Genomic DNA, 57,671 nt, shown 5'->3' with positions numbered 1-57,671 from the left:
GAATGCTTTTCCGTTGGTCGCCGTCGCCTTTTCCGACGAGGGCGAGGCGGACCTGCAGGAGCGTCTGGCGCTGCTTGGGCCCCTAGGGACGGTTCCCAGTGTTCCCCTGCAACGGCTTGATCCCGCCAATACGTCTGACAGTTTCCCGCTGTTGCGGGCTCTGACCGAGGGTGGCGTTGGCCGGCTTGCCCGTTACAGCGCTTCGATCACTTCGGAGCTCGCGATCCTGCGCCGGGAGCGGGAAACCCTGTTGGAAAACTACCGGGCGCTCGAGGATGCGTTCCAGGCCCGAAATTGGGAGCCGGTTTCGGAAATCTTCTCTCACGATCCCTACGCCGATCCGAAGGACGAAGGCATCGGACAGCTGCTGACCGCCGCCTTTGTCGAACAGCTGCTGCCGGTATCCAGCCTCGGAGTGGCGGGTTTCGCTCTTCATCTGCACGCGGTGCCCCGGGCGAGCGGAGAGCTTGTCGTGGCATTGAGCTATCTCGAGAGCGGCGAAGGCGTCGCCGAGTGGACCGTGCCCTATGCGCAGCTCGTAGCGGGCTGGAATTTCTTCTCGTTGCCCCGAGCCTGCGGAGGGGCCGCGCGGACGCTTCGCCTGAGGATTTCCGCGACCGGACCGGAAACCGTCGGTCTCTCGCTCGGATATCCGATTGCGGGCGAACGCTATTCGGCACGCTCGGAACTTCAGCATCCCGATCTCGACCTGCGTCCGCTGGCGTTCAAGGTGTTTACCGGACTGCCCGGGGTCAAGCCCAGCAGAACGCCCAACATGATTGCGCCGAGCAACCTGCTCGAAGGCCAGTACACCATCGACTACCGCCTGGCGGTCAGCACGTTGAGCCAGATCGCCGACGTTTCGGTCACGCCCATCGTTCCGGAATTCCAGACGGTGCGCTTCCTGGAGCATGAGCACGCCGTTGTCTGCCATCCGTTGCCGAGTGGCATCTCGGCGGGCGCGGTCAGCCGCGCCGTCGAACCCGGGACGATTTCCTTTTCCGCGAGTGCTTTCATCGATCATCCGCAAGGCCAGCCCGCAGCGGTCAGCTTCCTGCTCGCCCCGGCGAACTCGAATGCGCGCTCCGAGGTGGCCGAGGTTGCCCGGAAAGGGGCGGCCAGACCGTCTGCATTCTTCAGCGGATGGCGCGAAGTCAGTTCCAGCGAGGTCGTCAACATCAACATCCAGCTGGACGAGCCGGTACGCGGGCCGATGGATCTGATGATCCTCAGCCGCGCGGTCACGGATTCTGTCGATTTCTCCTGGCTCAAGGTGTCGGGCTTCCGGATGGTCAAGCAGTTCACGGAGGCTGGCGATGTCCGGTAATCGGGAACCGACGGATTTGATTGCCGTGGCCATGCCCCTCTACGGACATGCGGCCCTGGCTCTCGAGGCGATCGAGTCGGTCCTTGCCTCGAATCTCGGCAACTGCCGGACCGTCATCGTCGTTTCGGTCGATGGCGATCCGCGGCACGAGACGTTCGATCAGCTGTTGCTCTACGCCGCGGTTCATCCATCCGTCCATATCGTGTTCGGCAAGAACGCCGGTCCCGGCGGCGCGCGCAATCGCGCCATCGATTTCGTCCTCGAGCACTTCCCCGAAACGAAGGCCGTCTATTTCCTCGATGCCGACAATCGCGTGCTTCCCGGCACCATCGAGACGCTTTACCGGCAACTCCTCGCCAGTGGCTGCGGATGGGTCTACACGAATATCGACACATTCTCGGTCAGCTGGCGCGCTCACTACGGCAACCGCTATTCGCGGTTGGTCCACTGCATCACCGACAACATCTGCGACACGGGATCGATGATCTCGATCGATGTTTTTCGGGAAGGCGTCCGCTTCAACGACGACAGGCAGAACGGCTTCGAGGACTGGGAATTCTGGCTCTCCTGCATCGAGCATGGTTTCGTGGGCAAGCCCTGCCATGACACCGTCTTCGAATACCGGCTCCGGGCGGAAAGCCGCTTCAAGGAGGCCAACCGGGACCGCGCCACCGCGGTGAGCTTCCTGCGCAAGCGCCACATGCCGTTGTTCCAGCGCCCGATGCTGGTGGATTTCGAGCACGAGGACTGCCCGCGTTATCTGTTCGCGCGGACGGAAGATACCGCGATCTCCTTCTTCACCGATCCCACAAAGCCGCCGACCATGCTTCGCCTCGACGACATAGTCCCGGCGTTCTGGGGCAATATCGGCGAGCCGGACAACGAACATTTTCCGCCTTTCATGGTCGCCGGAAGCGGCGCGGCGCTCGACCTTCTGCGGCGCTCCCGCATGCTGCCGAACGTGCTTGCCCATCTTGAACGGCTGAGCGAGACCAGCAATGTGGTCTTCGTTCAACTCGCCAATGACGCCGCCCAGCGCAAGATCGAGCCGGTGGTTCATGGGCCGGGCGCACAGAAAATCGGCCCCGCCGATCTCGTTTTCCTTTCCACAAGGCTCGTCCAGGACGTCGTCCAGAACAATGCCGTCGAATGGTTCTCATCGATCGCAAGCCAGCAGGTTTGGCCGACATCGGCCGTTCTGAAGGTGCGCTTCCCTTTCCCGAGAAGCCTTCCGCGCCGCTCCCTCATCACGCCTCAGCAAGTCATGATCAATTGCATCAATGCAATTGCGTCGAGTTCGCTGCGCGAGACGGCGGGCAGGCGGTGGACCTGGCGTCCGGCGCGGCTCGTTCCCTATACCGATCTCCACAAGGCGTTGCGCAAGCAAGTCGGAGGATCGCCGGTCCTGCCGCTCGGGCATAACGAGGGCAAGCGCACCGTGGCGCTGCTCGTGCCGAACGCATCGTTCGGCGGGGCAGAAAAGGTCGTTTATGCGGCGGCCCGGGAATTGAAGGCGGTGGGTTACGAAACGCATCTTTTCGTGCTCGGCACATCGCGGATGGATGTGATCGACGAATTCGATTCCAGCTTCGACTACATCCACTTCTGGGATGCGGGAATCCCGGCCTGGGGAGGGTCGGGTTCCTTCCTCGGACAGGACTTTATCGCCGAGGAACATTCGGTCGACTGGGAGGCACTGAAGGGGCAGCTTTCCGGTTTCGACCTCGTCATCAACAACCACGTGATGGCGGTCCATCCTCTCATCGCGCGATTGCGCTCCGAAGGCACGCGCACCGCCTGCTACCTGCACGTCGTGGACAATACGACCTTCAAGAGGCCTGCGGGACAGCCTTTCGCGGCGATTGCCCACGAACATTGCTACGATGCCTTCCTGACCTGTTCCGAACAGCTCAAGATCTATCTGCACAGCTACGGCGTTCCGCACGAGAAAATCTTCGCCGTTGCGAACGGCGCAAGCTTCTCGGTGCCGCCCAAGGCTCTGGCGGAGGTTTTGACCGTGAGGCGGATCGAGCGGAGGGACGACCGTTTGCGGCTTCTTTATATGGGCCGGTTCGATCAGCAGAAGGGTATCGACCGGCTGGCTGCGGTGCTCGCGGAATTGCGGGCTTCCAACGTCCCATTCGAGGCACGGGCCATCGGAGGGGAAATCCTCGCGGATTCCAGGGTCTCGTGGAGCGATCGGCTGAAGGACCTCGGCGTCGACGTGCGGCCGCCGGTCTTTGCGAGCAAGGATCTTATCAAGGCGCTGGGCTGGGCCGATGTCCTTCTCATGCCGTCGCGGTGGGAGGGTGCCCCCCTGATGATCGCCGAGGCGCAGCAGCTCGGCTGCGTGCCCATCGCGACTGCGGTTGGCGCGGTGGACGAACTGATTTGCGACGGCGAGGACGGCATCCTCATCAACGCAGCCTCCGATCCTCAGATGGTGAAGGAGATGGCACGGATCATTGAAGAGGTTTCGCGCAATCGCGAGAGGCTCGCGCCGCTCATGGAGGGCTGCATCAGGACCGCCGCACACCGGTCATGGACTTCCTCGTTCTCGGATTTCATCTCGTGGAGCGATCGGTCCGTGAAAAATTCGTCATTGTCCCGCGCCGCGGTCTTTCGCGAGCAGGCGGCGACAAATCCCGTGGTCGCGGCAGCTGGCTGATTGCCGGGCCGCTTCTCTGAAACAGAAAGGTCTATTCGAATGCGTCCGCGAATTCTCGTGACGGGTATTCCTGGTCACTACACGCGCCTTGCGAACGGAGCCAACGGCCTGTCCGTCTCCTATGCGGAACGGCAGAAGCAGCCGGAAACGAAAGAGGAGTTCCTGCAGGAGCTGAGAAACATCAGCAATACCGGGAACTACCTGATCGGCGAGGGGGCCCTGCGGGCGCTCGCGCCGCATGCCAAGCAGGTGCCGTTCTGGCATCTCTACAATCTGAGCAAGAACGGCAGCGGGTTCGACGAATTCAACGCCAATTTCGACATCTGCGTGTTCACCTGTGCGAACCTTCTGCGCAAGGGGCTTTCCGCGGACGCCGAGGCGGATGTGCTGAGCCGGCTCAACATGCCGATCGTCATGCTGGGCATAGGCCTGCAGAACCGCAAGGACCTCGAGAACAATCTTCCCGAGGGAACCAAGCGGCTTCTGGCCGTGCTGAAGGAGCGAGAGCACTATTTCCTGACGCGCGGCTACGAGTCCGCCGGCTTCCTGAAGGATCAGGGCTTCTCCTTTGTGCGTCCGACCGGTTGCCCTTCCGTCTATTTCATGCCGGACAACATGCGCCGCTCGATGAGGAAGTTGTCGAGCGTCAAGGTCGGCAAGGCGAAGACGATCTTTTCGGGCTATCTCGGCGGCAATCAGGATGCGATCCTCGATGCGAATTCGCTCGCCCCGCCGGACACGGTGCCGCAATACGTGGTGCAGGACGAGTTCCTCCACTTCGATATGAAGGTGGAGCCCAACGACGAGGGACGCGTCTACGATTCCGCTTCGGGTCTGATGATCGGCGAGCTCGCCTATCCAGGTACGGAGCGGGAGAAACAGCGGTTCGAAGTCCGCACCTTCTTCGACAACAACCAGTGGCGGGGCTGGGCCTCGTCCATGGACTTCAATTTCGGCCGCCGTTTCCACGGCTCGATCATCGCCATGCAGGCGGCGGTGCCGAGCCTGATGGTCGCCGTGGACGACCGCATGCGCGAGATGCTGGGTTTTACCGGCCTGCCGGCCGTCGACACCACGGAGGTCGAAAAGGCGGAGAACCGCGCCGAGTTCGTGGCCGACCATCTGGCACAGCTCAACACGAGTGAACTTGTCGATCGGTATTCCGATCGCGAGCGCGCCTTCCGCACCACGCTTCGCGAAATCGGCATCGGCCTATAGGGCTTAAGGCCATCACTTTTCGGTTCAGGGGACAGTTATGCGTATCTTGCTCACGGGCATTCCATCCTATCTGCAGCGGACGATTGCGGACGTCTCGGGCACGAGCGTCGTCCATCGGCCTTATTTCGACCAGACCAGGACGAAGAAGGCCATGATCTCGCAGGTCAAGAAGATCGCCAACACCGGCAACTATCTGATCGGCGAAGGGGCGGCCGAGAGCCTGCGCGGTCACGACGTCACCTATCTGCCGTTCTGGCATTTCGCCAATAATCGCGACTCGAACGAGCTTTACGAGCAGGTGAACAGCGAGTTCGACCTGTGCGTCTTCGCCTCCGCCAACCTGCTGCGCCCCGGCTATTCCGCGGATCTCGAAGCGGAAGTCTTCGCGAAACTGAAGATGCCGGTTGTGGTGATGGGCATCGGCATCCAGCGCAAGGAAGGCCTTAAGGATCAGCTGCCGGCCGGCACGCTCAAGTTCCTGGAGGTGTTGAGGAACAAGGAAAGTTACTTCCTCACGCGCGGCTATTTCACCGCCGAGTTCCTCAGGGAGCAGGGAATGAAGTTCGTCAAGCCGACGGGCTGCCCCTCGCTCTATTTCTCGCCGAACGACATGAAACGTTCGCTTTCGGCGCTTGCCAATCCGGGCCTGGCGGAAGCCCAGAAGATCGCCTTCGGCGGCTATCTCGGCAGCGTTGCGGATACGATCGTCGATGTCCATGCGCTGCTCAAGCCCGACAGCGTGGCAAGCTACGTCATTCAGGACGAAGTGGTCGCCTACAGCCTCTCCCTGACCGGCGACGATAACGACATCGTCTATGACCCGGCGAGCGGACGCATCACCGGAGGCACGGAGTATAAACATTCGGAGAAATGGCAGCGGAAGCACGAACTGCTGGTCTATTTCGATACGAACCAGTGGCGCGGGGCGATGTCGGCGCGCGATCTCTGCTTCGGCCGCCGCTTCCATGGCTGCATCATCGGCATGCAGGCCGGCACGCCCGCGCTGATGATCGCGGTCGACGACCGCATGCGGGAGATGCTGGAATTCATCGGCTTCCCCTATATCGAGGCAGCCACCTGGAACAGGGAAGCGGACAAGCGCGGCTACCTTGCCAACTTCCTCGGCAAGATAGACACCCAGGCGGTGATCGACCGTTATTCCGCTTGCGAGGCGAATTTCCGCAATGCGCTGGGGCAGATCGGACTTTGAGCGGATGAAGGCCGTGGCGCGAGCGCGCGTGACCCTTGCCTGCGTGCTGGCGGTGTTCTGGGCTTTTGCCCACGCGCTGCCGGCAGCGGCCGATGCGCTTGCCGATCGCATCGGCATCAACCGCGTGAACCTCGCCTGGCTTTCCCGTTCCGATCAGGAGCGGGTGCTGAATGAAATCGCGGCAAGCGGCATCACCCATGTCCGGCTTTCGTTGTCGAGGCCCGTGGACAAAAGTATCGAAGCTCTTGAGATGGCGGACCGGCTCGGGCTGAAGATCCTTCTCGAGATCCAGCTCGGCAATCCGGACTACTACTCCTCGGCGACGCGCCCTCGCACCGGTTTCGGCCGCATCTGGGATGTTCAGCGGCTTTCGGATCTGGACCTCGATCTCTATCGCGGGCAGTTGCGCTCGGCGCTTCGCCGCATTGACGGAATGGGCATCCGCATCGATGCCGTCGAGCCGGGAAACGAAATCAATTACAGCGCTTACAACGGCGACTTGATGGTCTATGAGAAGCCCGGCCGGCGGACGCCGCGCCAGGTTTCGCAGGTCGCCAACCTCCCTGCCTTCGAGCGCGGCGTCGATACCTATGTCGGCGCCCTCCGGGTCACCCGGGAGGAACTGCGTGCGACGGTGCACAGCCGCGATGCGCTTGTGATTTCAGCCGGACTTTCCGATGTCGGCACCGGCGAGGCCGACCGCCGCGGTATGGAACGGCTCGAACCCCGGGAGTTCATTTCGCTCCTGCGGGAGCGGGGTGTCGATACGCTGGTCGACGGTTACGGCATCCATGTCTATCCGGGGCGCAAGGGTGACGCGGCGCTTGCACGTTATGTAACGACGCTTCTCGACTTTTGCGGTTCCGAAGGGGAAGGCAAGCCGTGCTGGGTGACCGAATGGGGCATTGCCAACCCGTCGCCTTCCTGCCCGGTCGACGATCGCGAGCGCGAGGTGGCTGTCCGTGCCGTGCGGCGCAGCTTCGACGCGCTAATGAAGGAGGGAAGGTTGAAAGCCGCTTTCTACTACGACTGGGATACCCAACCGGTCTACAGTGTCTGGCGTTGTGGCTCCTTAAGTCCGGCCGGCATCGCGGCCACAAAAGCGGAAGACGGCAGGCCCTGAAGCCTTCCGTTCACGAGAACCGCTCGCGGAACAGGGGTGAGCCGGCTTCCTCCTCAGCGGCGGCGGCGAGGCTGGCGGCCTCGCGGAGCGCCTGAAAGTCAGGTTCGTCCCCGACCCTGGTGCCGCCAAGCTGCACCGTGACCAAGATCTGACGCTCCGGACCGGCCGTGAACGTGGCCTCCCTTACCCGCGTAAGGATACGCTCGCAGACGTTGCTGGCATCTTCCGCTGTCGTGCTGGGCAGAAATATGCCGAGTTCGTCGGAAGCAAGGCGTGCGACTAGATCGCCGTAGCGCACCGAGGAGTACACGATCCGAACAATGGATTGAAGCAGGGTGTCGGCCCATTGCAGACCGTAGCGGCGGCGGATCTCGTCGAAATTGCCGACCTTGAGGATGAGCATGACGCCATCCGAGATTTCCGTGCTGCTCATGCGCCTGCGGTCAATCGCATGCTCGATCGAGTCCGCGAATTCTTTGGCGCGCATCGTACCCATGACGGAATCGTGACGGAGCGCCTGCTGAAGGTCTTTCTGGGTCTCACGAAGCACGTCATCGCGTGCATAAAGCGCCAGTTGAAGTCGAAATATGACAGCCGCCGCTATCAACACCACCGCGGACACATCTAACCAGAACGGACGTTCGGGAAGAAGGAGCGCCAATATCCCAACGACCACAATTGCCGCGGCCGCAAAGGCAAGGGCGCGGAGCAGTGCTGTCTTGATATGCGGTACGACTACCGTTGGGCGAAAACGAAACTGCGGGTTCATCGGTTGACGACGCTTTTGTTGTGAGTTTTATCCTAACAGATTCGGCGAAATAGCCAGTGAATAAATATTACAGTATTTTAGCGATGGGTGGCAAGAATCTGATTACCAGTCAGCCTTGGCATTGTCATCGGCCAACGTAGCCGGCAAGCTCTTCCGGCGTTCCAAGAGGGAAGGCTTGCTTGAGATAATCGAGGAATGCCGACACACGGGCGCTCAGCAGCCGACGGGAGGGGTAAAGCGCCCATAACGCGATCTCGGGTGCGTCAAACTCCCCCCACAGGACGAGTGAGCCGTCGGCCAAGTCGTGGCTGACCAGCGAGATCGGAAGACAACCTACGCCTGCGCCGGCGCGCACCGCATCACGCACCGCAAACAGCGAAGACAATGCGAGCACCGGCTCTGCCTTCATGGTCACGATGCCATCGGGCGTCTTCACATTCCACAGCGACTGATCGGCCCTGCCGCGCACAACGGCACGAGTAGCGATGTCCGGGCGCGGACGAAAAACGTCGGGGCGAGCGACAACGACAAGCCGGTCGCGGAGGAACGCCCGCCCGACCAGATTTTCGTCCGGGTCCGGATTGACCCGGATGACCAGATCGTAACCTTCCTCGATCATGTCGACGGCCCGATCCTCCGTCGTGATCTCCAGCCTCACATCCGGATAGGTGAGTGCAAAGCCGGCGGCGATCTTCCCCATCGCCGTCTGGGAAAAGAGCAAGGGCGCGCTGATCCGCAATCGTCCCCTGGGTCGGTGGCCGCCCGAGGCAATCGCAACGGCTGTCTCATCCAGTTCGGCAAGCAGAACCGCTGTCCGTTCGAACAAGGCACGTCCTTCCTCCGTGAGCTTCACGTTCCGGGCGCCCCGTTCGAAGAGGCGCAATTCCAGACTGCGTTCCAGCTCCGCGACCCGCCGCGAAAGGGTTGCCTTGGGCCTTCCGGTCGCTCGCGCAGCTTTACCGAAGCCACCATGACGCGCAACCAGGGTAAAATCGGCAAGTGCAAGAAGGTCCACGAGTGTTTCACCTATGGGACGGTGTGTCTAAATTCAGCGTCTATCGGATCATTATTGGTCCATCCATATTCGGGGTGTCAAGCAAATCCAACTCGGAGACAATATCATGACTATCCTCGTTACTGGCGCTACCGGCCGTGTCGGCAGCCATGTCGTCAACCAGCTCGTCCGGCGCGGCGCGAAGGTGCGCGTGCTCACTCGCGATCCTGCGAAAGCTCAATTTCCGGCCGGCGTTGAAGTCGCGCAGGGCGAACTGCTCGACATCGACGCGCTGCGCAAGGCGTTCGACGGCGTCAGCACCCTGTTCCTGCTCAACGCCGTCACCGGCGACGAATTCTCCCAGGCGATCATCACCTTGAATGTTGCCCGCGAAGCAGGCGTCGAGCGGGTGGTCTATCTCTCGGTTATCCACGCCGATCGCTTCGTCAACGTGCCGCATTTCGCGGTGAAGTCGGGTGCAGAGCGAATGCTCGAGCAGATGGGCTTCAGCGCCACGATCCTGCGACCGACCTATTTCATCGACAATGAGGTGATGATCAAGGACGTCATACTCAACCATGGCGTCTATCCGATGCCGATCGGCGGCAAGGGGATTGCGATGGTCGACGCGCGCGATATCGCCGAGGTTGCGGCAATCGAGCTGATCCGTCGCGAACAGGCTCCGGGCAAGCTGCCGATCGAAATCATCAACCTGGTCGGCCCGGACACGTTGACCGGTTCCGATGTCGCGGCAATCTGGTCCGAGGTTCTTGGGCGTCCGGTGGTTTATGGCGGTGATGATCCGACCGGCTTCGAACAGAACATGGCGACCTTCATGCCGAAGTGGATGGCCTACGAGATGCGCCTGATGGCGGAGCGTTATGTCAGCGACGGCATGATCCCGGAAGCCGGCGACGCCGAGCGTCTCTCCGCGCTGCTGGGCCGTCCGCTGCACTCCTACCGCGACTTCGCATCCAAGATCGCCGCCTCCGCCTGATGGCAGGGGCCTCATCGAAACCGACGTGGTCAGGAACCAGACGAGCAGCCGCTGAAACATCTCAGCGGCTGCTCGTGTTCGGAACGCCGACCGCTCTCGGGCGGCACGATCAGGCGGGAAGGTTTGGCCGGTCCAGCCCGAGATGATCGCGCAGCGTCGAGCCCCGATACTCCGTGCGATAGAGGCCGCGCTCCTGGAGGATCGGGACGACCAGTTCCGTGAAATCCTTGAGGCCTTCCGGGAAGAAGGGCGGCATGATGTTGAAGCCGTCGGCGGCGTAGCCTTCGAACCATTGCTGCATGCGATCGGCGATTTCGGCCGGTGTGCCAAGCACGATGTGGTGGCCGCGGCCGGCGGCGACGCGGAGCGCAAGCTGGCGGATCGTGAGGTTTTCCCGCCGTGCGAGCGCGGTCAGGAGTTCGGCGCGGCTGCGCAGCTGGTCGGAAATCGGCATGTCAGGAAGCGGGCCGTCGGGGTCGAACTCGGCGAGACTGTGCCCGATACGCTCCTCGAGCAGCGGCATCGCGCTCTTCAGGTCCGTCCACTGGTCTAGTTCGGCGAGCTTTTCTGCTGCCTCTGCGGAGGTTCGGCCGACCACAGGCAGGAAGCCCGGCATCACGGCGACGTGGTGCGCCTGACGCCCGGCCCGCACCACGCGCTCCTTCAGGCTTTTGTAGAAGGCCTGTGCCTCCTCGATGCTCTGCTGCGCGGTGAAGACGACGTCGGCCGTGCGGGCCGCCAGGTCCTGGCCCGGGCCGGACGAGCCGGCCTGAATGAGGATCGGGTGCCCCTGCGGCGCGCGGGGAATGTTGAGGGGCCCCTTCACCGAGAAATATTTGCCCTTGTGATCGAGGATATGGAGCCCGGCCGGATCGGCATAGACCCCGCTCTCCTTGTTCTTGATGAAGGCATCGTCGTCCCAGCTGTCCCAGAGCCCGCGAACGACATCGACAAATTCTTCCGCCACCGCATAGCGCTCGTCATGCGACGGGTGCGACGTCGTGAAATTGCTGGCGGTGCGCGCATAGGATGTCGTGACGATGTTCCAGGCGGCGCGACCGTGGCTGAGGTGGTCGATCGAGGAGAAGGCGCGGGCGGTGTGATAGGGTTCGCCGTAGGTCGTGGAGGATGTGGCGGCAAGGCCGATCTTCTCGGTGACGAGCGCCAGGGCGGCGAGCAGCGTCAGCGGCTCGAAGCGGGCGATTGTGGAGGGGTGGGCATCCGCGCTGCTGGTCAGCCCGTCGGCGAGGAACACCATGTCGAACTTGGCAGCTTCGGCCATCTGCGACACGCGCCGCAGCAGGTCGAAGTTCTCGCTGCCGGCTTCTGCTCGCGGGTGCCGCCAGCCGGACACGTGGTGGCCGGCGCCCTGGAGGAACAGGCCGAGATGGATCTCTCTCTTGATGGTCATGGCATGTCTTTCGTAGATGGAGAGGTCAGGCCGTCCTGGTTGAGCATGGCGAGCAGCTGGCGGAGGTCGGCGCTGCTGGTCATGCTCCGGACGAGCGAAGGAATTTCTGCGAAGGCCGGCTGGCCGGCGGTCGCATCGCGGAACTTGTCCTCGGGGTCGGTCACGCCTGGAAGACCCTGGAAGCGGCGGCGGATCGTGCCGCCCTCCTTCAGATCCACATCGAGGATGACGAACCGCGTGGCCGGGTCGCTCGACATGCGCGGTGCCGTCTCGTCGTGCCGGCGGAAGGCGCGCGTTGCGAGCGTCATCAGGTCAGGCCGAACAGGCCGGTCGTCAAAGTGATCGAGCCGCAGCGCGCCATCGATCAGGGCCGCCGCAAAGACATATTCCGGGCTGAACCGCGCCTCGATGCCGTTGGTGGGCTTGCTGACCACGAGCGCCGCATCGGCGCCGGGCGGATAGGTGAAGGTGATCCGCGCGATCGCATCGGCGGCAAGGCCTTCGCGATTGAGTTCGATGCCGAGCGAAGCGACCGGGTGGCTCGCTGTGCAGCAGGGATAGGCTTTCAGCGTCAGACCCGGCGCCACGATCTGCCAGGACGCACCCCAGGCGTCGGAAAGGGCCGCCAGATTTCCCGAGCCGAAGGCATAGGCTGTGTGGAAACCGACGGGATTGTCGAGGAAGTCCGGCGCACCACCGAAACCCGCGGCTGCGAGCCGGGCTGCCAGCAAGCCGGATCGGGCGGCCATGCCCGCATGGTATGGCTTGGCATCGTGGCCGAACTGCAGGCGAAGGCCGGATGCTTGCGTCGCTGCGAGCCCGAGCGCGACCGCCGTCCTGTCGGCCGGCATCTTGGTCAGATGGGCAATCGCGGATGCGACGCCAACCGGACCGAGCGTCGCCGTCGCATGAAAGCCGTTCTCGTAATGGCTGGCGCCGATCGAGATGCCGAGCCGGGCCATGGCCTCCAGTCCGACAATATAGGAGGCGATCAGCTCCTCGGCCGAGAACTGCCGTTCGGCGGCCAGCGCAAGGAGCGCGGGGATGATCACCGTCGTCGGATGGCCGCGAACGCTTGCATGCACGTCATCGTAGTCGAGCACATGGCCCACATAACCGTTGACGATCGCGGCGGCGAGCGGATCGGTCCGGCGTGCTGTTCCGATCAAGATCGCTTCGCCCGGCTGGTCCGCACCGACGGCCTGCGCGAGCATTTTCGTCGTCGCATCGCCGGCGCCTGCAATCGCGCAGGCGAGAAAATCGACAATCGCCGTCCGTGCAGCCGTCATCGCGGGGCCATTCGTCGTCGGGTCCGATGCCACGATCGCCTCGGCGAAGGCTTGGGTTCGCGGAAAGGTTTGGCTCGCTGAAAAGTCAGCTGTCGTCATGGCATGGGATCCGGTAAGGCGTCGCCGTTGCGTTCAGCACTTCGCCCGCCTGACAGGCCGCCGACGAACTGACGGATTCGCGAATTGTCCGAGCCGCGGAAGATCTGCTCCGGCGTTCCCGATGCGACCACCCGTCCGTTCTCGGTGAAGACCACCGTGTCGCTGATCTCCTCCGCAAAGCGCATTTCATGGGTGACCAGAATGCTGGTCATCCCCTCGCGGATCAGATCGCGGATGACCCACAGGACCTCGCCGACCGTTTCCGGATCGAGCGCGGAGGTGACTTCGTCGAACAGCACGAGTTCGGGTTTCATCGCGAGTGCACGGGCGATCGCTACGCGCTGCTGCTGACCGCCCGAAAGTTCGCCGGGATAGGCCTTCGCCTTGTCCGACAGCCGCACCTTTTCGAGAAGCTCCCGGGCAAATATCTCGGTCGCCCGCCGTTCCACCCCCAGAATGCGCGTCGGAGCCAGCACGATATTGTCGAGCACGGTCAGGTGCGGAAAGAGGTTATATTGCTGGAAGACGATGCCGACACGCTTCCGCAGCGCGATCCGCTCGGTCTCGCGCGTCAGCTGGTCAACCCGTGTACCACCGACCGTGATCTGGCCGCTTTGCGGCTGGACGAGTGCATTGATGCAGCGCAGGATGGTCGACTTCCCGGAGCCGGATGGCCCGATGATCGATACCGCGTCGCCCCTGTTCACCGTGAGGTCGATGCCCTTCAGCACCTGAGTCTGCCCGAAGGACAGATGGACATCCTCCAGCCGGACGAGCGCGGTTTCTGTCGGTTTTGACATCGGTGACGTCCTCTCGCTGCTCTCAAGCTGCATGGAAGCGCCCCTCCATCCGGCGCGTGAGGCGGGAAATCGGGTAGCAAAGGGTGAAAAACGCGGCCATCACGACGAGATAGGCGATGATGGTGAAATCGAGGCGACGCACGGCCGTGCTTGCATCGGTCGCGGCGTGGAGAAGTTCGTGGACGCCCACCAGCGAGGCCAGCGCCGTGCCCATGGTGATCGAAGCGAGCACGTTCATCCAGGGCGGCAGGGAGCGGCGAAGGCATTGCGGCAGGATGATCCAGCGCAGCGCCTGCCCGTGCGAGAATCCGAGCCCCTTGGCCGCTTCCCATTGCGTCGTCGGAATGGAAAGGATTGCGCCGCGGGTGATTTCGGCAATATAGGCGCTGGCGGGAATGGCAAGGCCGATCACCGCCTTCACCCAATCGGGAAATGGCAGATACGTTCCGTAGATCACGATTTCAAAGGGAAAGATGTAGGTCGTGGCGAAAATGAGCACCAGATGCGGCGCGTTGCGGAACAGCTGCACGTAGGCGGCGACCGGATAACGCACCAGCCGGAACGGTGCCAGCGACAGCATGCCGAAAAGCGCACCGACCACCGTCCCGAGCGTCATGGCGGACAGCGCGATGACGACGTTCATCATGAAGCCGGAGGCAAGGTAGGGCACCCACTGCAGAAGCTCGCTGCCGAGCGTGGGGTCGGCGACCGCCGACAGGAGGACGACCAGCGGCAGGGCGACGAAGGCGCCATTGCGCAGGATGCGGCTGGCGGTGCGGGGCTGTTGGATTTGTGCGCGCATCAGAGACCGTATCCAGGTACCGCGAGCCTCCGCTCGACCCAGAGCCCGAGGCGGGCGACAACGAAGTTGATCAGGCTGAAGAAGAGCAGGATGACGATCATCAGCGACACGACATTATCGCGCTGCGTCCACACCATGATGGAGGCGTAGGTGATCTCGCTGACGGCGATCGCGTTGCCGACGGTCGTCAGCTTCACGAGATTGATTAGGTTGTTGACGATGGCCGGCAGCGAAGCGCGAAATGCCAGGGGAACCTCGACATAACGCAGGATCTGCAGCGGGCTGAAGCCGATACCGCGGGCCGCCTCCACGGTGGAGGCCGGCACTGCCTCGATGCCGGCGCGGATCGCCTCGGCATGGAGTGCCGCGATGTGCAGTCCGACGACCGCCACCACCCAGAAGAAAGGTGAAAGCGGGTTGTTCTGAACGCCGCCCACGAGGCTGGACACGAACGTGTTGAGCACGAGGAAGCTGAACATCAACTGCACCAGCGTCGGCGTGTTGCGCGTCACTTCCACGAACGCGCGCACCGGCACCGACAGCCACAGGCGGCCCGAAGTGAGGCAGGCGGCGAAGACGAGGCCGAAGACGAGGCTGACGGGTATCAACAGCACGATGAGAAAGAGCGTGGTGGCAAAGCCATCACGCCAGATCTGGGCTTCGTAGCCGGTCGAGAGAAACTCGTAATTCAGGCCGATCCTGCTCGTCAGGCTGACGAACAGGTCGGTGACATTGAAATCGGGCATGGCGCTCTATCGGTGCATTCGCTTCACTGAGCTGCGGAAAGCGCCTTCTGTTGCTGTTGCAGGTATTCGGTGCTCAGCAAACGGTTGGCTTTCGCGAATTCCAGAATCTTGCCGGAAGCGTGCAGCTTCTTGACGCTGGCGTCCAGTGCCGCCGTGGTATCGGCCTCGCCCTTTCGCAGCCAGATCACCGAGTCCGACGGAATGAGCTCGGTCGGAAAGAGGATGGCGTAGTCCTTCCACTCTTCGGGCCGGTCCTGCAGCAGGAGGCCGAGGGTGGCGCCGACATGGACGGCGACGTCGCAATTGCCGCCCTGCAGGGCAAGGAGCGATTCCGGCTGGCTCGGCAGCGCCTTCACCTGCGCACCATACTCCTCGATCAGCGGCTGCGTGTAGTTGGAGCCCTGGGAGACGCAGGCCGTTTTGCCCTTGAGGCCGGACCAGTCCTTCAGGCCGCTGTCCTTGCGGCCGATCGCTGCTCCGCCGGCACGGTCATAGGCCGTCGGCACGTAGCCGAGCACTTTGGCGCGCTCCTCGGTGTATTGCATGTTGGCGATCAGGATATCGACCTTGCCCTGCTGCAGGAACTGGACGCGGTTGGGCGGCGTCACCGTCACGGTCTCCAGCTTCACCCCGAGATCGTCGGCAAGGCCCCTGGCGATGTCGAGATTGAAACCCTTCTGCTCCTGCGTCTTCGGATCGATGAAGCCGAACGGGGCGCCCGACAGGATGACGCCGACGGTCAACGTGCCGCGCGCCTTGATCCGGTCGAGTGTCGCATCGGCCGATGCCGTCGTCGCACTCAAGGCGCAGATGGACATGGCAAGCGCGAAAAGGGATTTGATCGGGGTCTTGGATGGCATGCGGAAGGCTCCTGTTTTTTGCCGGAGACTACGCGAAGGCTTCCTGGCCCGCGAGGAACAACGTTCTAGACGGCTGGAGGTAGCGGACAGATGTTTCCGGAAAGGCGGCGAGAGGCAGAACGGGTATTTTGCCTTGAGGATCGCAATGCCTGCCAGCTTGGATTGAGCGGCGCCCTGTCCTTCAAATGAGAAAGAATGAGCGCGCCATGCCTACTGCGATGCCGAGGACTCGGGAGCAGACGGCATAGGATGAGAGCGCCGCAACCATTTAGCGTCCAACAGGATTACCGCCTTTCAGAATGAGTATCTGCGATCAGCTTCCAGAATGCTGTGTCTTCGGACAGATCCTCGAAATCCGCCAGGTCTCGAAGACGGAGATAAAGGGATCCGGAACTGTTCCGATTTCCCCAGCTCAGGCAATCCGCAAACTTGGCTTTTCGCTCGCAATCGCTCAATGGCGCTTCCAGCGAGCCTTTCGCGTGCAAGCGCGATTTGCTGTAGATACGGCCCTCGCGTGTCGTGACGGTGACGATGTGCGGAAGGCGCTCCACGCCTTTTTCCTCGTCGGCCGAATAGGGCAGCATTTCGATGCGCGGCATGAATTGCCGGGTTTCCGGTCGCCCGATCTCCTGCCGTGTAAAGTCGGAAAGGCTGAGGGAGCCTTTGAGGAAGGCGGTCGCCAGGCAATATTGCATCGAGAAGCGCGCCTGCATCTCGTCGGCGGGGTCGGGATAAGCGAGGTTGCGGGCAGCGGATATGCCGACTTTTGTTTCGATCCTGCCAATGTCGCCTGCCAAAAGCCCATGCTCCTGTTTCAGATCCAGAAGCGCGTCGATCGCGCGATGGGTCGAGGCGCAGCACGGATGGCGCTTTGTCACCACGCCCCGGCTTTCGATGACATGCTCCTCGCCGAATGTCAGGTTTTCCCAACCCTTGGCATCAGCCCCTCCGAAAAGATCGAGGAAGCCTTGCGGCCGCTCGAGGATATCGGACCGCCCGCTCATGCCCGCGAGCGCCATGCGCGCCGCATCCACGGCATTGCGCGCTGCAATGCCGGCGTGAAGCGGCTTGGCGGTCGTGCCGAATTGGCCTTTCGGGCCGCACGCAAAGCTTGTTGCGAGGCTCATCGCCATGGCCAGGCTCTCTTCGTCGGCGCCGAGAAGCCGCGCCACGCCAGCCGCTGCCCCAATGCTGCCGACCGTCGCCGTCGCATGCCAGCCGATGTTGTAGTGAGAAGGATTGACGCCGAAGCCGACTGCCGCTTGCGCCTCCAGCCCGATCAGGTAACCCTCAAGGAACCGCTTGCCGCTCATGGCCTTGCCGCTCGCAACGACCGCCAGCAGCGCCGGTACCAGCACCGCGGAAGCGTGGGCCCTCGCGGGATGAAAATTGTCATCGAAATCCAGTGCATGCGCTGCGGTTGCGTTGATGAGCGCGGCAAGCGAAGGCGAGGCGGAGCCGCCGGTGACGAGCCGCGCTTTGCCGCCTGCGGCGATTTCTCCGTCGAAGGCGCGGGTAAGCGCGGCTACGCTTTCATCGCCCCTGCCTGCGATCATGCAGCCGATGGTGTCCACCACGGCATCCCCTGCGCGGCCCATGGCGAGTTCCGAGAACGCCGTTCGCGACATGACCTGTTGCGCAATCCTGCCGAGAATGGTGGCCATTGACGAAAGTCTTTCCTTGAGTTTGGTTCTCAGCGGAAAATGTTCAACTTCCCCCAGGTCCGCAATCTTATGCGGTTTGCGGGTAGGGCTATCGATATTGGAGATGGAATGGCGCGGGACACGAGTGCGGCGATCAGCCTGAAGCATATCGAGGCCTATGACGCCATTGCCGCGACGGGCTCGACGATCGCCGCTTCCGCCGAGCTTGGGATTTCGCAATCCAATGCCAGCCGCCTCTTGCAGCAACTGGAAGACTATCTCGGCGTCCGGCTTTTCGAGCGGGAAAAGAACCGGCTTCAACCGACCCGCGAGGGGCTGCAACTCGGTCCGGAAATCCGTGCCATTTCCGACCGGCTGCGCGCCTTGAAAACGGCGGCGATGGAGCTCGAGAGCGGGCGGTCGCGCGAAATCATGCTGCGGCTCGCCTTTCCCTCCAGCCTTTCCTTCACGCGCATTCCGAAGCTGGTGAAGAGTTTTCTCGCAGCGAATGGGCCGATGCGCGTCGAGGTCGCATCCGGCAGCTACCTCGCGATCGAACGGATGGTGGCCGATGGCGAGGCTGATCTGGGCTTCACGCGTCTGCCGCTGATGAGCCCGGGATTGAAACAGGAGAAGATCCTGTCGTCGCGGGTCATCTGCGCCCTGCATAACGATCATCCCAAGGCCGGCAGCGAGCTGTTATCGGTCGGCGATCTGAAGGGGCAGGATCTGATCATGCTGAACAGGGAGCGCCCCGTTCGCCATGAGCTGGAGGCGTTGTTCTACAAGGCCGGCATTCGCAAGCGCCCTCTCCTCGAAGCGCATTCGGTGGCGAGCGCTTGCGCGCTGGCCGCCCAGGGGCTGGGCATCGCGTTGGTCGGTGAGATCATCGCCCGCGAATATGCGACGCTGCCGCTGCAGTTCATTCCGCTCGAACCGGAGCTGCCAATTGCTTACGCGCTGGTCAGCGGAGAAAAATTTCCGATCCCGAGGGTCGCCAGCCTTTTCCTTGAGAGCATCTCGGACTGGGCGTGATGACCGCCAGCGGGCGAGCCGCAAGGCACCGGGCCAGAAGCTATCGAACGAGTTTCATGCGCCGATGCTCCAGGAAGGCGATCATCTTCCTTCCGTCGTCACAGCGCAGATATTTAAGAAAAGCTAAAGCATCTCTCGTTCATTCCCCACTCGAGGACGCTGTCTTGTGACTGATCGCCATTCGCGGTCCGACGAGGCGGCGGGATTTCAGCGGTCCCCGATCATAAGCCGGCAGGCGGGCATCGTTGCAAGCAACGGTGGGTGAGCACGCAGCCGATCATGCTCCCAGGCCGTAGCGGGCATGCGTCAGAGTTCGCTCGATGCCACGAAGCTCCGCCAGTCCCTTCAGCCGGCCGATGGCGGGATAGCCCGGTTGCGCACCGCGGGTCAGGTCGTCGAGGATTTCCTGCCCGTGATCCGGCCGCATGGGGATGCGATGATCCTCTCGGCCTTCCCCGCGCCGACGCGCCTCTTCCGAAAGCAGCGCGGCGATCACGGCAACCATGTCCGTCGTGCCTTCCAGGTGCTCGTCCTCGAAGAAAGAGCAGGGGACCGTGTCGGTGTCCCGCGTCACATTCCGCAGATGCACGAAATGGATACGGTCGGCAAAGCGCGAGGCGATGAAGGGCAGATCGTTATCGGCCCTTGCGCCGAGCGAGCCGGTGCAGAGCGTCACGCCGTTGGCGCGCGCGCCGACCTGATCCAGCATGTGTGCGTAATCGGCTTCGGTCGACAGGATGCGCGGAAGGCCGAGCAACGGCCAGGGCGGATCATCGCCATGAGCGCAGATGTTGATGCCGACCTCCTCCGCCACAGGCGTGACTTCGGTCAGGAAGTCGATGAGATTCTGCTGCAGTCGTGCCCGGTCGATACCCTGGTAGGAGCGAAGCTTCTCCAGCAGCTGGTCGAGCGAATAACCGTCCGCCGAGCCCGGCAACCCGGCCCCGATGTTCTTGCCCAAGGCCGCGATCTTCGCATCGGCCATCCCGGAAAACCGCTCCGCCGCCTGCTCCTGAAGCCATGCAGGGTAATCGCCGGCAGCCTCGGGACGTTTGAGGATATGGATATCGAAGGCGGCAAAATCGCTCAGGTCGAACCGCATGGCCTTGGCGCCATGGCGTGCCTCCCAGCGCAGGTCTGTACGTGTCCAGTCGAGGACCGGCATGAAATTGTAGCAGACCGTGCGGATGCCGGAGGCCGAAAGACGCCGCAGCGTTTCCTGCCAATTCCCGATATGGCGTTTCCAGTCGCCGGTCTGCGTCTTGATGTCTTCGGAAACCGGAACACTCTCCACGACATCCCACACCAGGCCGCCGGCCTTGATCTCCTCGTGTCGCCTGGCGATCTCGTCGACCGGCCAGACTTCGCCCGTCGCAATATGGTGGAGCGCCGAGACGATGCCTTCCGCGCCGGCCTGCGCCGCATCTCTTACGCTCACCTTGTCGATCGGGCCGAACCAGCGCCACGTATGTCTCATGTCTTGTCCTTCAGGCTTTGTCAGTGTGTTCGAATGTGATCTGCACCTTGCAGGCCCGGGAACGATCTCCGGCCTGCTCGAAAGCGGCAGTCGCCGCGTCAAGCGGGAAACTGTGCGAAATGATCGGCCGCACATCAATGCGCCGCGTTGCGATCAATCCGACCGCCTCGGCGAATTCCGCATGGAAGCGTTGTGAACCGCGCCAGACGATCTCCTTGCCGACCAGCGCGTTGACCGGGATCGTCATGTCGCCGGTCACGCCCACCTGGACCAGGGTTCCGCGCGGTTTGATCGTAGCAAAGGCCGAGCGCAGGGCCGGCGCTGCCGCCGAGCATTCGAACACCACGTCGAAACTGCCCTTGTTGTCCTGAAAGGGAAGAAGCCCGTCCGGATTTGAAGCGACGTTGATCGTCTCGGTCGCCCCCATGGCTGGCGCGCGAGCTAGGGCCGCGTCGGCGAGATCCGTCACCACGATCCTGGCGGCACCCGCCTGCCGGGCCGCGGCAACCGTTAGAAGCCCGATGGGGCCAGCTCCCGTGACCAGCACATTGCGGCCGGACAGGTCTCCGGCCTGGGCGATCGCATGCAGGCACACGGCCAGCGGCTCCGCGCAGGCGGCCTCTCCCGGGGACACATCATCTCCCACCGGGTGGCACTGGATGGCGGGGACGACCAGCCGCTCGCGGAACATGCCGTTTTCGTGCGGCAGGCGCATGGCCGAGCCCATGAAGCGCATGTCGAGGCAGTGGATCGGCTGGTCGGCCCGGCAGTATTGGCAATGGCCGCAGGGTTGCGACGGGTTGACCGCCACCACCGCCCCAAGATCTATTCCGGAAACCCCTGCACCCAGGGCTTCGACGAAGCCGGAGGCCTCGTGGCCGGCGACAATCGGCTCGCGAACGCGAACTGGGCCGAAGCCGCCATCCTGGTAATAATGCAGGTCCGAGCCGCAGATGCCGCCCGCCGCCATGGCCAGCAGCACCTCGCCCGGGCCGGGCGCGCGGTAATCAAGATATTCGATCCTGATGTCACGGATACCGTGGAGACGAGCGACGCGCGTCTTCATGCCTGGATGCCTTTCCTATCGAAGAGATCGTGTCCCGTACGCTTCAGAAAGCCGTACGGGACAGGGGTTCAGCGGATCAGTCCCATTTCCGTCGGCAGCCAGAGGGTGATGGTCGGGATGAACGTGATCAGCAGCAACGCGATGATGAGGGGCACCAGCCAGGGAATGATCGCCATCGTCGTGCGCTCGACGGACAGTCGCGCGACACGCGACAGAACGAAGAGCACCATGCCGAGCGGCGGATGCAGGAGGCCGATCATCAGGTTCAGCGTCATTATCAACCCGAAATGCACCGGATCGATACCGAACTGCTTGACTAGCGGCAGCAGGATCGGGACGAGGATGGTGATTGCCGCAATCGTATCGAGGAAGCAGCCTACGAACAGCATCAGCAGGTTCACCAGGATGAGGAAGAGCCATTTGTTGCTGGTGATGGAGAGGATCGCATCCGACAGAAGCTGCGCCGTCTGGCTGACCGTCAAAAGCCAGGCAAACACGGAGGCTGCGGCCACAATGAACAGGACGGATGCCGTCGTTTCAATCGTGTCGAAGGTCGCCTTTGCGATGGTTCTGAATGTCATGGTCCGGTAGCGCACCATGCCGAGAAACAGCGACCAGAGAACGGCCGCGACGGCTGCTTCCGTCGGCGTAAACCAGCCCATGGTCATGCCGCCGATCAGGATGACCGGGGTCATTAGCGCCATCACCGCGGAAAAGTTGAAATACCAGTCGCATATCAGCAGCACGGCCAGTGCAATGAAAATGGCAAAGTTGAGCGATAGGCCGAGCGTCAGCAGAACCCAGATGGTGGCCGGGACCATCATGACGACGAGGATCTCCGATGACGCGCCCATCAGGCCCCTGAAGCTGAATGGGGCATCCGAACCCCAGCGTTTGACATAGGCAAAGACCGCGACGGTGACCATCATCAGCACAGTCATGACGACGCCTGGCACGATGCCGGCCATGAACAGGGCGCCGATCGAGACATTCGCCATCATGCCGTAGATGACGAACGGCAGCGATGGCGGAAAGATCGGCCCGAGCGTAGCAGAAGCCGCGGTAACGCCGACGGCCGCTTCCACCGGATAGCCGTGATCGCGCATGGCCTTGATCTCGATGGTGCCGATGCCCGCTGCATCTGCCAGTGCCGTGCCCGACATGCCGGAAAATACCACCGAACCGATGATGTTGACCTGCGCGAGGCCACCCTTCATCCAGCCGACAAGGGCCACGGCGAAGCCGTAGATGCGGCCGGTGACGCCGGCGATATTCATCAGGTTGCCGGCGAGGATGAAGAACGGAACCGCCAGCAGCGGAAAGCTTTCGACGCCGGCAATCAGCCGCTGCGCGGCAATGATATCGGGCGCGACGTCATAGATGACAATGTACAGGACCGATGACACGGCCATGGAGACGGCGACCGGAAGTCCGATCAGCATCAGGACAAGAAACGAGCCTATGAGCAGCAGCATGGCGTCAATCCTCCACGCTCTGGAACGCTTCCGGTCGTTCCAGAACGGAATAACCCCGGCGCATGTTGGCGATGAAGACCTGGATCGAGCGCAGCAGCATCAGCACGAAGGCGGCAAGCACGGAATAAAAGACGATGTTGCGCGGCAGTTGCACCGTCACCATCTCCTCGTCCGCCACGATCTCCATGTAACGCCACATAAGCCATGATCCGTAGAGAAAGAAGCCGATGCGGATGAGATCCACTGCCGTCGCCATCACGCGGGTCACGCGGGCGGGCAGATAATGATAGAGGACATCCACCTGGATATGGCGTGATGTGCGCACGCACATCACTGCACCCAGAAACACCACGCCGATCAGGCAGTTGACGGCGATTTCCTCTGTCCACGCATAGCTGTTGTTGAGGACATAGCGCGTGAAGAACTGTAGGAAGACGCAACCCGTCATCAGCCAGAAAAGGGCCAGGGTGAGCCAGTCCTCGAACGCATAGGTGCTGAGATTGGCCTCGGCTGGCGCCTCGTCAAATGTATGGGCAAGTTCTTCAGGCGTAACCTGGGTATGAATTTCCTGCGACGCTGACATCGATAGCATCCTGTCCGGATATGAACCTCACTGCGCCGGGAAAACGTTCGCCGGCCGGGCGAACCGCCGCAGCCTTCGGAAAGGTGCGGCGGGCCCGGCTGGTGACCCGCCAATACGGCAGGTCCCATGCGCAATGGAAGGAATTGTCGAACAGGCGCGGTCCCGCAGACCGCGCCATGGGCTTACTTGATTGCGCGGATTGCTTCCCAGTCGGCCTTTTCATAGCCGAACTCTTCGAGCTTGACCTTCTCGACGACGTTCTTCAGGAAGTCTGCCTTGTCGACTTCCGTCACGGTCAAGCCCTTCTTCTTGAACTCGTCGACCAGTTCCTTTTCCCGGGCGTCGATCGCTTTCGACGAACGCACGCTGGCTTCCTGCGCGACGTCGGAGAAGATCTTCTTGTCCTCGTCCGACAGACTGTTCCACAGTTTCTTTGAAAACAGCGTGTTGAGGTGGTCGACGATATGGCCGGTCAGGACGATATTCTTCTGCACCTCATAAAACTTCTTCGCCTCGATCGTGGTCAGCGGATTTTCCTGTGCGTCGACCGTGCCATTCTGCAGGGCGAGGTAAACTTCGGCAAAGGCGATCGGCGTTGTATTGGCGCCGCAGGCCCGCGGCATGGCGAGGTAGGCTGGAACATCCGGCACGCGCATCTTCACGCCCTGAAGGTCGGCGCACTTGGAAATCGGCTTGTTGGATGTGGTGTGGCGCGTTCCGTAATAGGTTACGGCGGCGATATGGTTCCCGGTCTTGTCTTCATAGCCCTTGGCAAGACGCTTGAAGATGTCGCTCTTGGTATAGGCGATCAGGTGGCTCGCATCGCGGAAGATGTAGGGATAGTAGGTGACGCCGATCGGCTTGTAATCGCGCGCCGCGAAGCTGGACCCGGAGATGATGATATCCACGGTGCCGAGCTTGAGGCCCTGGTTGATGTCGGCTTCCTTTCCGAGCTGCGAAGCCGGATAGACTTCGATCTTGTAGCGTCCATTGGTCCGCTTGGCGATCTCGCCGGCGGCCCAGACGGAGTCCGTGTGGAACGGCTCGGATGTCTCGTAGACATGAGCCCATTTCAGCACGGTTTCGGCATGCGCCGAAAGCGTCGAGGCAATGATGACGGCGGCGGCACCAAGCAATGTCTTCAGTCGATGTCTCATTCTTTCCTCCCAGTGAAACGGAACTGTATGGTCCGGCCCCCCGCAATCCATGGCGGAGGGTCAGTCTTCTCTTGTCGGCTCCTCCCCGAAGCTTTCAGAGAATCTCTTCTGCGCCAGCGTCAGGTGACGACGCATGGCCTCGCGGGCCGCGGCAGGGTCTCCCGCGGCAATGGCGTCACGAATGACGCGGTGCTCCTCAAGCGCCAGCTTCCATGTGTGCGGACCTTCGAAGTAGCTGGCGAGTTTCGTGAAGTATGGCGACATCCGCGTATCGTAGATCAGGCCGGTGAAGTGCTTCAGCGCGGAATTGCCGATAATGTCGGCGATCGTGGTATGAAAATCGCGGTCGCAGGCGAGCGCCGCAGAGGCGTCGTCCAGCGACCGCTCCATGCGCTCCAGCAGCAGATCGATCCGGGCAATGCTCTCGGGTGTCACGAGACGAGCAGCCTCTTCCGCGATGCCGCTTTCGATCAGGCATCGCGCCTGAAGGATCTCGAGGGGACCGCCCCTGTCGTCGTTCGCCAGGACGCTGCCGGGCTGGCGCGGGCCGCTGCTGATGTAGACGCCGGATCCCATCCGGATCTGGATCCGGCCTTCGACCTCGAGCACGATCAGAGCCTCGCGGACTGTTGGCCGCGATACGGAAAATCGCTCGGCCAACTCCCGTTCAGGCGGAAGCCTCGATCCCGGCTTCAGCTCCCCCGTATCGATCAGCGCACGAATCTGCTCCGCGACCTGGCGATAAAGCCGGCGCGGCTCCAAAGCCACGAACATCGAACTCCTCCGAGCAGATCTCTCCCTGATCCGCAAGCGGTCAGATTGTCTGACCAATTTCTACTATGGGTTAATCGAAAAATCTGTCAAGCGCCGTGGCGGCAGGAAAAACGCGCCGTTCAGCATTTTCTTGGAGAGCCGGCATCGATCAATATGTGCGTCCTATCTTGGGGGAGGAAACATTCGCAGACATTCCAGCCAAGGCTCCGGATTGAAAAATCGACAAAATAATTTGATAATTTTACTCATCTTTTTCAGTGCGGCGGCACAATCTAGCGTATAGGACCTATCGGCATGATAGGGACTGGTGGTCGGATATGGATGTTGAGGGCGATAACAGGGATGGCTTGTATTCCAAATACCGCGCCACCCTGGTTTCCTACGCAGTTCCATTTGTCGGGTCTCGGGAAGAAGCCGAAGAGATCGTGCAGGAAGCATTTGCCAAGCTCCTGCCTGACAGCCTGAAGGGCGTAAAATCGCCGATCGCCTATCTCCACACGATGGTTCGCAACCTTGCGATCAATCGGCGAAGACGGCAGCGATATGAAATCGAACAGGCAACCGTTCATGCGCCGGAATGGATCCAGCCGCTGAAGATGCCGTCTCCAGAACAACAGGCCGTCATCAACGATCAGGTCAGGCTGCTTGCCGCTGCGTTGGAAAGTTACCCGGACCAGACCCGTGTCATTATCGAAATGCACCGGTTCGACGGATATACTTTGCAGGAAATCGCCACCCGTCTCGACATGTCCGTGACGAGCGTGCATCGCATTCTGTCCTCCGCTATCGCCGACCTGGCCAAAAGACTGAGTGGAGACCGGAAATGATACGGAAAAAATTTCCGCTCCGTTTGTCTAGCTATTTGTATCGGCGAATACCCATCACGTTTAGGGCAGAAGGCGCATGACACAATCCAATTCTTCGGGCGACATGCCTGACGCTATACGAGAAGAAGCGACCGCCTGGCTCTTGCGTGACGAGATACCTCACTGTCGTAGCGACTCGTTTGAAAGCTGGCTGGCGCAATCGGCTCAGCATCGGCAGGCATGGGACGAAGTCCAATCGCTGTGGCAGATGCTCCCGGCTACTCTTCCACACTACGACCGCCTGACATCTCCTCGCGAACCTTCGGCCCCGGCGAAGGCGCCGGCAAGAGCCGTCCGACGCCGCCTGAGCTGGGCGGGATCAGGCGCAAGAATTGCGGCAGGCGGTGGTTTGCTCGCCATGCTCAGTCTCGCCGCATGGATTGTCATGCCCGGCCTTATCGTTCAGTGGCAGGCAGACTACCGGACATCCGTCGCTGAAACCCGCGCTGTGGTGCTGGAGGATGGAAGCGTTGTGCAGCTCGGTGCAAAAAGCGCCATCAAGACACATTTCACCCAAGGCCGGCGCGAGATAACGCTGCTGGTTGGAGAAGCCTTTTTCAATGTCGTCCACGATGTCGCCCGTCCGTTCGTCGTTGATGCGCAGAACGTAAAGGTCGAAGTCGTCGGAACAGAGTTCGATGTCGGATTGGGCAAGGACACAACCGAGGTCGTTCTTGCGCGCGGGCTCGTTCGTGTCTCCCTGCCCCAGAACGGCGGGGTGAAAGGTGAAGTGCTGTCGCCGGGAGACCGGCTGACCGTTGATCGGCGATCCGGAGAAACAAGCCTTGAAAAGGTAGCGCCGGAAGATATCGGCGCTTGGCGAAATGGTCGGCTGTTCGTCGTCAATTCCAGCATCGGCGCGGTAATTGATGAAATACAGCGTTACCATTCCGCCTGGATAACGATACCCGATCGCTTGCTGTCTGATACGCGCGTGACCGGCATTTATGATCTGTCCGATCCGGACAAGGCGCTGGCGGCTCTGGTCAGCCCTTTTGGGGGAAATGTCTACAGCCTTGCTGATGTCGGACGCGTCGTGACCCGATACTGAAGATCGGGTCGCCAACAAACTTTTCATTTTCGCACAAAATTCCGGAAAAAATCTTGAGTCTGTTTGTCTAGATTTTAGGCCCCCAATGAGCGGCCTGAAGTGAGGGATACAGGGGCAGGATGACTCGGTATGTGTTGAGTTCGATGCGTCGGCGGCGCATCGTCAGAGGATTGTGGGCGACGACGGCTCTCGTCATCGCCCACGTTGCCGGCATCGGCGGCGTTTACGGCCAGGACGGCCAGGTTTTGCAAGGCGCTGGGCCTGCGCGCGAAGTGAGGACTTTCGATATCCCGGCGCTTCGCGTGTTGAGCGCGATCGGCGCGTTCAACCGGCAATCGGGCCTTCAGGTAAGTCTCCCTGCCGGCGTGGGATCGGATACCATGACCAATGCCGTCCGTGGCAGCTATCCGGCTGAGGAGGCGCTGCGGATCATGCTGAAGGGGACGGGCGTCACCTATCGTTTTGGCCAGGCAGGTGAAGCCATCCTCGGTTCAAGTGGCGACCAGGATGCCGCCGATGAGACGACGCTACGGCCGATCATCCTCAAAACGGGTCGCAACGCCAATACGGGACCGGGTTATCAAGGCACGCCCGACTGGGTCTATGAAGAGCCGGCAAGCGTCAGCGTCGTGTCGCGGGAGGCAATCGAGAGCAATCCCGCGGCACGCAGCGCCGCCGATACGCTGGATTCCGTCCCGGGCCTCATCACCAATCGCGCGGAAGGCCAGAAACCCGGCATCTCGGTCAATGTCCGCGGCCTGCAAGACATGGGCCGCGTGACGACGAGCATCGATGGCGCGCGGCAGAATTTCCAGCGGTCGGGTCACGGCGGTTATCAGCAGACTTTCGTCGATACGGCCTTCATCCGCGCGATCGAGGTGGAGAAGGGAGCGGTGAGGGGCGTCGGCGGCGCCGGATCGCTTGGCGGCCTCGTGGACTTCCGGTCCGTCAGCGTGGACGACATCCTCGAGACGGGCAAGGACATGGGCGGTGAGATCGAAGGGGGTACGGGAACGAATGCCTACAATTTTGTCGGCTCCGCAATCGGCGCCATTCGCTTGTCCGAGGATTTCTCGCTGCTCGGCGGCATCGCCGTCCGCAACATAGGCGACTACAAGATCGGCACTCGTGGGGCACTGGCGCCACCGGACCTGACGGTGCGAAACGACAGCGTCCTCTTCTCGCGCCGCGAGGTCGTCAACACGCTTTTGAAGGCGGAATGGGATGTCACCGACGATCTGAACTTTGTCGGCACCTGGATGCATTTCGATTCGACCGGGGCGAGCGGGGGCTACGCGACGCTCCCCAACGAGCAGGATTACGTCAACGATACATTGACCGGCACCTTTGTCTACGACCCGGAATCGGAACTGGTCGATGCGAAATTGCGTGTCTGGTACAACGACACCGGCAACGACGAAAAGCGGGACTACGGCAACCCCCAAACCGACAACTATTCCTACGGGATGAAGAGCTTCGGCGGAAGCATCGAGAACACGAGCCGCTTTTCGCTGTCCGTCGGCGATCTCTCGCTCCATTATGGCGTCGAAGGTTATCAGGATACGGGCGATACATCGGGCCCCAGCCCGGTAGCGGCGGCTTTCGATCCGGCCTGGGGGCTGCGAGGCGCAAATCCCCCCGGAAAGCGCTGGATGATGAGCGGCTTCGCCAGCGCCACGCTGCAGCATGACAACTGGCTGACCCTGACCGGCGGCCTGCGTTACGACCATTATCGTCTGTGGGGATCGACGGTCGTCCTGAATGAGCGCCGGGTCACGACACCGCCGAATAACTGCCTGCAATGGCAGGACATCGATGGTAACGGAACGCCGGATCCGAACGGAGTCTGGGCCAATGCGGATGGTTCGATCATCCTCGATGGATCGGCACCAAATCCGGGGCCGGGGTTCGATTTCTATACTCCGACCTGCGATCAGTGGCAGAATCCAGGCGGCACGCAAACTGTTTACGATAGCCTTGCGGTTGATGTGGACCAATCTGGCGGCGCCTGGCTTCCGTCTGCCACGGTCGCGGTCAAGCCGTTCGAATGGCTGCAGCCGTTTGTCAGCTATTCGCGAAGCTATCGTCCGCCTGCAGTTTTTGAAGCGCTTCTTTCCGGTGGACATCCCAATCTGCCATTCGAAAACGCACCCAATCCGGACATCCGGCCGGAAAGGGGGGAGACGTGGGAGTTCGGTGTCAATGTTTCGCAGAACGGTGTATTAACCCCGGATGACAGCTTTCGCATGAAGGCCGTCTATTTCCGCCGCAATATCAAAGACTACATCAGTCTCGGCTACAACTGGTACGAGCCAATAGGCCGTGATCAGTCTTATCTGACCTCAGTCAATCTCGATGGCATCACCAAGATGCGGGGTATCGAGATTGAAGCAAGCTATGATGTTGGTTATGCCTATATCGGTGGTTCCTACACTCATACCGAGACAGACTGGGCCGACACTTACACGCCGATAGAGCAGTCTGGTGGAAGCGGGATCGATACGACTCCCGATCCAACTGTTCTTTATCGTCCTCCGAAAGAGAAGTTCACGTTAGATTTCGGCACACGCCTGTTCGAAGAGCGCCTTGTGCTTGGCGTTCGCGTGAATCATGTCAGCGAAACGGAAGCCGGTTTTGGCCAGCTCGGGAACTACATGAACCCGGCATATACGACCTACGACCTTTATGGCTCGTTCGACGTCACCCCACAAGCCAAGCTGCGTTTCGGCGTCGCGAACCTGACTGACGAGCGGTACGTCCCTTCGCTCGGCATTTCATCCTATCCCGCGCCCGGCCGGACCTACACCGCTTCGTTGAAAATGAAGTTCTGAGCCGGCGCAGACAAGACATCCGCGCGTGATTGTTGCGGAACCGAGGTTCGCCATGTGGCGGACAATACTAAAACCAAGGAGATGAAAATGGTTGCAACTATCAATCTGACATCGGCCAACCGTGATTTGGTCGGGTATTTCACCAGCTGGCAGAACAATTTCGGGTATAACGGCAACGGTGACTTCAGCCCCAATTTCGCTGCCGCCACTCAATGGGCTGCTGGAAACACCGCCGGCACGACCAATACCGGCGTCATCCTGAACGGCAACTTCGCCTATGTTCCTCCGGGCGGGTTTACCGGCACGGTGAACAATCTCCAGTTCGGCACGGACCTCAACGGTTCGGCCGCTACCGGCTTCAGCCTTGCGACCGCCGGTCTGACCGTACAGATCGGCGACGCCCCGAATGCGACCTTCAACGGTGCGATCTATTCGCTGTCGCACGGCGGCAGCTTCACCGGTGTCACGGCGTCGAGCGGCAATGCCCAGCCGGGCCTCTACGACTATTTCGGAGAGGTAGGGACGGTGCAAAACGGCACGATCGGAGCAGACACACTTTATAGCTTCGATGGCAACGACACGTTGAACGGCGGCGCCGGCCGTGACAGCTTCGTGTTCGACCGCGACATCGACGGGGCGCTGTCCACGACGATCGGGCATGACACGGTCACCGGCTTCACCGCCGGCGCAACAGGCGATCTCCTGCGCTTTGCGCTTCAGAGCACCGCATTCGACACCTTTGCGGAAGTCTATGCAGCGGCCACGCAGGTCGGTGCGGACACGGTGATCGACCTCGGTTCGCTGGGCGACATCACGCTTGCCAACGTGACCAAGACCAATCTGGTCGCCGGCAATTTCGAATTCGTCGCTTGAACCCACGGATACGAAAATTGTTCGGATTTTTCCAACAGGCGCCGTCGCAGCTCAAAGCTGCGACGGTCGTCCCGGCTTCCAGACTGGCGGTCATCGGGATAGCTGTGATCAGCGGCGTTGTAAACGTGTTGGCGCTGACCTCACCGCTGTTCATGCTGCAGGTTTACGACCGCGTGCTGTCGAGTGGCAGCGTGCCGACCTTGATAGGGCTCGCCGTCCTGGCTGCGGGCCTGTTCGCTATTCAGTGCCTGCTGGACGTCACCCGGGCGAAGGTGCTGCTGCGCATCGGTGAATTGCTTGACCGGCAGCTTGCTCTTCGCGTCCACAATGCAGTCGTGCGGCTCCCGCTTCTGACGCGCATGCCCGGAGACGGACTGCAGCCGCTGCGTGATCTCGACAATACGCGCGGGTTTCTTTCCAGCCAGGGACCAACGGCGTTCTTCGATTTACCCTGGATGCCGCTCTATCTCGGCATCTGCTTTATGTTCCACGGCTGGATCGGTACGACTGCCCTCCTGGGCTCATTGATCCTCATAGCCCTGACGCTGGTGACCAACGCGCTCTCACAAGGACCGGCGCGTGAGAGCGTCCTGCACAATATGAGCCGCAACGCCCAGATGGAGGCCGCGCGGCGCAATGCCGAGGTCATCCAGGCAATGGGCCTCGGCCCGCGAATGGCATTACGGTGGCAGGCTACGAATTCCGCCTATCTCCAAGTCAATCGTCGGGCAGGAGATGTGGCCGCGGTTCTCGGGGGCATTTCACGGTCCATGCGTTTGGTCATCCAATCTGCAATGTTGGGGGTAGGGGCGTGGCTGGTGATCCGCCAGGAGGTTAGCGCAGGTGTGATGATAGCAAGTTCCATCATGATGGGGCGTGCGCTCGCACCGGTCGATTTGGCGATCTCGAGTTGGAAGCCGTTCCTGATGGCGCGACAAAGTTTTGGTCGTCTCAATGCGCTTCTGGACAAGATGCCCGCCGACAAGCCGGTCATGTTGCTACCGAAGCCGACGCGCGAGCTGCGGGTCGAGAATGCCACAATCGTGCCGCCGGGAGAAAAACGGGCCTCCGTCGTGGGTGTGCAGTTTGCAGTCGGCGCTGGAAGCGCGCTCGGCATCATCGGTCCGTCCGGATCGGGCAAATCCAGTCTTTCGCGTATTCTAGTGGGCGCTTGGTCACCTGCGGTGGGAAAGGTAAGGATCGACGGCGCCAGTCTCGACCAGTGGGACTGCGAAGCGCTCGGGCATCATGTCGGCTACTTGCCGCAGGGCGTCGAGCTGTTCGACGGGACGATCGCCCAGAATATTGCCCGCTTCGAGGATGGCGCGGATCCCGATGCCATTGTGAACGCAGCGCGTACGGCTGGCGCCCATGAGCTCATCCTTCGCTTTGACCGGGGATACGAGACGCCGATCGGCGAGGGTGGATCGGCGCTTTCTGCCGGCCAGCGGCAGAGGATCGGCCTGGCGCGGGCGCTTTACCGCGACCCTTTCCTGGTCGTCCTCGACGAACCGAATGCAAACCTCGACACGGAAGGCGAAATTGCAGTGGTCAAGGCAATCGCTTCGGTGCGCGATCGCAAAGGCATCGCCGTGATCGTCGCGCACCGCCCGAGCGCCATCGCCGCCTGCGATCTGGTTCTGATGATGGATGGCGGACAGATGAAGGCGTTCGGTCCCCGCGACGATATCCTGGCGCGGGTTTTGAAGGCGGAGCCTGCGAGGTCCGTGATGCCTCAAGGCTTTTCGCTGACGGGGCAGGGTGTCGTGCCGCTGCGCGTCGTAGCCAATCAGAAGCAGACGGGCAGCCCGGATGCGGCCGCGCCAAACGAAACCCGCTCGGAAGAACCAGATGCCACAAATTGATGATGACGGCGGTGTGTCTCGCTCGGTTCGGTTACATCTCCTGGCAGGATTGCTGGCGAGCGTGGTCCTGGTCGGCGGCGCTGGTGCGTGGGCGGCGGTGACGAACCTTGCCGGCGCCGTGGTGGCGACGGGCCATTTCGTTGTCAATTCCTATGTCAAGAAGGTGCAGCACCCGACGGGGGGCGTTGTCGGGGAAATTCTTGTCCGAGAAGGCGATGAAGTAAAGGCAGGCGATATTGTGATGCGGCTCGACGCCACTCAGACCAAGGCCAATCTCGCCATCGTTACGCGTCGTATCGACGAGCTCTCCGCCCGGCTGGCAAGATTGGAGGCGGAGCGTGACGATCTTGACGAAATCGCCTTGCCGGAATGGCTGGCGGCGCGTGCGGAGCAAACCGACGTTGCCTACGCCCTGCGTAGCGAAAGGCGGTTGTTCGAGTTCCGGAAGGAATCGCGGGACGGGCGCAAGGCGCAGCTTCGCGAGCGCATCGCTCAGTTCGGGTACGAGATCAAAGGTCTGAAAGCGCAGGAGGACGCCTTTCAGCAGGGCATCGACGTCCTGGGCGAAGAGATTGCCGCTTTGTCGTCTCTGCGAAAGCAGGGCGTTGTCTCGGATCAACGGTTGAACGGATTGAAAACGCAGGTGGCCGCATTCGGCGGTGAGCGTGGTGAGAAGATTGCGTTTCAGGCCCAGGCCGCCGGTCGCATTTCCGAAACGACGCTGCAAATTCTGCAGATCGACCAGGATCTCAAGACCGAGGTGGGGCGTGAACTGCGCGAGGTGCAGGCGCAACTAGGCGAGTATATGGAGCGCAAGGTCGCGGCAGAGGACGACCTCAAACGGCTCGACATCGTCGCACCCCAGTCGGGTGTCGTACATCAGCTGTCCGTCCACACCATAGGTGGCGTCGTGACGCCGGCCGATCCCATCATGATGATCGTTCCCAAGGACGAGGATCTGGCGCTCGACGTACAGGTTCTGCCAAGGGAAATCGATCAGATTCATCTTGGGCAGAAAGCCGTATTGCGCATGTCGGCATTCAATCTGCGCACAACGCCTGAGCTGAACGCACATGTCACGCGTGTTGCCGCTGACGTCACGACGGATCAAAGATCCGGACTGTCCTATTATCTGCTGCGCCTGTCCGTGCCACCTGAAGAGCTGCACAAGCTTGGCGATCTGAAACTTCTTCCAGGAATGCCTGCCGAGGCTTTCATCGCGACCGGAGAGCGAACCGCGCTTTCCTACCTGGTCAAGCCGCTGTCCGATCAAATCGGCCATGCCTTCCGAGAGGAATGATCAGCCTGAATAGACGAAATATTTTCTTGACCTTAGCGGAGGATAAAAGCTCTAAGGCGATATGGAGATGTGGGCCTATGCCGTTCCTCCGGGCGCCGCGGCAGATGGGCCACGGGCATGTCAATCAGGAGCACGACCGGGACCAATGTCAGCGGACGGAAAAGCGGCCAGAAAAACTAGGCGAACCCAGGCCGAACGCTCGGAGGAAACGCGTACAAAACTCTGCAAGGCCGCGCTCGATGCAATGGATGAAGTTGGATACGGCCGGTTTTCGACAGAGGATGTCGCGTTGAGAGCCAATGTCTCGCGTGGCGCACTGACGCATCAGTTTCCCAGCCGGAATGCTCTGATCATTGCCGCATTCCATTATCTCATCTTTTCGTGGGAAGCGGATTGGCTGCAGTTCATCGAAAATAACGAGCGGCGGCTCTCGCCGGACGAGGTGACGGATTTTCTCTGGGAGAAGCTTTTCCACGCGGAAAACTACATCGCGTCGCTGGAAATCATGCTGGCTTCCCGTAACGACGACGAGCTCGGCAACGGAGTTCGCGAGATCATGGTTCGCTGGGCGTCGAGCCGCGACAGGGCAATCGCAAGACTGCTCGGTGTCTCGCTGGAGAAGCCTGAAACGGATGAGTTCATCCAGCTCAGCCTTTGCGTCCTGCGCGGCATTGCGCTTCACAGCAGCTTCAGCTCGAATTCTACCAAGGAGCTGCAGAGAAACCTGCTTGGCAAATGGAAGGAAATGCTTGTCGCGACCTATGGTGACAGCCGATAGGCATGAGCTTGCCCGGCGCCTCGATTGACGACGAAACCGTCGGCGAAATGGGTTCGCTGACCGGTTTGGGCACAAGGTTTAACGGCACTTTGCCAAGCATATGCCGAACTGGAGAATTTCTGCCGTGACAGGACATGTGACGCTCACTCATAAGGAACTCTATCAGCGGGTAGAGGCCATTTTTCGCAAGGCGGGCCTCAACGGTCCGCAATCACGCGCATTGGCCAAAGTCATTGCAGCGGGAGAGAGGGATGCCTGCAAGTCCCATGGTATCTACCGCATCGAGGGGGCAATGCGCACCGTGAAGGCGGGCAAGGTAAAGCCTGATGCCATCCCGGAACTGCTTGCCGGGGACGAGACGGCCATCGTCAAGGTCAATGCGCGCGGCGGTTTTGCGAATGCCGCCTTCGAGCTGGGGTTGCCGGAACTTGTGGCGCGGACGCGGCGTCTCGGTCTTGCCGCGCTGGTCATCAACGACTGCTCGCATTTTTCGGCCCTCTGGCCGGAGGTCGAGGCGGTTACCGGGGAAGGTCTTGCGGCGCTGGTCATGTGCCCCAGCTATGCGACCGTGGCGCCGGCCGGCGGCAGCAGGCCGCTGCTCGGCACCAATCCCTTCGCCTTCGGATGGCCGCGGCAGAACCAGTTTCCCTATGTCTTCGATTTCGCCACCTCTGTCGCCGCGCGCGGCGAGATCGAGCTTCACCGCCGTGCCGGCAAGCCGCTTCCGGAAGGCTGGGCGCTCGATGCCTCCGGCAATCCGACGACCGATCCGGAGGCTGCATTGGCCGGCGCCATGCTGACCTTCGGTGGCCATAAGGGATCTGCGATCGGCACCATGATCGAACTACTTGCCGGCATCATGATCGGTGACCTGACGAGCCCGGAAGTTCTCGATTATCTCGGCACCACGACGCTTGCGCCTTTCCATGGCGAGCTCATCATCGCCATGTCCCCCCATGCTTTCGCGGCCGGCCGGCCCGGCGATCCGTTTTCGCGTGCGGAGGTTCTGTTCGACGCAATCGTCGGCCAGGGCGCACGCCTTCCCTCGCAGCGGCGTTTTGCAGCGCGCGCCCGCGCGGATGCCGAAGGCATCGTGCTGGCCGATGCGGAAATCGAACAGCTTGACCGGCTGCTTTCGCTCGGTCTGGACGCGGTTGCCTGATCGATAGCAGCCCGCAAACAAAAAAGCCCTCCGATCGGAGGGCTTTTCGTTTCTGGCACGACCGTGTTCAGGCCTTGTATGCCTGCACGGCGCCGGGGAGCTTGCTCCACTCGGCATACCATGTGTTGAACAGGTTTAACTGCGTCTCGACATAACCGCGCTGGCTTTCAGAAAGGCGGTCGGTTTCGTTGAAGTGCAGCGTGTATTCCTTGTCGCCCTTCGTCACCATCATGTGCTTGAAGAAGAGCACCAGGTCCGGGCCTTCGTCGAACGAGGACAGGACGGCAAGCGCCTGTTCCAGTTCGAGTGCGCGCTGGCGTGCATCGACATCGCCGCGAGCAGCCGCCTGGGAGAGATTGCACAGGTGGATCACTTCCTTCGGCAGCACGTTGCCGATGCCGGTGATGGCGCCGGTCGCGCCGCAATTCACGAATCCGTGGAAGACCGCGGTATCGACGCCGATCATCAACGACACCCCGTCGTCACGGCCGGTGATGTTTTCCGCCGCATAACGCATGTCGGCCGGGCCGCCAAATTCCTTGAAGCCGACGAGGTTCGGGTGCTCGGCGCGAAGGCCGAAGAACAGTTCGGCGCGCGTCGCGAAACCGTAATAGGGGCTATTGTAGATGACAGCCGGAAGGTCCGGAGCGGCGGACAGGATCGCCTTGAAGTGGGATTTCTGGGCTGCGACCACCGAACCGCGCGAGAGGACGCGTGGAATGACCATCAGGCCCTTGGCGCCGACCTTCTGCGCATGTGCTGCGTGCGCGACGGCGGAAGCCGTGTTGACCGCACCCGTTCCGACGATAACCGGAATGCCCGCAGCGGTCAGGCGCGCCACGCCTTCCATGCGCTGGGCATCCGTCAGAAGCGGCCAGTCCCCCATGGAGCCGCAGTAGACGACGGCCGACATGCCGGCTGCAATCAGTTCCTGTCCCTTGCGCACCAGCGCATCGAAATCGGGTGTACGGTCATCCTTGCAAGGGGTCATCAGAGCCGGAATGACACCGGAAAAAATGCTGGCTTTCATCGCAAATTCCTTTTTTTGAGCCGGGCCTTGAGCTGGCGCTGCGCATGCGGAATTTCGGCACGAGCCATCGCCTCGCGGCATCAGGTAGCATCTTGTATTCAGCTTGTCGACAGGAAATTCGGTGCCAGATTCGATAACCGGTGCGTCGTACAGGTTGAGCAGGTTCAGGCTTGCTGGGCGCACCGCCGAGGCGAGGTCGACTACGGTTTCGCGGATGGTGAGAGCTCCCAGGTTTCAGTTCATCGGATCGGGCTCGAAGCCGGCTACGGCGTGGGATTGTGCAGCTGCAATATATTTTGCCCGATAAGTGAGCAGATGCAGTATTTGCACCAAAAAGGGCATTCTTCCGATTTTTGCTATTTACAAACAGACGTGATCGTTTTTATCTTTAAGAAAATTGCGCACGAGGGACTTCATGGACGGTTACATTCTTCACGGCGGCAAGGTTCTCGACGTCGATAACGGCGTGCTGCTCGATGGCGTCGAAGTGCAGGTCGAAGGCGACCGCATCGTCCGTATTTCGACGCGGAAGATCGAGGCCGCAGGTCTGGAGCGCATCGACCTCAAGGGCCGGACACTGATGCCGGGCCTGATTGACGCACATGTGCATGTCATCGCAACGCTGGTCGATCTTGCCAAGAACGCCGAGCTTCCGTCCTCGCTTATCGCGCTGCGTGCACGCAAGATCATGCATGAGATGCTGATGCGCGGCTTTACCACGGTTCGCGACCTCGCCGGGGCGGACCTCGGGCTCAAGCTGGCGGTGGAGGAGGGGTTGATCGACGGGCCCCGGCTGGTCATCTGCGGCAAAGCGCTGAGCCAAACCGTCGGCCATTGCGATTACCGCGCCCGCAACGACAAGCGCGAATTGCATGCCGCCTCGCTTGGCGCACTCGGGCGCATCGCCGATGGCGTTGACGAAGTTCGACGCGCAACCCGCGAGGAGATCAAGGGCGGTGCCGAGTTCATCAAGATCATGGCGAACGGCGGTGTTTCCTCGCCCAACGATCCGATCCATGTGCTGCAATATTCCCGCGAGGAAATCCGCGCCATTGTCGAGGAGGCGGAAAATTACGGTCTCTACGTTTCCGCCCACACCTATTCCGATGCATCGATCCGGCGCGCGGTGGAATGCGGTGTGAAATCTCTCGAACATTGCAACCTCATCACCCTGGAAACCGCGAAATTTGCCGCGCAAGCCGGTGCGATCGCCTGCCCGACCCTTGCGGCCTACGAAGGGCTTGCCCTGGAAGGGGCTGCTTTTGGTCTCGGCGCGGATTCCCAAGCCAAGATCGACACCGTACGGACAGGTGGCCTGGAATCCCTTCGCCTGATGAAGGAAGCAGGTTTGCCGATGGGTTTCGGAACGGACCTGCTTGGGCAGCTTCACAAATATCAGTCGATGGAATTCGAGATCCGGGCCAAGGTTCTGTCGGCGCATGACATCCTCCATTCGGCGAGCAGGGTTTCCGCGAAGCTATGCATGATGGAGAACCGGATTGGTGTGATTGCGGAAGGCGCCTATGCGGATTTCCTGGTCGTCAATGGCAATCCGCTGGAGGACGTGGCGATCCTGTCCCGTCCTGAGGAGAGTCTCGCTGCCATCATTCGCGGCGGTACTTTCTACAAAAACACGCTTTGAAGGCGGTCTTCTTCTTATGTACACGCCGTTTGCCGTCTTCGTCGGCATCGTCGCGGTGAACCTGCCCTATGTGGTGCTGACTTTGCAGAGCGTTTTCGAAGGCCTCGACGAGAATGTCGAATATGCGGCGTCAAGCCTTGGCGCAAATCCGTTCGAGACCTTCGTGCTGGTCAAGCTGCCGCAGATCGTGCCGGGCATCCTGGCCGCATTCGTGCTGTCCTTTATCCTGACGATGAATGCCTATGCGACGCCGGTGCTTTTGGGCGGTCCGTCGTTCCGCATGATGTCGCCGATGATCGTCGGAGAAATATTGAACAAGGCAAACTGGCCATTCGGCGCTGCCCTGTCCTTCATCCTGTTGTCGGTGACCGTCTCGATCACGGTTCTGGCAGGCTACTACATTAAACGACGATACTGACCTCTCGAGACGATGCTACCACGTCAGACGGATCGGTTCGGTTTTCTTCAATGAGGTTGAAATGCTGGAAATCAGCGGAGTAACGCGAAACTTTGGCGGGGTGCACGCCCTGTCCGGCGTCGACCTGACCATCGCCAAAGGCGGTATCGTCGGCATGATCGGGCCTAACGGTGCCGGCAAGACGACGCTCTTCAATTGCATTTCCGGCGTGCTTCCGGTGTCGAGCGGCGAAATCCGGTTCCAGGGAACGCGCATCGACGGCATGCGGCCGGATGAGATTTCGGGCAGGGGCCTGGTGCGCACCTTCCAGATCGCTCGTGGTTTTCCGCGGCTGACCGTCTTCGAAAGCCTGATGCTTTACGGCACGGATCAGCCGGGCGAGGGCCTCATTCAGTCCCTGATGCGGGGCAAGGCGAGCATCGATCGCGAAAAGCAGCTCATCGACAAGGCGCTCGGTATCGCCGAGCGGCTGAGGCTTTCGCATGTGCTGGACAACAAGGCATCCGACCTGTCCGGCGGGCAGAAGAAGCTTCTGGAAATCGGTCGGGCGATGATGCGCGATCCGGCCATGCTGCTGCTCGACGAACCGATGGCGGGCGTCAATCCGTCGCTCGTTCGCGAGATTGGCGAACGTCTTGTCACCATCGCCTCGGAAGGCGTCACCATCGTGCTGATCGAGCATCAGATGGACCTGATTTCGCGGCTCTGCGATCACGTCGTCGTCATGGCCGACGGCAAAAAGATGATCGAGGGCACCTTCGATTTCGTGGCTGGCAACAAGGATGTGCAGAACGCTTACATGGGGTCTCGCAAATGAGTGTCTTGGCCGTCGAGAACGTCATCGCTGGTTATTCCGTCGGTGACCAGATCCTCAAGGGCGTCAACTTTCACGTCGGCGCGCGCGAGATCGTCTGCGTGGTCGGTCCCAATGGCGCCGGCAAATCGACGCTGTTGAAAACGATTGCCGGACTGCTGCGGCCTTCGGAAGGCAGCATCGTCTATGACGGTGCGCCGATCAACGGCATGAAGCCGCATGACGTCTCACGCCACGGGATCGCATTCGTGCCGCAGGAGCACAATGTTTTCGGGAACATGACCGTCTACGAGAACCTGGAAATGGGCGGATACATCGCGCCAAAACATTTCCGCGCCCGCGCCGACGAAGTCATGAAACACTTCCCCATCCTGCTCAAGAAAAAGACCCAGCTCGCAAGGACGCTTTCCGGCGGCCAACGCCAGTTGCTGGCGGTCGGGATGGCGCTGATGGTGGATCCTGGCCTTATCCTGCTCGACGAGCCGACCGCGGGTCTTTCCCCGGCGGCGGCAGACGAGCTTTTCGCTGAAATCCGCAAACTCCGCGATGCGGGCAAGGCGATCGCGCTGGTCGAACAGAATGCGCGCGAAGCCATGGCGATCTCCGACCGGACCTACATCCTGGTCGACGGCAAGAACAGTATCGAGGGACCGTCCCCGGAACTGCTGGCCAACGAGGACATCAACCGGATGTTCCTCGGGGGGTAGAATTCAAACTTCGGCAAACGCAAAGAAAAGGGAACGCAATGAACAGAAGAGAATTTCTTTCCGCATCCGCCATCGTCGCCGGCAGCCTTTGCGCTCCCGGCATCCTGCGGGCAGAGACGGCCATCAAGCTTGGCGTCCTGACGCCGCTGACCGGCGCCGGTGCCTCCGACGGCCCGCGCATGGTCAAGGCGATGCAGGCTGTCGTCGAAGAGGTCAACAAGGCCGGCGGCGTGATCGGCCGGTCGATCGAACTCGTCGTGGAGGACGACCAGACAAACCCCGAAGCCGCCGTGCGCGCTGCTCAGAAGCTGGTCGGTGTCGATCGTGTTCCGGTGATCATGGGCACCTGGGCTTCGGCTGTTACTTCGGCCGTGGCGCCGGTGTGCTGGGAGAGCAAGACCTGCCTGATGACCGTGTCGGGCGCGGACTCGATTACCCAACTGCCGCACCAGGGCTATATCTTTCGCACGCAGCCGAACACCGCGCTGCAGGCGACCAAGCATGCCGAATACATCGCGTCCATTGGCGCCAAGAAGGTGTTCTACGTGGCGGTTCAGACCCCGTTCGCAGCAACGATGCGCGAGCAAATCGCCTCCGTGCTCACCGCAAAGGGTTCCTCGCTCGTCGGGGGGCTGATCTATGAGTCGAACAAGACGAGCTACCGTTCGGAGATCGACAGCGCCATCGCGGCCAAGCCCGATTTCATTTACCTCAACAGCTATTCGCCGGATCTCACCGTCCTGCTCAAGGATCTCTATCGCGCCGGTTATTCGGGTGGCCGTATCACGCAATCCTACGCCTATACGAGCAAGGTGGCAGAGGGCATCCAGGCCGATGTTACCGATGGACTCATTACCGTACAGCCATCCAGCGACGTCGGCAGCGAAGCGTATTCGCTGGTTCAAAAGCGTTTGAACAACCCGGCAGCGGATTCCTACGAGGCCCAGGCGACAGACTGGATCAGCCTTGCACTCCTTGCCGTCCAGAAATCCGGCAAAGCCGTCGGAACCGATATCCGCGATGCCGTTCGCCTGATCTCCCAGGGTAGTGGTACCAAGGTCTATTCGGCGGCTGAAGGCTTGAAGCTTCTGCAGCAGGGCAAGGATGTCAACTATGACGGTGCCAGCGGCAACTGCGACTTCAACGAGAAGGGTGACATCATGGATTGCCGCTTCCGCTACAGCGCGGCCAAGGGCGGCAAGATCGAATTGATCAAGATCGTCTGATCGGGGATAGCAGATGAACGTTCTCCAGTTGATTGCGAACGGGATCATGGCGGGAAGCATTCTCGCCATTCCGGCCATCGGATTGACGGCAATGTATTCCGTGCTCCGGTTCCCCAATTTTGCGATCGCTTCGCATGCCACAGTCGGCGCATTCGCCGGCTGGGTCGCGAATTCCGTTTACGGGTTCTCGGTACTGCCGTCCCTTGCGATAGCACTTCTGATCAGCGGGCTCGTCGGCCTGCTGACCGACGAACTGATCCTGAAACCGTTCAGGTCGGCCGGCGTCATCACGACGGCCATCGGTTCGCTCGCCCTGACGATCGGACTGGAGAACGTCGTCCGTCTTTTCTTCGGAAACGACCTGCGTGGATACGACCTCCCCCTGGCACGCGACATCATTGTGGGGGGCATTCACCTCGGCCCGCAGCAATTGAACAATCTTGCCGTGTCGATAGTCGTCATGGCCCTGGTCTTCGGCTTTCTTTTCTTCACCCGCATGGGAAAGGCGATGCGGGCCGTGGCCGACAATCCACGGCTGGCTGATATCAAGGGCATCGATTCCCGGATCGTGGCGCGTATTGCCTCCTTCATGGGCATGGGGCTTGCCGGTCTGGGCGGAATGCTGATCGGACTCGATTCATCGATCGACCCGCTGACGGGCTTTCGTTCAATGTTGCCGATTTTCGCCGCAGCCGTGGTTGGCGGCCTCGGCAGTATTCCGGGGGCGGTGGCGGGGGCTCTGGTGGTCGGCATCGCCGAGGAACTGTCGCTTCTCGCGTTGCCGGCAAGTTACAAGTCCGCCGTAGCCTTCATCGCGATCATGCTCATCCTGACGCTTCGCCCCCAGGGGCTTTTCGGACGCGAGGCCAACTAGCATGGAAATCTATATCATCAGCATGTGCGTCGTGGCGGGCATTTATGCGGTCATGGCGCTGGGTCTCAACGTCATGTGGGGCATGGCCGGTCTCGTCAACCTGGGTCTGGTCGGATCGGCCGCGGCAGGCGCCTATACGAGCGCGATCCTGACCAAGACATTCGCGATACCGATCCCGCTCGGAATCCTGGCGGGAGCCATCGTTGCGGCGGCCGTCGGGGCGGTCCTGTCACTGGTCACCCGCCGTCTAAAGGAACATTACCTGGCGATCGTCACGCTCGGATTTGCCGAAACGATCCGCATCGTCGCTTCCAATGAAATCTGGCTGACCAATGGCACCGACGGAATTTCCGGCATTGCCGGCCCGTTCCGGGCCGATCTCACGCCGTTCCAGTACAACCTCGTCTATCTCGGAATTGTCCTGCTGGTCCTCCTTGGGCTTTATGTCTGCTGCCAGCGCATTTCGTATTCGCCGTTCGGCCGTGTTTTGCGGGCGGTGCGCGATGACGACATGGTGGTCAGCGTCGCCGGCAAGAACGCGCAGTCATTCAAGCTGAAGGCCTTTTCCATCGGTTCCGGCATCATCGGCCTGGCAGGCGGGCTTTATGCGCACTACACGTCGTTCATCTCGCCGGACCTCTTCGTGCCGCTGCTCACGCTCTACGTGAAGCTGTCGCTTCTCGTCGGCGGTGTCGGAAACAATCGGGGTGCCGTTGTCGGGGCCGCCCTCATCATCCTCATTCTCGAAGGCTCGCGCTTCGTCGTGCCGTTTATTCCCTACATTTCACCGGCGCAGGGCGCCGCGATCCGCGAGCTATTCCTCAGCGCGACCCTTCTCATCGTGCTGCGGTTCAGGGTGACCGGCCTGATACCCGAACCACACGATCATCCTGTCATTCCGCGGCCCGGAACCGTGCCGGCCGGAACATCCATCAAAGCATCCTGAAAGGAACATATCCTCATGAAAACCAAGGCCCCGGTCCTGGAAGACGTCGCACGTCTGGTTTCCGTCATCACTGCACGCAACGATATCGCGGAAACTGCGCAGCTTCTGGATGACATCATTCAGGCGCGCTATGGTCACAAGCTCTTTACCCTGTTCCGCATTGTCGAAAACGGAGAGGCGGTCGAGCGGCTGCATTCCAGCGACAAGGTCGCCTACCCGGCGCGCGGACGCAAGAAGCGGGAGGATACCGTCTGGGGGCGCGTCGTGTTCGGGGAAGGCAATGTCCTCATTTCGCGAAATGCCGCCGATATCCGGGTCAATTTTCCCGATTACGATGTTATCTTCCGCCTTGGCATCAACAGCATGATCAACATCCCCGTCGTCTGGGAGGGCAAGGTGATCGGCTCGGCCAATCTCTCCCACCAGGACGAAGGTTTCTTCGAGGATAAGGACGGCGATTATCTGGCCATGCTCGTCGGCATCGTTGCGCCCGTCGTCGCCAGTACACTAGACTGACCGCTCGCTCCTATCATCTTGACCGATAACCACCGGGAAGAACGAGCATGAACATCGAGCGGATGATCTCGACAGTGGAAGTCCATACCGGTGGAGAACCGTTCCGGATCGTGACGAACGGCTTGCCGCGTTTTCCGGGCAGGACGATCGTCGAGCGCCGGGCGTGGGTGGAAGAAAACCTCGACGAGGTGCGGCAAGCGCTCATCTTCGAGCCGCGGGGCCACGCGGATATGTATGCCGGATATCTGACAGAGCCGGTGACCGACGGCGCGGATTTCGGCATCATCTTCGTTCACAACGAGGGCTATAGCGACCATTGCGGGCACGGCGTCATCGCGCTTGCAACGGCTGCCGTCGAACTTGGATGGGTGCCGCAGGCCGTGCCGGAAACCCGGGTCGGGATCGACGCACCCTGCGGCTTCATCGAGGCGTTTGCCGAATGGGACGGGCAGCGCGCCCGGTCTGTACGCTTCGTCAACGTTCCCTCCTTCGTCTATGTCGCCAATGCCAGCGTCGAGACACCAAGCTTCGGCCGGGTGGAGGGGGATATCGCTTTTGGCGGCGCATTTTATTTCTATACCGACGGTCGGGCGCATGGGCTGGATATCCGGCCGGACAATGTCGAACGGCTGATCCAGTTCGGCGCGGAGGTCAAGAAGGCGGCCAACGCGGCCTATCCTGTGGTGCATCCCGACATTCCCGAACTCAATCATATATACGGCACGATCATCCACGGAGCGCCGGCGCAAGCCGGATCGACGCAGGCCAACTGCTGCATTTTCGCGGATCGCCAGGTGGACCGCTCCCCGACCGGTTCGGGAACGGCGGGACGTGTCGCGCTGCTGCATGCGCAATCCGCCATGCCGGACAATGGCTGGCTGGTCAATGAATCGATCATCGGTTCCGTCATGCGGGGGAGGGTGATCGGTGAGGCAACGGTTGGCCGCTTCAAGGCCGTGGTGCCGGAAGTGTCCGGCAGCGCGTATATTTATGGCCAGTGCAACTGGTTCCTCGACCGGGACGATCCCATGAAACACGGCTTCCTCGTCCGCTGATTCAGCCTGCCCTGAGCAGTTTGCGCTTGCCTCGGTTTATACAAACCAGCGCACCGGAAATCTCTATTTTCCAAGCCACGGCGTGGCGGCGATACAGTCGCGGAAACGTAATCTGCCAGAACAAGGAAATCGCACGATGGTCGTTCACAAGCGTGTCCGCCAGTTCAACACCAAGGACACCTATCCGGAGCAGAAGCTTGACAACGACCTGTGCCAGACCGTGGTCGCCAAGGGCAGCATGGTGTTCGTGCGCGGCCAGATCGGCCAGGATCTCGACACTTCCGAAAGCGTCGCGATCGGCGACGCGGAAGGCCAGACCGAAAAGGCCATGGCCAATATCAAGATGCTGCTGGAAGAAGCCGGCTCCAAGCTGGAGCATATCTGCAAGATCACGATCTACATCATCGATCCGCGTTACCGCGAGCCGGTCTACCGCACGGTCGGCAAGTGGCTGAAGGGCGTCTACCCGGTCTCGACCGGCATCGTCGTGTCGGCGCTCGCCCGCCCGGAATGGCTGGTCGAGGTGGATGCCATCGCCGTCATTCCCGATGAAGAATAAGCGGATCGCGTCATGACCTTTTCCATCTCGGCCCGCTGCAGCGAAACGGGTGCGTTCGGCATCGCCATCTCGTCGTCTTCGCCTGCGGTCGCGGCCCGCTGCGCGCATGTCAAGGCGGGCGCGGGCGTAATCACCAGCCAGAACGTCACCGATCCCTCACTTGGCCTGCTTGGGCTGGAGCTGCTTGCCGGCGGACGATCGGCTGCACAGGTCAGGGGCGCGCTTGTCGCCTCCACCCCATTTGCGGATTTCCGCCAGATCGCGGTCATCGACCGGAGTGGTGCGACGGCCGCTTTTTCGGGCAAGGGTGCTCTTGGCGTTCACGGCATCGCGGAAGGGCAGGACTGCATTGCCGCCGGCAATCTGCTGATGGACCGGTTCGTCCTGTCGGCCATGGTCGAGGCTTTCGAGCAGAGCCGTGGCTTTCTCGCCGAAAGGCTTATGGTGGCGCTGAAGGCCGGACAGGATGCCGGCGGCGAGGCGGGTCCCGTCTATTCGGCCGGCGTAAAGGTCGCGCGGGAACTGGATTGGCCGGTCGTCGACCTGAGGGTCGACTGGTCCGAGCAACCGATCGAAAAGCTGTTCGAAATCTGGCGGGTCTACGAGCCGCAGATGGAGGACTACGTGCGCAGGGCGGTCGCGCCCGAGGCGGCTCCGTCCTTCGGCGTGCCGGGAGACGAATAGCCGTTTCGGTCGTGCTTGTTTGTTGAGCGTTTGCCGATATAAGCGAGTGGCATGAGATATACCTTGCGGCAGATCGAGTATTTCATCGCGACGGCGGAAACCGGCAGCATCACGCTGGCGTCGGAGCGGCTCAATATATCGCAGCCCTCCATCTCTACGGCCATTACCCATCTGGAGGAAGAGCTGGAGACCCAGCTCTTTGTCCGTCACCATGCGAAAGGCCTTTCGCTGACACCGGCCGGACGCGTGCTGCTGACCGAGGCGAAGCGTCTCGTCGATCAGGCAGAGCACATGTATACGGTGGCTTCGGAGGTCAACGACAAGGTCCGCGGCCAGATCTCGCTGGGCTGCATGGTCACCTTCGCGCCGATGATCATGCCGGAACTGTCGCATTCCTTCACATCCGCCTTTCCCGCCACGCGGATCGTGCAGACTGTCAGCGATCACGAAGGGCTGCTCGACAAGCTTCAAAGGGCGGAGCTCGATATCGTCCTGAGCTATGATCTTCTCGTCCCCGAAGGGTTCGACTTCCTGCCGCTCGCCAGCCTTCCGCCGCATGTCCTCGTCGGTGAGGCCCATCCCTTCGCCCGCCTCTCGTCGATCGCTTTGGAGAAGCTGGTTTCGGAACCGTTGATCCTGCTCGATCTGCCGCTCAGCCGGCAATATTTCCTCGACCTGTTCGCGAAACAGGGGCTCGAGCCGACCATCGCAACGCGCTCCACCCATCAGGACGTCATCCGGACGATGGTCGCCAACGGTTATGGCTATACGCTCGCCAACGTCCGGCCGAAATCGCAACTGGCGATGGATGGCCGCCCGGTCACCAGGGTGCCCTTGTCGGGGGAGCACAAGCCGGTCGTGATCGGCGTCATTTCTCTGCAAAGCGGGCGCAAGTCGAGACTTCTCGAAGCCTTCGAGCAACACTGCAAGTCGTTCGTCTCCGACGCCTACATTCCGGGGATGACGGCGCCGCTTCTCGACCGCCGCCGTTCCGTGACCTGATCATGCCAAGCTTTTGGTGAAGCCTCGCTTCGGAAATGATTTCTTTCCCCGCTATATAAGCGATGCGAAGGTCATCCTGGACCATATCCTTCCTCGCCGCGCCGATCCGCTGCAGGCGCCAGAAACGCATCATCCGGAGACATGAATTGACCTATGAAAGACTGATGGACGGCAGGTTTGCAGAACTTGTTGCCGAAACGACGGATGAGGAAAAGGTTGCGCTTCTGGCCGGCCATCGCATGTGGAAGACGGAGTCCATCGAGCGCCTCGGCATCCCGCGCATCGTGATGACCGACGGCACCTATGGCGTGCGTTACTCCATTCCTCAGATCGATGGCGATGAGGCCGGCGGCCAGGATTTTGATGCGTTTCTCTCCGTCGTCAACCAGCGTGCCGACCATGTGCAGATCGCCTGGGGTCAGATGAAGCTCGCGACCTGTTTCCCGAACGGCTCCAGCCTCGGCTGCTCCTGGGATGTCGATCTGGCCCGCCAACTCGGCGAGGCGCTGGCGAAGGAGTGCCAGGAATTCGGCGTTCATCTTCTGCTCGGTCCGGGCATCAATATCCGCCGCACGCCGCTCGGCGGCCGCTCCTACGAGTACTATGGCGAGGATCCGATCCTCTCCGGCGATTTCGCCGCCGGTGTCATCAATGGCCTGCAGGAGAATGGCGTCGGCGCTTCGTTGAAGCACTTCGCCTGCAACAATTCCGAGGTCGAGCGCACCTCGATGGATTCGGTCGTGGAAGAGCGCGCGCTGCGCGAAATCTATCTCCGGGGCTTCGAGCGGGCGATCAAGAAAAGCAATCCCTGGACGGTGATGAGCTCCTACAATCGGCTCAACGGCGTTCAGGCCGCCGAGGATCCGTGGCTGCTCAATCAGGTCCTGCGCGAGGACTGGGGTTATGATGGTCTCGTCGTCTCCGACTGGCACGGCATCAAGGACCGGCCGGCCTCGCTGATCGCAGGCAACGAGCTGGACATGCCGGAAAGCGGCACCCGCAAGGCCGACCTGCTGGAAGCCATTCGCGCCGGCAAGGTCGAGCGCGCTGTGGTGGACACGGCCTGCGAACGGGTGCTGAAGCTCGTGCGCCTGGCAAAACTCGGCGAAAACCGCTCCATCACATTCGATCGCGCCGAACACCACGCCCTGGCCCGCAAGATGGCGGCGGAATCGGTCGTCCTACTCAAGAACGAGGGCGACTTGCTGCCGATCGAGCCCTCCAGGGTCAAGCGCATTGCTGTCGTCGGCGAGGGTGCGGGCGTGCCGGTCATCCAGGGTTCGGGCTGCGCGACCACCATGCCGACTTCCGTCGACGTCCCACTCGAGGAAATCCTCAAGCTCGCCGGCAGCGACATCGAGATCGCCACGTTCCGCGGCACCAGCGAGATCGAGGCGGAACGCGCCGGGCTGATTGCCGAAGCGGAAGCCGGTGTCGCCGGCGCCGACATGGTCCTCGTCTTCGTCAACAACGAAAACGGTTATGACGGCGAAGGTTCCGATCGCCGCACGCTGGCGCTCGCGCCCGGCCATGACGAACTCGTGGAGCGGCTCGTGGCCGCCAATCCGAATACCGTCGTCGTGGTTGCGAGCCCGGATGCCGTCGTCATGCCGTGGGTCGACAAGGTTCCGGCCGTGATCGAGATCTTCTTCTCCGGCCAGGCCATGGGTGGCGGTATCGCCGACGTGCTCTTCGGTCGCGTCAACCCGAGCGGCAAGCTGACGACCACGTTCCCCAAACGCATGGAAGACATGCCGGCCTATCTCACCTATCCGGGTGAAAACGGCCGCCACGTCTATAGCGAGGGCGTCCATGTCGGTTATCGCTGGTACGACGCACGCAAGATCGAGCCGCTTTTCCCCTTCGGCCACGGTCTGAGCTATACCCAGTTCGCCTATTCCGATGTGCAGCTCGACAGGAACGAATTGCACCTCGGTGAAACGGTGACGATCAGCTTCACTCTGACCAATACCGGCCTCCGTGAAGGCAAGGAAGTCGCGCAGGTCTATGCTCGCTACGGGGCGCCGCGTCTTATCCGTCCGGTACGTGAGCTGAAATCATTCGCCAAGGTCGCGTTGAAACCCGGCGAGAGCCGCAGGGTTGCGATCGCAATTCCGGCCGAGGACCTTTGCGCCTACGATACGGCACGTCAACGTTGGGCGCTGGACGAGGACATGGTTGTCCTTGAAGTCGCGGCCTCCTCCCGCGATATCCGGTTGGAAGCCCCGTTGCGGACGAGAGCTTCCGTTTCGGAGCACAGGCGGATCGCCTGGGACACGCAGCCGGTCTTCGTGCTTGCCAATCCCATCGCCCGCAGGATGTTCGGTGCCTTCCTGCAGAAGCAGCTGGCGATCGGCGCAGAAGATGCGGACCGGATGCTGGAGCATTGCGCAAACTCGTTCTTCGGTATCTTCACGACATTCGACCGCCGACTGCGCAAATCCTTCGCGCGGGCGGACATCGATGCGTTGATCGTGGACATCAACCGGGAAATGGAAGAGCAGGAACGCCGGATGGCCTGAAGGCTTCATCTCGGCCGTCTGCACGAGGCCCGCGCACGCGCGGGCCTTTGGTGTTCTTGGGGCCGATGCCGATTAGGGCACCCCTAACCAGAACGCCTGAAATAAATAATTTACACAAGCAGCCGCCGGTGGCTTGTTGAAGCTGTAACAGGCTATCTAAAGGGGAACCAATATGGCCACGAAGTTTAACGTGACGCGCCGCAACCTGCTCAAGGTAGGCGCCGGCGCCGCGACCGCGCTGACCGCTCCCGCCATCTTCACCAAGGGCGCTTTCGGCGCCGAAGTCTTGAAGATTCAGGACATGGGCGGCGCTTTCGAAAAGGGTTTTCGCGCGGCTTTCTATGAGAGCTTTGAAAAAGAGAACAACGTCAAGATCAGCGTGACGACCAACGGTCCGGATCCCATCCCGCAGTACAAGATGGTCGTCGACACCAAGACGAACCTGTTCGACGTCTGCATGATGACGCCCGAGCATGTCTTCCGGATGAAGGCGCTCGGCGGCGAATACATGCAGAAGCTGAAGATCAAGGTCGCCGATCCGGAAAACTATGTGGCCGGCTCCATTACAGACGAATTCGCCGGCGTCGCCGTCTTCGCGCTGGCGCTCGGTTATCGCAAGGACACGTTTGGAGACAAGGGCCCGAAGAACTTCCAGGACTTCTGGAATGTCGAAGCCTTCAAGGGCCGTCGCGGCCTTTGGCGCAGCCCGGTCCTCACCATGGAGCTGGCGCTTCTCGCAGACGGCGTTCCGATGGAGCAGCTCTATCCGCTCGACGTCGACCGCGCCTTCAAGAGCCTCGACAAGATCCGCAAGCACGTCGATGTCTGGTGGACGACCGGCGCCCAGTCGACGCAGCTCATCCAGAGCGGCGAACTGGACCTGATGAGCATCTGGAGCACGCGCGCCCAGACCGCAATCGATGACGGCGCTCCGGTATCGCTCGCCTGGGGCCAGGGCTTCTACAATATCGACGGCTGGACGATCCCGGTTGGCACGCCGAACACCGAGCTTGCCAACAAGTTCGTCGAATACTGCATGAACGCCGAACGTCAGGCAAAATACACGGACATCCTGGCCTGCGGCCCGGCGAACGTGAAGTCCTACCAGTACATCAAGGCCGAACGCGCCAAGCTGCTGCCGACCGCGCCTGAAAACGTCAAGGGTCTGCGCCCGCTGAATGCCGACTACTGGGGCAAGAACCAGACCGCGCTCACCGAGCGTTTCGAAAAGTGGATGCTGAGCTGAGGCGCTTGCGTTAGGAAACCTCCTTCCAGATAGAGTATCCGGTCGGCGCGGGTGCAGTGGGTATCCGCGCCGAAATAATATAGAGAGATCGGCATCGCGCCCGTTCGATAGACCACCGGTTCCGGCTTGCGCGCGGCTCGCAAAACTCGCCGGAGACCGACCTACCAGAGACTGACGAAATGGCCGAACGGCAAATCCCCAGCGCCCGTCGCTTCAAGCTCGATCCGATCTGGCTTGCAGGTCCGGGCATTCTTTACCTTATTCTGCTTCTCATCGTGCCGGCGGCGGGCCTGATGTTCCTGTCGTTCCGCGACGCATTGGGCAACCTGAGCTTCGAGACCTATCGCCAGATGTTCGGCGCCGGTATCTATGTGCAGGTGCTGGTCAACACGTTTTCGGTCGCCATACAGACGACGATCGCCTGTCTGCTGGTCGGCTATCCGCTGGCCTACTGGCTGGCCCGCATGCCGGAAACGCGACGGCGCGTGGTCATGTGGCTCGTGCTTTTGCCGTTCTGGATGAGCGCGCTCCTCAAGAACTTCGCCTGGATGGTGCTGCTGTCCCGTCGCGGCGTGCTTTCGCAGATCCTCACGGGTCTTGGCATGGGCGGTCCCGTCGACCTGCTCTACGGTCGCGGTGTCGTCGTCTTTGCCATGGCGCACACCATGCTGCCGCTGGCGGCGCTGACCATGCTGCCGACGCTTCTCAGCATCGATTTCGGTCTGGCCCGTGCAGCCAAGACGCTCGGCGCTTCCGGCGGCCAGGCTTTCTGGCGGGTGGTTTTCCCGCTGTCCATGCCGGGTGTTGCCGCTGCCGGCCTGCTCGTCTTCATCAGTTCACTCGGCTTCTTCATCACGCCGGCACTGCTGGGAAGCCCGCGCGAAACGGTCATCGGCCAATTGCTGATCACTCAGGTCCAGCAATTGCTGAACTGGCAGCTGGCGGGCGCCATCGCCGTCATGCTGCTGGTGGTAACCCTTGCGATCTGCCTCGTCTACGATCGCGCTTTCGGCATTTCCGCCGTCTCGGGCGAGCGTAGCGACCGGAATTCGAATGGCATGTTTGCGCGGCTTGGCCGGCTCCTGATCGCCGGCCTCGCATGGGCGACCGATCTTCTCGCCGCGGTCTTCGACAAGGTGCCGGGCTTCAGGCGGCGCGACTGGCTGTTGACCGCCTTCTGCGTCGCCGTGATGGTGATGCTTCTCGTCCCGGTTCTGATCTTCGTGCCGATGGCCTTCGGCAGCTCGAGCTTCCTGGAGTTTCCGCCGCGGGGTTATTCGCTGCGCTGGTTCGAAACCTACTGGAGTTCGCCGAACTGGACGGGGGCGACGATGCGCTCTTTTGCAATCGCGATCGTCTCGGCCCTGTTGGCCTCGGCCATTTCCAGCATTGCCGCCTTCGGCGTGGCGCGCAGCACCAGCCGGGTGGGCAATCTCGCCTTCCTTCTGTTCATGCTGCCGATGATCATCCCCAACATCGTCATCGCCGTGGCGCTCTTCTATCTATTCGCCCAGATCGGCCTCGTCGCGACCGATGCCGGCATCGCGCTCGGCCATACGCTAACCGCCTTGCCCGTTGTCTTCGTCATCATCCTGACGACGTTCAAGAGCTACGACTGGCGTCTCGACCATGCCGCGGCGACACTCGGGGCAACGAAAACGGACACGATCCGCAAGGTCACCTGGCCGATCATCAAGGGAAGCGTCGTTGCGGCCTTCCTGTTCGGCTTCCTGCATTCCTTCGAGGAACTGACCATCGCGCTTTTCGTCGGCGGCGGCGTGCGCCAGACCTTGCCGAAACAGATGTGGGACGACGTCCTCCTGCAGGTGAGCCCGACGCTTGCAGCCGCATCGGTGATCATCCTTGCCGTCGTCACCATCGTCTTCGTCGCTGCCGAACGCGCCCGTCCGCGCTGACCCGACCTATCACTGGAATTACCGGATGTCTCAGATACCAACCCAATCGCAGTTCTCGCCGCAGGCCGCAAACACGGTCAAGCTCAGCGTCAAAGGCATCAAGAAGAACTACGGCCAGACCACTGTTCTGCAGGCGATCGACCTTGATGTGCGCGCCGGAGAACTCCTGACCCTGCTTGGCCCCTCCGGATCGGGCAAGACCACGCTCCTGCAGATCATCTGCGGGCTGGTGGACCCGACCGCTGGCAGCCTGTTCATCGACGGACGCGACGAGACGAACCTGCCCGTCAACCAGCGCGACATCGGCGTCGTTTTCCAGAACTACGCACTGTTCCCGCATCTGACAGTCAAGGAAAACATCGCCTTCCCGCTGCGGATGCGCAAGATTGCCGGTGCCGACATCGACAAGCGCGTCGCCGAGGTGCTGGACATGGTCAATCTCGGCCATGCCGCCGACCGTCTGCCGAAGGCGCTTTCAGGCGGCCAGCAGCAGCGCGTGGCGCTCGCCCGCTGCCTCGTCTACCGCCCGGGCGTCATCCTGATGGACGAGCCGCTCGGCGCGCTCGACCGCAAGCTGCGCGAGACCATGCAGATGGAAATCAAGCGCATTCACCGCGAGACCGGTGCGACGATCATCTTTGTCACTCACGACCAAGAAGAGGCGCTGGCGCTGTCCGATCGCATCTGCCTGATGAACGATGGTTTCATCGCCCAGATCGGCACGCCGCATGAAGTCTACGAGTCTCCCGCGAACCGCTTCTCGGCCGAATTCATCGGTCTTTCGAACATTTTCGACGGCACTATCGCCGATGGCATGTTGAGAACCAATGAGGGTACGATCCCGGCGCCCGGGTTGCAGTCGGGTGAGAGCCTGCTTGTCCGGCCCGAACACGTGACTCTGACCGGCGCAGCCGAAGGCTTCCTATCCGGCACAGTCAGCGAGACCGTCTATGCCGGCGCGGAAAGCCGCCTCATCGTCACGCTGAAATCCGGCAAGACCGTGATCGTGCGTCAGCCGGCCGGCGCCGATATCGCGCCGATCGGCACGGAAGTTGGTGTCGCCTGGGCGCCCTCTGCGGTTCGCGCCGTTCGCTGATAACAGGGTATATAGATCGGGAAAGCCGCACGCGGAGTTCCACGTGCGGCTATTTCGTTTGTTCTGAAAAGTGATGAATTGCCTTGAGCGCAGACGGCAACGTGATCAGTTGCCGTCTGCGCTGCCCGTCATCGCTGAGCTTGTCTTGGGAGGACCATTTGGCGCTGTGCGATGTGATCTGCGAGATATTCGGCATCGTGCCAGACGCCCCAGATGAAGGGCGACGCCCGACGGGAAAGCCAGGCAAGGCCCAGGACATAGAGACCGGGCGTATGGGTCACGCCGCGGTCATGGAACGGTCGCCCTTTGTCATCCAACTTGCCGGCCTTGATCCAGCTGAAATCCAGTGCATATCCGGTTGCCCAGACGATGGACTTGATATTGGCTTGGGTCAGGTCGATGCTGAGGATCGGGTTTGTTACACAGTCGGGCGAAGGGCCGATGAGGCGCGCTTCAGGCTCCTCGGGGAAATCCAGACTATTGGCCGCCACATAGGCGTCCGCCGCATCCATGATGGACAGATAGCTCGCGTCGCCCGCCGCGATGTTCTGCGCCAGATCGGGTGCGATGTGCAGGACGCCGCTTTCATATCGCTCCGCCTTGCCCAGAAGCTTCATGCCGCGCTCGGCGAAGCGACGGAAATCCACCGTGTGGCCGCCATGCGCGCCGCTGACGGCAATGGTGACGTGTTCGGTGGAGGGGTCCGGGGTCTTCTTGTCCCACTGGCCGAGGACGCCGAGCCACCAGCAGAAATCCTTGCCGCGATAGCGAAGGGGAGGACGGTCATGCGGGCCGATCGCCAGATAGACCTCGCGCCCCGAGCGGAGCATTTCGTCGGCGATCTGCGACCCTGACGAACCCGCGCCGACCACGATGACCGCGCCTTCCGGCAGCTGTTGCGGGTTGCGGTATTCGTTCGAGTGGATCTGGAATATGCCGGTTTCCTCCGGAACGACTGCCGGAATAACCGGGCGCTGGAAGGGGCCGGTCGCGGCGACGACGTTGACGGCCTCGATCGTGCCTTCTGAGGTCTCGACCACAAAACCGGAGCCGTCGGCCTTTTCCGTGACCGCCTTCACCTCGACCCCGCAGCGGATCGGCGCCTCGATCTGCTTTGCGTAGTCCTCGAAATACCGGACGATCCGGTCCTTGCTGGCGAAGGAATTCCGGTCGATGTCATCGAAGGTGAGGTTCGGAAAGCGGTCGTGCCAGGCGGGGCCGTTCGCAACCAGCGAATCCCAGCGGCCTGTCCGCCATTTTTCCGCTATCCGGTCGCGTTCGAGCACCAGATGTTCTATTCCCTGCTTGCTCAGATGCTCGCTCATCGCGATGCCGGCCTGGCCGCCTCCCACAACCAGCGTGTGTATCCGTTCCAATGACATTGGCGTCCTTTTCCTGTGCCATGTTGCATCCGGCGCATCGCCCGGCATGTACAGACTGGTGTATTGGAGCCGCCTTCCCGCGAAAAATATGATTTCGTTCAGCCTTGCTTAGTCTCCTCCTAAACCGCACCTGCGCATCTCATCATGCCGACGCCGGGAGCAGGGAAGGGGCCGTTTCAAGGCTTTCGTGGGTATAAGGCTCGGGCCGATTAGGCTGAGGCTCATCAATGGGTCGGAAACGCGTAATTCCGTTTGTCCTTGCTTGCGGTAGGACACTTCACGCGGACGGCGCGAGGATACGGCTGGCGCTCTGGCGTGCCAAACTCCTGCTGTCGCGAATGGAGGCTTCCGCGTGACAACCACCCTTGAAATCCTTGATCGGCTGATTTCCTTTCCAACGGTCAGCCGCTCCTCCAATCGGGATCTCATCGCCTATGTGACGGGCTTGCTCGACGGCGCGGGGATTGCATGGGAGCTCGCGGAAAGCGCGGACGGCAGCCGCGCCAATCTGTTTGCGACCGTTGGTCCGAAAGAGGGGAAGGGTGTCGTTCTCTCGGGGCACACCGATGTGGTGCCGACGGAGGGCCAGGCCTGGAGCCGCGATCCTTTTCGGCTGCATTCGGAAAACGGCAAACTTTATGGCCGGGGTACCACGGACATGAAGGGCTTCGTGGCGGCGGCCATATCGGCTTCCCTGAAGGCTGCGGCGCTGCCATTGCGCACGCCGCTGCATCTGGCGCTTTCCTATGACGAGGAAATCGGATGCGTGGGCGTGCGCGACCTTCTGGCAAACCTGAAGACGCGGCAATCCCGGCCGTTTCTCTGCATCGTCGGGGAGCCGACGGGGATGCGGATCGCCACCGGGCACAAGGGCAAGCTGGCGCTGCGAGCCTGCTGCACCGGTCGCGCCGGTCACTCCGCGCTCGCCCCCCGGGCGCTCAATGCGTTGCATCTGGGAGCGGATTTCATTGGTGTCCTGCGCGGCGAGCAGCATCGTCTGGCGATGTCCGGAACGAGGGACGATGCCTACGACATTCCCTACAGCACCATCCACGCGGGGGTGATGCGTGGCGGCAGCGCGCTCAACATCGTTCCTGAATGCTGCGAGGTGGATTTCGAGATCAGGAACCTTGCAGCCGATGACCCAAGGGAAATCGTCGCACGGATCACCGAAGGCGCCGAGGCCATCGCGGCCCCGCTACTGGACGAATTTCCCGAGGCAGTGGTCAAGATCAAGGAGATCAACGCCTATCCTGGCCTCGACACTCCCGAGGATTCGGAAATCGTGAACCTGCTGCGCCGGCTTGGGGTTCGCAAGGACCCTTTCAAGGTCGCCTTCGGCACCGAAGCGGGGCTTTTCCATACCGAACTAGGCATGGCTGCCGCCATTTGCGGTCCAGGCGATATGGCCCAGGGCCACAAGGCCGACGAATATATCGAGATGGCCCAAATGGAAGCCTGCGACACGATGCTGCTCCGCCTGGTTCAGATCATGCGGCATGGGCTTTAAGGAGGCTGTAGTCCAATCCGCTTTTGCGGGGAGCAATCCGGAGCTTTACAACATGGGTCTACGTCTAAAAACCAAGGATGAGCGCATGCACGGTCTCCGGCATGGCGCGGTCCTGCCTGATTGCCGAGACTGAATTCGGCGCCGTCGGAGTAAGTTCCATAAGATAGATTATGCGATCTTTATTTGTAAGGGCTATTTAGTAATGCGACAGTTGGGCCAGTTAGAGATGCGACAGTCTCGCCTCTCGATGCGCTGGTCAATGCCAACGTCGGGAGCA

49 protein-coding genes (1 of these 49 running past the window's edge) are annotated in these 57,671 nt (G+C 61.3%); 32 read left to right on the top strand and 17 right to left on the bottom strand.

The features are described from left to right. The 5 genes in view from J2X76_RS25980 to J2X76_RS25960 are tightly spaced (at most 39 nt apart) and all read left to right on the top strand, a layout consistent with a single transcriptional unit that may run on beyond the window. A protein-coding gene (locus tag J2X76_RS25980) for a DUF6212 domain-containing protein (protein WP_310220429.1) crosses the window boundary here: on the top strand, positions 1–1,327 show its 3' portion. The gene continues 155 nt to the left of window position 1, outside the view; 1,327 of the gene's 1,482 nt are visible here — the last part of the coding sequence; the start codon falls outside the window, past its left edge; the stop codon is at positions 1,325–1,327. Continuing rightward, positions 1,317–3,995 carry a glycosyltransferase gene (locus J2X76_RS25975; protein ID WP_310220427.1) on the top strand — a complete coding sequence of 893 codons (2,679 nt, stop codon included), beginning with the start codon at positions 1,317–1,319 and terminating at the stop codon, positions 3,993–3,995. The genes J2X76_RS25980 and J2X76_RS25975 overlap by 11 nt, the downstream gene beginning before the upstream one ends. A 39-nt stretch (positions 3,996–4,034) precedes the next feature. Then, positions 4,035–5,213 (top strand): polysaccharide pyruvyl transferase family protein, encoded by a 1,179-nt coding sequence (locus J2X76_RS25970; protein ID WP_310220426.1) that lies wholly within the window; start codon positions 4,035–4,037, stop codon positions 5,211–5,213. Between the two features lie 37 nt (positions 5,214–5,250). Further along, entirely contained in the window at positions 5,251–6,423 is a 1,173-nt protein-coding gene (locus tag J2X76_RS25965) for a polysaccharide pyruvyl transferase family protein (protein WP_113128097.1), read from the top strand. A 4-nt stretch (positions 6,424–6,427) separates the two neighbouring features. Further along, entirely contained in the window at positions 6,428–7,546 is a 1,119-nt protein-coding gene (locus tag J2X76_RS25960; RefSeq protein WP_310220589.1) for a glycoside hydrolase, read from the top strand. Positions 7,547–7,556: 10 nt separating this feature from the next. Here J2X76_RS25960 and J2X76_RS25955 read toward each other — a convergent pair whose 3' ends face one another. Continuing rightward, the gene (locus J2X76_RS25955) at positions 7,557–8,315 is read right to left on the bottom strand and encodes a GGDEF domain-containing protein (protein ID WP_310220424.1); all 759 of its coding nucleotides are present in this window, start codon (positions 8,313–8,315) and stop codon (positions 7,557–7,559) included. Between the two features lie 124 nt (positions 8,316–8,439). Next, positions 8,440–9,330 (bottom strand): LysR substrate-binding domain-containing protein, encoded by an 891-nt coding sequence (locus J2X76_RS25950; protein ID WP_310220422.1) that lies wholly within the window; start codon positions 9,328–9,330, stop codon positions 8,440–8,442. Between the two features lie 106 nt (positions 9,331–9,436). Between J2X76_RS25950 and J2X76_RS25945 the strand changes: the two genes are divergently transcribed. Next, complete coding sequence (locus tag J2X76_RS25945; RefSeq protein ID WP_310220420.1) at positions 9,437–10,306, top strand: NmrA/HSCARG family protein; 870 nt, start codon at positions 9,437–9,439, stop codon at positions 10,304–10,306. Positions 10,307–10,415: 109 nt separating this feature from the next. Here J2X76_RS25945 and J2X76_RS25940 read toward each other — a convergent pair whose 3' ends face one another. The 7 genes from J2X76_RS25940 to J2X76_RS25910 all read right to left on the bottom strand — a co-directional run bounded on the left by J2X76_RS25940 (position 10,416) and on the right by J2X76_RS25910 (position 17,977). After that, positions 10,416–11,717 carry an LLM class flavin-dependent oxidoreductase gene (locus J2X76_RS25940; protein WP_113128092.1) on the bottom strand — a complete coding sequence of 434 codons (1,302 nt, stop codon included), beginning with the start codon at positions 11,715–11,717 and terminating at the stop codon, positions 10,416–10,418. Next, positions 11,714–13,105, bottom strand: coding sequence for an MmgE/PrpD family protein (locus tag J2X76_RS25935; RefSeq protein WP_310220418.1), 1,392 nt, complete (start codon positions 13,103–13,105; stop codon positions 11,714–11,716). Before J2X76_RS25935 ends, J2X76_RS25940 begins: the two co-directional genes overlap by 4 nt. Beyond that, positions 13,102–13,905, bottom strand: coding sequence for an amino acid ABC transporter ATP-binding protein (locus J2X76_RS25930; RefSeq protein WP_310220416.1), 804 nt, complete (start codon positions 13,903–13,905; stop codon positions 13,102–13,104). Before J2X76_RS25930 ends, J2X76_RS25935 begins: the two co-directional genes overlap by 4 nt. Before the next feature lie 22 nt (positions 13,906–13,927). Further along, the gene (locus tag J2X76_RS25925) at positions 13,928–14,707 is read right to left on the bottom strand and encodes an amino acid ABC transporter permease (protein ID WP_310220414.1); all 780 of its coding nucleotides are present in this window, start codon (positions 14,705–14,707) and stop codon (positions 13,928–13,930) included. Then, the gene (locus J2X76_RS25920; RefSeq protein WP_113127483.1) at positions 14,707–15,453 is read right to left on the bottom strand and encodes an amino acid ABC transporter permease; all 747 of its coding nucleotides are present in this window, start codon (positions 15,451–15,453) and stop codon (positions 14,707–14,709) included. The genes J2X76_RS25925 and J2X76_RS25920 overlap by 1 nt, the downstream gene beginning before the upstream one ends. A gap of 23 nt (positions 15,454–15,476) precedes the next feature. Further along, positions 15,477–16,271: a transporter substrate-binding domain-containing protein gene (locus J2X76_RS25915; protein ID WP_310220588.1), complete on the bottom strand. Its 795-nt coding sequence runs from the start codon at positions 16,269–16,271 to the stop codon at positions 15,477–15,479. A 326-nt stretch (positions 16,272–16,597) separates the two neighbouring features. Continuing rightward, positions 16,598–17,977 carry an MmgE/PrpD family protein gene (locus tag J2X76_RS25910; protein ID WP_310220412.1) on the bottom strand — a complete coding sequence of 460 codons (1,380 nt, stop codon included), beginning with the start codon at positions 17,975–17,977 and terminating at the stop codon, positions 16,598–16,600. 39 nt (positions 17,978–18,016) lie between these two features. On the opposite strand from J2X76_RS25910, the gene J2X76_RS25905 reads away from it, so the two are divergent. Then, a complete protein-coding gene (locus tag J2X76_RS25905; protein WP_310220410.1) occupies positions 18,017–18,991 on the top strand; it encodes a LysR family transcriptional regulator in 975 nt (324 codons plus the stop codon). A 277-nt stretch (positions 18,992–19,268) separates the two neighbouring features. On the opposite strand, the gene uxuA is transcribed toward J2X76_RS25905, so the two are convergent. The 6 genes from uxuA to J2X76_RS25875 all read right to left on the bottom strand — a co-directional run bounded on the left by uxuA (position 19,269) and on the right by J2X76_RS25875 (position 25,523). Continuing rightward, positions 19,269–20,468, bottom strand: a complete 1,200-nt coding sequence (gene uxuA / locus J2X76_RS25900; RefSeq protein ID WP_310220409.1) for a mannonate dehydratase — start codon at positions 20,466–20,468, stop codon at positions 19,269–19,271. A 10-nt stretch (positions 20,469–20,478) separates the two neighbouring features. Continuing rightward, positions 20,479–21,534, bottom strand: coding sequence for an L-idonate 5-dehydrogenase (locus tag J2X76_RS25895; RefSeq protein WP_310220408.1), 1,056 nt, complete (start codon positions 21,532–21,534; stop codon positions 20,479–20,481). 68 nt (positions 21,535–21,602) lie between these two features. Next, a complete protein-coding gene (locus J2X76_RS25890; RefSeq protein ID WP_310220407.1) occupies positions 21,603–23,009 on the bottom strand; it encodes a TRAP transporter large permease in 1,407 nt (468 codons plus the stop codon). Positions 23,010–23,013: 4 nt separating this feature from the next. After that, the gene (locus J2X76_RS25885; protein WP_310220406.1) at positions 23,014–23,592 is read right to left on the bottom strand and encodes a TRAP transporter small permease; all 579 of its coding nucleotides are present in this window, start codon (positions 23,590–23,592) and stop codon (positions 23,014–23,016) included. Positions 23,593–23,774: 182 nt separating this feature from the next. Next, a complete protein-coding gene (locus tag J2X76_RS25880) occupies positions 23,775–24,749 on the bottom strand; it encodes a sialic acid TRAP transporter substrate-binding protein SiaP (RefSeq protein WP_113127501.1) in 975 nt (324 codons plus the stop codon). A 60-nt stretch (positions 24,750–24,809) separates the two neighbouring features. Continuing rightward, entirely contained in the window at positions 24,810–25,523 is a 714-nt protein-coding gene (locus J2X76_RS25875) for a FadR/GntR family transcriptional regulator (protein ID WP_310220405.1), read from the bottom strand. 317 nt (positions 25,524–25,840) lie between these two features. Between J2X76_RS25875 and J2X76_RS25870 the strand changes: the two genes are divergently transcribed. The 8 genes from J2X76_RS25870 (at position 25,841) to J2X76_RS25835 (ending at position 36,249) form a co-directional block, all read left to right on the top strand. Beyond that, complete coding sequence (locus J2X76_RS25870) at positions 25,841–26,350, top strand: RNA polymerase sigma factor (RefSeq protein WP_113283465.1); 510 nt, start codon at positions 25,841–25,843, stop codon at positions 26,348–26,350. A 76-nt stretch (positions 26,351–26,426) separates the two neighbouring features. After that, on the top strand, positions 26,427–27,440 hold the full coding sequence (locus J2X76_RS25865; protein WP_310220404.1) for a FecR family protein: 1,014 nt from the start codon (positions 26,427–26,429) through the stop codon (positions 27,438–27,440). 380 nt (positions 27,441–27,820) lie between these two features. After that, entirely contained in the window at positions 27,821–30,271 is a 2,451-nt protein-coding gene (locus J2X76_RS25860) for a TonB-dependent hemoglobin/transferrin/lactoferrin family receptor (RefSeq protein ID WP_310220403.1), read from the top strand. 87 nt (positions 30,272–30,358) lie between these two features. Then, positions 30,359–31,144 (top strand): hemolysin, encoded by a 786-nt coding sequence (locus J2X76_RS25855; RefSeq protein ID WP_310220401.1) that lies wholly within the window; start codon positions 30,359–30,361, stop codon positions 31,142–31,144. A 17-nt stretch (positions 31,145–31,161) separates the two neighbouring features. Then, complete coding sequence (locus J2X76_RS25850; protein WP_310220400.1) at positions 31,162–33,009, top strand: type I secretion system permease/ATPase; 1,848 nt, start codon at positions 31,162–31,164, stop codon at positions 33,007–33,009. Continuing rightward, positions 32,996–34,309: an HlyD family type I secretion periplasmic adaptor subunit gene (locus J2X76_RS25845; RefSeq protein ID WP_310220399.1), complete on the top strand. Its 1,314-nt coding sequence runs from the start codon at positions 32,996–32,998 to the stop codon at positions 34,307–34,309. The genes J2X76_RS25850 and J2X76_RS25845 overlap by 14 nt, the downstream gene beginning before the upstream one ends. A 67-nt stretch (positions 34,310–34,376) precedes the next feature. Continuing rightward, a complete protein-coding gene (locus J2X76_RS25840; RefSeq protein ID WP_162736402.1) occupies positions 34,377–35,087 on the top strand; it encodes a TetR/AcrR family transcriptional regulator in 711 nt (236 codons plus the stop codon). A 124-nt stretch (positions 35,088–35,211) separates the two neighbouring features. Further along, positions 35,212–36,249 (top strand): Ldh family oxidoreductase, encoded by a 1,038-nt coding sequence (locus J2X76_RS25835; RefSeq protein WP_310220397.1) that lies wholly within the window; start codon positions 35,212–35,214, stop codon positions 36,247–36,249. A 67-nt stretch (positions 36,250–36,316) separates the two neighbouring features. Here the strand turns inward: J2X76_RS25835 and J2X76_RS25830 are convergent, their stop codons facing one another. Next, positions 36,317–37,279: a dihydrodipicolinate synthase family protein gene (locus J2X76_RS25830; RefSeq protein WP_310220396.1), complete on the bottom strand. Its 963-nt coding sequence runs from the start codon at positions 37,277–37,279 to the stop codon at positions 36,317–36,319. Positions 37,280–37,694: 415 nt separating this feature from the next. On the opposite strand from J2X76_RS25830, the gene J2X76_RS25825 reads away from it, so the two are divergent. From J2X76_RS25825 to J2X76_RS25750, 16 genes are all read left to right on the top strand, one after another. Beyond that, positions 37,695–38,921, top strand: a complete 1,227-nt coding sequence (locus J2X76_RS25825; protein ID WP_310220394.1) for an amidohydrolase family protein — start codon at positions 37,695–37,697, stop codon at positions 38,919–38,921. A 16-nt stretch (positions 38,922–38,937) separates the two neighbouring features. Continuing rightward, a complete protein-coding gene (locus tag J2X76_RS25820; RefSeq protein WP_310220393.1) occupies positions 38,938–39,339 on the top strand; it encodes an ABC transporter permease subunit in 402 nt (133 codons plus the stop codon). A 61-nt stretch (positions 39,340–39,400) separates the two neighbouring features. Further along, positions 39,401–40,156, top strand: coding sequence for an ABC transporter ATP-binding protein (locus J2X76_RS25815; RefSeq protein ID WP_310220391.1), 756 nt, complete (start codon positions 39,401–39,403; stop codon positions 40,154–40,156). Further along, positions 40,153–40,860, top strand: a complete 708-nt coding sequence (locus tag J2X76_RS25810; RefSeq protein ID WP_113127513.1) for an ABC transporter ATP-binding protein — start codon at positions 40,153–40,155, stop codon at positions 40,858–40,860. Before J2X76_RS25815 ends, J2X76_RS25810 begins: the two co-directional genes overlap by 4 nt. Positions 40,861–40,898: 38 nt before the next feature. After that, positions 40,899–42,086: an ABC transporter substrate-binding protein gene (locus tag J2X76_RS25805; RefSeq protein ID WP_310220390.1), complete on the top strand. Its 1,188-nt coding sequence runs from the start codon at positions 40,899–40,901 to the stop codon at positions 42,084–42,086. Positions 42,087–42,099: 13 nt separating this feature from the next. Continuing rightward, on the top strand, positions 42,100–42,960 hold the full coding sequence (locus tag J2X76_RS25800; protein WP_310220388.1) for a branched-chain amino acid ABC transporter permease: 861 nt from the start codon (positions 42,100–42,102) through the stop codon (positions 42,958–42,960). Between the two features lies 1 nt (position 42,961). Then, positions 42,962–43,906, top strand: a complete 945-nt coding sequence (locus J2X76_RS25795) for a branched-chain amino acid ABC transporter permease (RefSeq protein ID WP_310220386.1) — start codon at positions 42,962–42,964, stop codon at positions 43,904–43,906. Between the two features lie 15 nt (positions 43,907–43,921). After that, positions 43,922–44,422, top strand: coding sequence for a GAF domain-containing protein (locus J2X76_RS25790; RefSeq protein WP_310220384.1), 501 nt, complete (start codon positions 43,922–43,924; stop codon positions 44,420–44,422). Positions 44,423–44,469: 47 nt separating this feature from the next. After that, positions 44,470–45,477, top strand: coding sequence for a trans-3-hydroxy-L-proline dehydratase (gene lhpH, locus J2X76_RS25785; RefSeq protein WP_310220382.1), 1,008 nt, complete (start codon positions 44,470–44,472; stop codon positions 45,475–45,477). A 136-nt stretch (positions 45,478–45,613) separates the two neighbouring features. Beyond that, positions 45,614–46,036 (top strand): RidA family protein, encoded by a 423-nt coding sequence (locus tag J2X76_RS25780; protein ID WP_113127519.1) that lies wholly within the window; start codon positions 45,614–45,616, stop codon positions 46,034–46,036. Between the two features lie 12 nt (positions 46,037–46,048). Next, the gene (locus J2X76_RS25775; protein ID WP_310220380.1) at positions 46,049–46,720 is read left to right on the top strand and encodes a DUF1028 domain-containing protein; all 672 of its coding nucleotides are present in this window, start codon (positions 46,049–46,051) and stop codon (positions 46,718–46,720) included. Positions 46,721–46,771: 51 nt separating this feature from the next. Continuing rightward, a complete protein-coding gene (locus J2X76_RS25770) occupies positions 46,772–47,722 on the top strand; it encodes a LysR family transcriptional regulator (RefSeq protein ID WP_113127521.1) in 951 nt (316 codons plus the stop codon). Between the two features lie 164 nt (positions 47,723–47,886). Beyond that, a complete protein-coding gene (locus tag J2X76_RS25765) occupies positions 47,887–50,244 on the top strand; it encodes a beta-glucosidase (protein ID WP_405030093.1) in 2,358 nt (785 codons plus the stop codon). Between the two features lie 172 nt (positions 50,245–50,416). Next, positions 50,417–51,490, top strand: a complete 1,074-nt coding sequence (locus J2X76_RS25760) for an ABC transporter substrate-binding protein (RefSeq protein WP_113283481.1) — start codon at positions 50,417–50,419, stop codon at positions 51,488–51,490. A gap of 179 nt (positions 51,491–51,669) precedes the next feature. Next, positions 51,670–53,406: an ABC transporter permease subunit gene (locus J2X76_RS25755; RefSeq protein WP_310220378.1), complete on the top strand. Its 1,737-nt coding sequence runs from the start codon at positions 51,670–51,672 to the stop codon at positions 53,404–53,406. 25 nt (positions 53,407–53,431) lie between these two features. Further along, complete coding sequence (locus J2X76_RS25750; RefSeq protein ID WP_310220376.1) at positions 53,432–54,502, top strand: ABC transporter ATP-binding protein; 1,071 nt, start codon at positions 53,432–53,434, stop codon at positions 54,500–54,502. 128 nt (positions 54,503–54,630) lie between these two features. On the opposite strand, the gene J2X76_RS25745 is transcribed toward J2X76_RS25750, so the two are convergent. Continuing rightward, positions 54,631–55,884: an NAD(P)/FAD-dependent oxidoreductase gene (locus J2X76_RS25745; protein ID WP_310220375.1), complete on the bottom strand. Its 1,254-nt coding sequence runs from the start codon at positions 55,882–55,884 to the stop codon at positions 54,631–54,633. Between the two features lie 352 nt (positions 55,885–56,236). Between J2X76_RS25745 and argE the strand changes: the two genes are divergently transcribed. Then, on the top strand, positions 56,237–57,394 hold the full coding sequence (argE, locus tag J2X76_RS25740; RefSeq protein ID WP_310220374.1) for an acetylornithine deacetylase: 1,158 nt from the start codon (positions 56,237–56,239) through the stop codon (positions 57,392–57,394). The last annotated feature ends 277 nt before the right edge of the window (positions 57,395–57,671 follow it).

The sequence above is a fragment of the Neorhizobium sp. 2083 genome (genome assembly GCF_031455615.1).
Lineage (GTDB): Bacteria > Pseudomonadota > Alphaproteobacteria > Rhizobiales > Rhizobiaceae > Neorhizobium.
Note: the sequence above shows the minus strand (reverse complement) of the source record. Positions and strands in the feature narration are given on the sequence as shown.

What these genes read in the sequence shown, in the direction of transcription:
- J2X76_RS25975 (WP_310220427.1), top strand. Translation starts at nt 1,317, where the DNA reads ATGTCCGGTAATCGGGAACCGACGGATTTGATTGCCGTGGCCATGCCC.
- J2X76_RS25970 (WP_310220426.1), top strand. Translation starts at nt 4,035, where the DNA reads ATGCGTCCGCGAATTCTCGTGACGGGTATTCCTGGTCACTACACGCGC.
- J2X76_RS25965 (WP_113128097.1), top strand. Translation starts at nt 5,251, where the DNA reads ATGCGTATCTTGCTCACGGGCATTCCATCCTATCTGCAGCGGACGATT.
- J2X76_RS25960 (WP_310220589.1), top strand. Translation starts at nt 6,428, where the DNA reads ATGAAGGCCGTGGCGCGAGCGCGCGTGACCCTTGCCTGCGTGCTGGCG.
- J2X76_RS25955 (WP_310220424.1), bottom strand. Translation starts at nt 8,315, where the DNA reads ATGAACCCGCAGTTTCGTTTTCGCCCAACGGTAGTCGTACCGCATATC.
- J2X76_RS25945 (WP_310220420.1), top strand. Translation starts at nt 9,437, where the DNA reads ATGACTATCCTCGTTACTGGCGCTACCGGCCGTGTCGGCAGCCATGTC.
- J2X76_RS25940 (WP_113128092.1), bottom strand. Translation starts at nt 11,717, where the DNA reads ATGACCATCAAGAGAGAGATCCATCTCGGCCTGTTCCTCCAGGGCGCC.
- J2X76_RS25935 (WP_310220418.1), bottom strand. Translation starts at nt 13,105, where the DNA reads ATGACGACAGCTGACTTTTCAGCGAGCCAAACCTTTCCGCGAACCCAA.
- J2X76_RS25930 (WP_310220416.1), bottom strand. Translation starts at nt 13,905, where the DNA reads ATGTCAAAACCGACAGAAACCGCGCTCGTCCGGCTGGAGGATGTCCAT.
- J2X76_RS25925 (WP_310220414.1), bottom strand. Translation starts at nt 14,707, where the DNA reads ATGCGCGCACAAATCCAACAGCCCCGCACCGCCAGCCGCATCCTGCGC.
- J2X76_RS25920 (WP_113127483.1), bottom strand. Translation starts at nt 15,453, where the DNA reads ATGCCCGATTTCAATGTCACCGACCTGTTCGTCAGCCTGACGAGCAGG.
- J2X76_RS25915 (WP_310220588.1), bottom strand. Translation starts at nt 16,271, where the DNA reads ATGTCCATCTGCGCCTTGAGTGCGACGACGGCATCGGCCGATGCGACA.
- J2X76_RS25910 (WP_310220412.1), bottom strand. Translation starts at nt 17,977, where the DNA reads ATGGCCACCATTCTCGGCAGGATTGCGCAACAGGTCATGTCGCGAACG.
- J2X76_RS25905 (WP_310220410.1), top strand. Translation starts at nt 18,017, where the DNA reads ATGTTCAACTTCCCCCAGGTCCGCAATCTTATGCGGTTTGCGGGTAGG.
- uxuA (WP_310220409.1), bottom strand. Translation starts at nt 20,468, where the DNA reads ATGAGACATACGTGGCGCTGGTTCGGCCCGATCGACAAGGTGAGCGTA.
- J2X76_RS25895 (WP_310220408.1), bottom strand. Translation starts at nt 21,534, where the DNA reads ATGAAGACGCGCGTCGCTCGTCTCCACGGTATCCGTGACATCAGGATC.
- J2X76_RS25890 (WP_310220407.1), bottom strand. Translation starts at nt 23,009, where the DNA reads ATGCTGCTGCTCATAGGCTCGTTTCTTGTCCTGATGCTGATCGGACTT.
- J2X76_RS25885 (WP_310220406.1), bottom strand. Translation starts at nt 23,592, where the DNA reads ATGTCAGCGTCGCAGGAAATTCATACCCAGGTTACGCCTGAAGAACTT.
- J2X76_RS25880 (WP_113127501.1), bottom strand. Translation starts at nt 24,749, where the DNA reads ATGAGACATCGACTGAAGACATTGCTTGGTGCCGCCGCCGTCATCATT.
- J2X76_RS25875 (WP_310220405.1), bottom strand. Translation starts at nt 25,523, where the DNA reads ATGTTCGTGGCTTTGGAGCCGCGCCGGCTTTATCGCCAGGTCGCGGAG.
- J2X76_RS25870 (WP_113283465.1), top strand. Translation starts at nt 25,841, where the DNA reads ATGGATGTTGAGGGCGATAACAGGGATGGCTTGTATTCCAAATACCGC.
- J2X76_RS25865 (WP_310220404.1), top strand. Translation starts at nt 26,427, where the DNA reads ATGACACAATCCAATTCTTCGGGCGACATGCCTGACGCTATACGAGAA.
- J2X76_RS25860 (WP_310220403.1), top strand. Translation starts at nt 27,821, where the DNA reads ATGACCAATGCCGTCCGTGGCAGCTATCCGGCTGAGGAGGCGCTGCGG.
- J2X76_RS25855 (WP_310220401.1), top strand. Translation starts at nt 30,359, where the DNA reads ATGGTTGCAACTATCAATCTGACATCGGCCAACCGTGATTTGGTCGGG.
- J2X76_RS25845 (WP_310220399.1), top strand. Translation starts at nt 32,996, where the DNA reads ATGCCACAAATTGATGATGACGGCGGTGTGTCTCGCTCGGTTCGGTTA.
- J2X76_RS25840 (WP_162736402.1), top strand. Translation starts at nt 34,377, where the DNA reads ATGTGGGCCTATGCCGTTCCTCCGGGCGCCGCGGCAGATGGGCCACGG.
- J2X76_RS25830 (WP_310220396.1), bottom strand. Translation starts at nt 37,279, where the DNA reads ATGAAAGCCAGCATTTTTTCCGGTGTCATTCCGGCTCTGATGACCCCT.
- J2X76_RS25825 (WP_310220394.1), top strand. Translation starts at nt 37,695, where the DNA reads ATGGACGGTTACATTCTTCACGGCGGCAAGGTTCTCGACGTCGATAAC.
- J2X76_RS25820 (WP_310220393.1), top strand. Translation starts at nt 38,938, where the DNA reads ATGTACACGCCGTTTGCCGTCTTCGTCGGCATCGTCGCGGTGAACCTG.
- J2X76_RS25815 (WP_310220391.1), top strand. Translation starts at nt 39,401, where the DNA reads ATGCTGGAAATCAGCGGAGTAACGCGAAACTTTGGCGGGGTGCACGCC.
- J2X76_RS25810 (WP_113127513.1), top strand. Translation starts at nt 40,153, where the DNA reads ATGAGTGTCTTGGCCGTCGAGAACGTCATCGCTGGTTATTCCGTCGGT.
- J2X76_RS25805 (WP_310220390.1), top strand. Translation starts at nt 40,899, where the DNA reads ATGAACAGAAGAGAATTTCTTTCCGCATCCGCCATCGTCGCCGGCAGC.
- J2X76_RS25800 (WP_310220388.1), top strand. Translation starts at nt 42,100, where the DNA reads ATGAACGTTCTCCAGTTGATTGCGAACGGGATCATGGCGGGAAGCATT.
- J2X76_RS25795 (WP_310220386.1), top strand. Translation starts at nt 42,962, where the DNA reads ATGGAAATCTATATCATCAGCATGTGCGTCGTGGCGGGCATTTATGCG.
- J2X76_RS25790 (WP_310220384.1), top strand. Translation starts at nt 43,922, where the DNA reads ATGAAAACCAAGGCCCCGGTCCTGGAAGACGTCGCACGTCTGGTTTCC.
- lhpH (WP_310220382.1), top strand. Translation starts at nt 44,470, where the DNA reads ATGAACATCGAGCGGATGATCTCGACAGTGGAAGTCCATACCGGTGGA.
- J2X76_RS25780 (WP_113127519.1), top strand. Translation starts at nt 45,614, where the DNA reads ATGGTCGTTCACAAGCGTGTCCGCCAGTTCAACACCAAGGACACCTAT.
- J2X76_RS25775 (WP_310220380.1), top strand. Translation starts at nt 46,049, where the DNA reads ATGACCTTTTCCATCTCGGCCCGCTGCAGCGAAACGGGTGCGTTCGGC.
- J2X76_RS25770 (WP_113127521.1), top strand. Translation starts at nt 46,772, where the DNA reads ATGAGATATACCTTGCGGCAGATCGAGTATTTCATCGCGACGGCGGAA.
- J2X76_RS25765 (WP_405030093.1), top strand. Translation starts at nt 47,887, where the DNA reads ATGGACGGCAGGTTTGCAGAACTTGTTGCCGAAACGACGGATGAGGAA.
- J2X76_RS25760 (WP_113283481.1), top strand. Translation starts at nt 50,417, where the DNA reads ATGGCCACGAAGTTTAACGTGACGCGCCGCAACCTGCTCAAGGTAGGC.
- J2X76_RS25755 (WP_310220378.1), top strand. Translation starts at nt 51,670, where the DNA reads ATGGCCGAACGGCAAATCCCCAGCGCCCGTCGCTTCAAGCTCGATCCG.
- J2X76_RS25750 (WP_310220376.1), top strand. Translation starts at nt 53,432, where the DNA reads ATGTCTCAGATACCAACCCAATCGCAGTTCTCGCCGCAGGCCGCAAAC.
- J2X76_RS25745 (WP_310220375.1), bottom strand. Translation starts at nt 55,884, where the DNA reads ATGTCATTGGAACGGATACACACGCTGGTTGTGGGAGGCGGCCAGGCC.